This is a genomic window from Polaromonas sp. CG_9.7, from assembly GCF_015752205.1.
Classification (GTDB): domain Bacteria; phylum Pseudomonadota; class Gammaproteobacteria; order Burkholderiales; family Burkholderiaceae_C; genus Polaromonas.
Genome location: NZ_JADOVG010000006.1, coordinates 55,783 through 112,689 on the forward strand (window position 1 = coordinate 55,783; position 56,907 = coordinate 112,689).

General features: G+C 58.2%; 52 protein-coding genes and 2 pseudogenes (2 of these 54 cut by a window edge). 41 read left to right on the top strand and 13 right to left on the bottom strand.

Going from position 1 to position 56,907, the window contains the following annotated elements; translation table 11 throughout:
- Positions 1 to 1,107: the 3' portion of a glucose-6-phosphate isomerase gene (gene pgi / locus IWX87_RS07855; RefSeq protein WP_196862978.1), read on the top strand. It extends 468 nt beyond the left edge of the window; only the last 1,107 of its 1,575 coding nucleotides appear in the window; its start codon lies off the left edge, out of view; the stop codon is at positions 1,105 to 1,107.
- Between the two features lie 98 nt (positions 1,108 to 1,205).
- Entirely contained in the window at positions 1,206 to 1,535 is a 330-nt protein-coding gene (locus IWX87_RS07860; protein ID WP_196862979.1) for a DUF805 domain-containing protein, read from the top strand.
- Between the two features lie 323 nt (positions 1,536 to 1,858).
- On the opposite strand, the pseudogene IWX87_RS07865 reads toward IWX87_RS07860, so the two are convergent.
- The 4 genes and pseudogenes from IWX87_RS07865 to IWX87_RS07880 all read right to left on the bottom strand — a co-directional run.
- A pseudogene (locus IWX87_RS07865) lies at positions 1,859 to 3,166 on the bottom strand (cytochrome c biogenesis protein DipZ); the annotation flags it as partial.
- Between the two features lie 32 nt (positions 3,167 to 3,198).
- Positions 3,199 to 3,519, bottom strand: a complete 321-nt coding sequence (locus tag IWX87_RS07870; protein ID WP_196862981.1) for a pentapeptide MXKDX repeat protein — start codon at positions 3,517 to 3,519, stop codon at positions 3,199 to 3,201.
- A gap of 88 nt (positions 3,520 to 3,607) precedes the next feature.
- Positions 3,608 to 4,399 (bottom strand): molybdopterin-binding protein, encoded by a 792-nt coding sequence (locus IWX87_RS07875; protein ID WP_196862982.1) that lies wholly within the window; start codon positions 4,397 to 4,399, stop codon positions 3,608 to 3,610.
- Positions 4,396 to 5,025 carry a cytochrome b/b6 domain-containing protein gene (locus IWX87_RS07880; RefSeq protein WP_196862983.1) on the bottom strand — a complete coding sequence of 210 codons (630 nt, stop codon included), beginning with the start codon at positions 5,023 to 5,025 and terminating at the stop codon, positions 4,396 to 4,398. Before IWX87_RS07880 ends, IWX87_RS07875 begins: the two co-directional genes overlap by 4 nt.
- A gap of 98 nt (positions 5,026 to 5,123) precedes the next feature.
- On the opposite strand from IWX87_RS07880, the gene IWX87_RS07885 reads away from it, so the two are divergent.
- Positions 5,124 to 5,861, top strand: a complete 738-nt coding sequence (locus tag IWX87_RS07885; RefSeq protein ID WP_196862984.1) for a response regulator transcription factor — start codon at positions 5,124 to 5,126, stop codon at positions 5,859 to 5,861.
- Complete coding sequence (locus tag IWX87_RS07890; RefSeq protein ID WP_196862985.1) at positions 5,858 to 7,324, top strand: HAMP domain-containing sensor histidine kinase; 1,467 nt, start codon at positions 5,858 to 5,860, stop codon at positions 7,322 to 7,324. Before IWX87_RS07885 ends, IWX87_RS07890 begins: the two co-directional genes overlap by 4 nt.
- A 76-nt stretch (positions 7,325 to 7,400) precedes the next feature.
- Here IWX87_RS07890 and groL read toward each other — a convergent pair whose 3' ends face one another.
- The gene (gene groL / locus IWX87_RS07895) at positions 7,401 to 9,050 is read right to left on the bottom strand and encodes a chaperonin GroEL (protein WP_196862986.1); all 1,650 of its coding nucleotides are present in this window, start codon (positions 9,048 to 9,050) and stop codon (positions 7,401 to 7,403) included.
- A 103-nt stretch (positions 9,051 to 9,153) separates the two neighbouring features.
- On the bottom strand, positions 9,154 to 9,444 hold the full coding sequence (locus tag IWX87_RS07900) for a co-chaperone GroES (RefSeq protein WP_196862987.1): 291 nt from the start codon (positions 9,442 to 9,444) through the stop codon (positions 9,154 to 9,156).
- Between the two features lie 330 nt (positions 9,445 to 9,774).
- Here IWX87_RS07900 and IWX87_RS07905 point away from each other — a divergent pair, with 330 nt between their 5' ends.
- Together IWX87_RS07905 and IWX87_RS07910 are read left to right on the top strand one after the other, a co-directional pair.
- Positions 9,775 to 10,464 (top strand): hypothetical protein, encoded by a 690-nt coding sequence (locus IWX87_RS07905; protein WP_196862988.1) that lies wholly within the window; start codon positions 9,775 to 9,777, stop codon positions 10,462 to 10,464.
- A gap of 364 nt (positions 10,465 to 10,828) precedes the next feature.
- Entirely contained in the window at positions 10,829 to 11,047 is a 219-nt protein-coding gene (locus IWX87_RS07910) for a hypothetical protein (protein WP_196862989.1), read from the top strand.
- 171 nt (positions 11,048 to 11,218) lie between these two features.
- Here the strand turns inward: IWX87_RS07910 and metK are convergent, their stop codons facing one another.
- Positions 11,219 to 12,406 carry a methionine adenosyltransferase gene (gene metK / locus IWX87_RS07915; RefSeq protein ID WP_196862990.1) on the bottom strand — a complete coding sequence of 396 codons (1,188 nt, stop codon included), beginning with the start codon at positions 12,404 to 12,406 and terminating at the stop codon, positions 11,219 to 11,221.
- A gap of 169 nt (positions 12,407 to 12,575) precedes the next feature.
- Between metK and IWX87_RS07920 the strand changes: the two genes are divergently transcribed.
- Together IWX87_RS07920 and IWX87_RS07925 are read left to right on the top strand one after the other, a co-directional pair.
- Positions 12,576 to 13,433, top strand: a complete 858-nt coding sequence (locus tag IWX87_RS07920; RefSeq protein ID WP_196862991.1) for a lysophospholipid acyltransferase family protein — start codon at positions 12,576 to 12,578, stop codon at positions 13,431 to 13,433.
- Between the two features lie 29 nt (positions 13,434 to 13,462).
- Positions 13,463 to 14,326, top strand: a complete 864-nt coding sequence (locus IWX87_RS07925; protein ID WP_196863114.1) for a lipid A biosynthesis acyltransferase — start codon at positions 13,463 to 13,465, stop codon at positions 14,324 to 14,326.
- A gap of 111 nt (positions 14,327 to 14,437) precedes the next feature.
- Here IWX87_RS07925 and IWX87_RS07930 read toward each other — a convergent pair whose 3' ends face one another.
- Complete coding sequence (locus IWX87_RS07930; RefSeq protein WP_196862992.1) at positions 14,438 to 15,349, bottom strand: alpha/beta fold hydrolase; 912 nt, start codon at positions 15,347 to 15,349, stop codon at positions 14,438 to 14,440.
- Positions 15,350 to 15,459: 110 nt separating this feature from the next.
- Positions 15,460 to 16,221 (bottom strand): ribosome biogenesis GTP-binding protein YihA/YsxC, encoded by a 762-nt coding sequence (gene yihA / locus IWX87_RS07935; protein WP_196862993.1) that lies wholly within the window; start codon positions 16,219 to 16,221, stop codon positions 15,460 to 15,462.
- Between the two features lie 203 nt (positions 16,222 to 16,424).
- Here yihA and IWX87_RS07940 point away from each other — a divergent pair, with 203 nt between their 5' ends.
- The 5 genes from IWX87_RS07940 (at position 16,425) to IWX87_RS07960 (ending at position 22,647) form a co-directional block, all read left to right on the top strand.
- Positions 16,425 to 17,081: a cytochrome c gene (locus tag IWX87_RS07940; RefSeq protein ID WP_196862994.1), complete on the top strand. Its 657-nt coding sequence runs from the start codon at positions 16,425 to 16,427 to the stop codon at positions 17,079 to 17,081.
- A gap of 203 nt (positions 17,082 to 17,284) precedes the next feature.
- Complete coding sequence (locus tag IWX87_RS07945) at positions 17,285 to 19,519, top strand: cytochrome c biogenesis protein ResB (RefSeq protein WP_196862995.1); 2,235 nt, start codon at positions 17,285 to 17,287, stop codon at positions 19,517 to 19,519.
- A gap of 14 nt (positions 19,520 to 19,533) precedes the next feature.
- Positions 19,534 to 20,904: a c-type cytochrome biogenesis protein CcsB gene (ccsB, locus tag IWX87_RS07950; protein ID WP_370583814.1), complete on the top strand. Its 1,371-nt coding sequence runs from the start codon at positions 19,534 to 19,536 to the stop codon at positions 20,902 to 20,904.
- 85 nt (positions 20,905 to 20,989) lie between these two features.
- A complete protein-coding gene (gene msrP, locus IWX87_RS07955) occupies positions 20,990 to 21,988 on the top strand; it encodes a protein-methionine-sulfoxide reductase catalytic subunit MsrP (protein WP_196862997.1) in 999 nt (332 codons plus the stop codon).
- Positions 21,988 to 22,647 carry a sulfite oxidase heme-binding subunit YedZ gene (locus tag IWX87_RS07960; protein ID WP_196862998.1) on the top strand — a complete coding sequence of 220 codons (660 nt, stop codon included), beginning with the start codon at positions 21,988 to 21,990 and terminating at the stop codon, positions 22,645 to 22,647. Before msrP ends, IWX87_RS07960 begins: the two co-directional genes overlap by 1 nt.
- A 121-nt stretch (positions 22,648 to 22,768) precedes the next feature.
- Here IWX87_RS07960 and lysA read toward each other — a convergent pair whose 3' ends face one another.
- Both lysA and IWX87_RS07970 read right to left on the bottom strand, forming a co-directional pair.
- Positions 22,769 to 24,061, bottom strand: a complete 1,293-nt coding sequence (gene lysA / locus IWX87_RS07965; protein WP_196862999.1) for a diaminopimelate decarboxylase — start codon at positions 24,059 to 24,061, stop codon at positions 22,769 to 22,771.
- 137 nt (positions 24,062 to 24,198) lie between these two features.
- On the bottom strand, positions 24,199 to 24,414 hold the full coding sequence (locus IWX87_RS07970) for a lipoprotein (protein WP_196863000.1): 216 nt from the start codon (positions 24,412 to 24,414) through the stop codon (positions 24,199 to 24,201).
- Positions 24,415 to 24,426: 12 nt separating this feature from the next.
- On the opposite strand from IWX87_RS07970, the gene cyaY reads away from it, so the two are divergent.
- Positions 24,427 to 24,762: an iron donor protein CyaY gene (gene cyaY / locus IWX87_RS07975; protein ID WP_196863001.1), complete on the top strand. Its 336-nt coding sequence runs from the start codon at positions 24,427 to 24,429 to the stop codon at positions 24,760 to 24,762.
- Between the two features lie 62 nt (positions 24,763 to 24,824).
- On the opposite strand, the gene IWX87_RS07980 is transcribed toward cyaY, so the two are convergent.
- On the bottom strand, positions 24,825 to 27,242 hold the full coding sequence (locus IWX87_RS07980) for a penicillin-binding protein 1A (RefSeq protein WP_196863002.1): 2,418 nt from the start codon (positions 27,240 to 27,242) through the stop codon (positions 24,825 to 24,827).
- A gap of 261 nt (positions 27,243 to 27,503) precedes the next feature.
- Here IWX87_RS07980 and IWX87_RS07985 point away from each other — a divergent pair, with 261 nt between their 5' ends.
- The 10 genes and pseudogenes from IWX87_RS07985 to IWX87_RS08030 all read left to right on the top strand — a co-directional run.
- Positions 27,504 to 28,583 (top strand): pilus assembly protein PilM, encoded by a 1,080-nt coding sequence (locus tag IWX87_RS07985; RefSeq protein ID WP_196863003.1) that lies wholly within the window; start codon positions 27,504 to 27,506, stop codon positions 28,581 to 28,583.
- Positions 28,580 to 29,188, top strand: coding sequence for a PilN domain-containing protein (locus IWX87_RS07990; protein WP_196863004.1), 609 nt, complete (start codon positions 28,580 to 28,582; stop codon positions 29,186 to 29,188). Before IWX87_RS07985 ends, IWX87_RS07990 begins: the two co-directional genes overlap by 4 nt.
- Positions 29,189 to 29,209: 21 nt before the next feature.
- The gene (locus tag IWX87_RS07995) at positions 29,210 to 29,887 is read left to right on the top strand and encodes a type 4a pilus biogenesis protein PilO (RefSeq protein ID WP_196863005.1); all 678 of its coding nucleotides are present in this window, start codon (positions 29,210 to 29,212) and stop codon (positions 29,885 to 29,887) included.
- Positions 29,884 to 30,435 carry a pilus assembly protein PilP gene (locus IWX87_RS08000; RefSeq protein ID WP_196863006.1) on the top strand — a complete coding sequence of 184 codons (552 nt, stop codon included), beginning with the start codon at positions 29,884 to 29,886 and terminating at the stop codon, positions 30,433 to 30,435. Before IWX87_RS07995 ends, IWX87_RS08000 begins: the two co-directional genes overlap by 4 nt.
- A gap of 113 nt (positions 30,436 to 30,548) precedes the next feature.
- Positions 30,549 to 32,570 (top strand): type IV pilus secretin PilQ, encoded by a 2,022-nt coding sequence (pilQ, locus tag IWX87_RS08005; RefSeq protein WP_231374677.1) that lies wholly within the window; start codon positions 30,549 to 30,551, stop codon positions 32,568 to 32,570.
- Positions 32,571 to 32,750: 180 nt separating this feature from the next.
- On the top strand, positions 32,751 to 34,154 hold the full coding sequence (locus IWX87_RS08010) for a hypothetical protein (protein WP_196863008.1): 1,404 nt from the start codon (positions 32,751 to 32,753) through the stop codon (positions 34,152 to 34,154).
- Positions 34,155 to 34,171: 17 nt separating this feature from the next.
- Complete coding sequence (locus IWX87_RS08015) at positions 34,172 to 34,696, top strand: shikimate kinase (RefSeq protein ID WP_196863115.1); 525 nt, start codon at positions 34,172 to 34,174, stop codon at positions 34,694 to 34,696.
- 89 nt (positions 34,697 to 34,785) lie between these two features.
- Entirely contained in the window at positions 34,786 to 35,907 is a 1,122-nt protein-coding gene (aroB, locus tag IWX87_RS08020) for a 3-dehydroquinate synthase (RefSeq protein WP_196863009.1), read from the top strand.
- Positions 35,908 to 35,992: 85 nt separating this feature from the next.
- Complete coding sequence (locus IWX87_RS08025; RefSeq protein ID WP_196863010.1) at positions 35,993 to 37,201, top strand: deoxyguanosinetriphosphate triphosphohydrolase; 1,209 nt, start codon at positions 35,993 to 35,995, stop codon at positions 37,199 to 37,201.
- Between the two features lie 188 nt (positions 37,202 to 37,389).
- Positions 37,390 to 37,708, top strand: a pseudogene (locus IWX87_RS08030) (integrase core domain-containing protein); the annotation flags it as partial.
- Here the strand turns inward: IWX87_RS08030 and IWX87_RS08035 are convergent.
- Positions 37,702 to 38,130 carry a transposase gene (locus IWX87_RS08035; RefSeq protein WP_255532153.1) on the bottom strand — a complete coding sequence of 143 codons (429 nt, stop codon included), beginning with the start codon at positions 38,128 to 38,130 and terminating at the stop codon, positions 37,702 to 37,704. The pseudogene IWX87_RS08030 and the gene IWX87_RS08035 sit on opposite strands and share 7 nt — an antisense overlap.
- Before the next feature lie 247 nt (positions 38,131 to 38,377).
- On the opposite strand from IWX87_RS08035, the gene IWX87_RS08040 reads away from it, so the two are divergent.
- From IWX87_RS08040 to hisG, 17 genes are all read left to right on the top strand, one after another.
- A complete protein-coding gene (locus tag IWX87_RS08040) occupies positions 38,378 to 38,533 on the top strand; it encodes a hypothetical protein (RefSeq protein ID WP_196863012.1) in 156 nt (51 codons plus the stop codon).
- Between the two features lie 1,358 nt (positions 38,534 to 39,891).
- Positions 39,892 to 40,113, top strand: coding sequence for a hypothetical protein (locus IWX87_RS08045; RefSeq protein WP_196863013.1), 222 nt, complete (start codon positions 39,892 to 39,894; stop codon positions 40,111 to 40,113).
- 168 nt (positions 40,114 to 40,281) lie between these two features.
- Positions 40,282 to 41,433 carry an ABC transporter substrate-binding protein gene (locus IWX87_RS08050; RefSeq protein ID WP_196863014.1) on the top strand — a complete coding sequence of 384 codons (1,152 nt, stop codon included), beginning with the start codon at positions 40,282 to 40,284 and terminating at the stop codon, positions 41,431 to 41,433.
- Between the two features lie 144 nt (positions 41,434 to 41,577).
- A complete protein-coding gene (locus IWX87_RS08055) occupies positions 41,578 to 42,276 on the top strand; it encodes a transposase (protein ID WP_196863015.1) in 699 nt (232 codons plus the stop codon).
- Between the two features lie 232 nt (positions 42,277 to 42,508).
- A complete protein-coding gene (locus tag IWX87_RS08060; protein WP_196863016.1) occupies positions 42,509 to 47,251 on the top strand; it encodes a glutamate synthase-related protein in 4,743 nt (1,580 codons plus the stop codon).
- Positions 47,252 to 47,393: 142 nt separating this feature from the next.
- Positions 47,394 to 48,860, top strand: a complete 1,467-nt coding sequence (locus IWX87_RS08065) for a glutamate synthase subunit beta (RefSeq protein ID WP_196863017.1) — start codon at positions 47,394 to 47,396, stop codon at positions 48,858 to 48,860.
- A gap of 54 nt (positions 48,861 to 48,914) precedes the next feature.
- Positions 48,915 to 49,760 (top strand): ABC transporter ATP-binding protein, encoded by an 846-nt coding sequence (locus IWX87_RS08070; RefSeq protein WP_196863018.1) that lies wholly within the window; start codon positions 48,915 to 48,917, stop codon positions 49,758 to 49,760.
- Positions 49,757 to 50,539 (top strand): lipid asymmetry maintenance ABC transporter permease subunit MlaE, encoded by a 783-nt coding sequence (gene mlaE / locus IWX87_RS08075; RefSeq protein WP_196863019.1) that lies wholly within the window; start codon positions 49,757 to 49,759, stop codon positions 50,537 to 50,539. Before IWX87_RS08070 ends, mlaE begins: the two co-directional genes overlap by 4 nt.
- Before the next feature lie 85 nt (positions 50,540 to 50,624).
- A complete protein-coding gene (gene mlaD, locus IWX87_RS08080) occupies positions 50,625 to 51,134 on the top strand; it encodes an outer membrane lipid asymmetry maintenance protein MlaD (protein ID WP_196863020.1) in 510 nt (169 codons plus the stop codon).
- Positions 51,131 to 51,901, top strand: coding sequence for a VacJ family lipoprotein (locus tag IWX87_RS08085; RefSeq protein WP_196863021.1), 771 nt, complete (start codon positions 51,131 to 51,133; stop codon positions 51,899 to 51,901). The genes mlaD and IWX87_RS08085 overlap by 4 nt, the downstream gene beginning before the upstream one ends.
- A 177-nt stretch (positions 51,902 to 52,078) precedes the next feature.
- Entirely contained in the window at positions 52,079 to 52,714 is a 636-nt protein-coding gene (locus IWX87_RS08090; RefSeq protein WP_196863022.1) for a phospholipid-binding protein MlaC, read from the top strand.
- A 14-nt stretch (positions 52,715 to 52,728) separates the two neighbouring features.
- Positions 52,729 to 53,022, top strand: a complete 294-nt coding sequence (locus IWX87_RS08095; RefSeq protein ID WP_196863023.1) for a lipid asymmetry maintenance protein MlaB — start codon at positions 52,729 to 52,731, stop codon at positions 53,020 to 53,022.
- A gap of 89 nt (positions 53,023 to 53,111) precedes the next feature.
- Complete coding sequence (locus IWX87_RS08100) at positions 53,112 to 54,071, top strand: ABC transporter ATP-binding protein (RefSeq protein WP_196863024.1); 960 nt, start codon at positions 53,112 to 53,114, stop codon at positions 54,069 to 54,071.
- The gene (locus IWX87_RS08105; protein ID WP_196863025.1) at positions 54,068 to 54,823 is read left to right on the top strand and encodes an ABC transporter permease; all 756 of its coding nucleotides are present in this window, start codon (positions 54,068 to 54,070) and stop codon (positions 54,821 to 54,823) included. The genes IWX87_RS08100 and IWX87_RS08105 overlap by 4 nt, the downstream gene beginning before the upstream one ends.
- Before the next feature lie 215 nt (positions 54,824 to 55,038).
- A complete protein-coding gene (locus tag IWX87_RS08110; RefSeq protein ID WP_196863026.1) occupies positions 55,039 to 55,284 on the top strand; it encodes a BolA family protein in 246 nt (81 codons plus the stop codon).
- 4 nt (positions 55,285 to 55,288) lie between these two features.
- Positions 55,289 to 56,563: a UDP-N-acetylglucosamine 1-carboxyvinyltransferase gene (gene murA / locus IWX87_RS08115; protein ID WP_196863027.1), complete on the top strand. Its 1,275-nt coding sequence runs from the start codon at positions 55,289 to 55,291 to the stop codon at positions 56,561 to 56,563.
- A protein-coding gene (gene hisG, locus IWX87_RS08120) for an ATP phosphoribosyltransferase (protein WP_196863028.1) crosses the window boundary here: on the top strand, positions 56,560 to 56,907 show its 5' portion. Its footprint extends 291 nt past the window's final position; 348 of the gene's 639 nt are visible here — the first part of the coding sequence; its start codon is at positions 56,560 to 56,562; the stop codon falls past the right edge of the window. Before murA ends, hisG begins: the two co-directional genes overlap by 4 nt.

Sequence of the window (56,907 nt, forward strand, 5' to 3'; positions counted from 1 at the left end):
TCAGACCTGGGGCCGCAGATGGCGGTGCTGGCGCTGGGTGAATTCGCCACAGCCGGCAAGCGGATTCACTTTGTGTCGAACATTGACGGTGACGAGCTGGCTGCCGTACTTCGCCTTGTGAAGCCCGAGAACACGCTGTTCCTGGTGGCGTCCAAGACCTTCACCACCACTGAAACCATGACCAATGCGCATTCGGCGAAGGCCTGGTTCGAAGCGCAGGGCGGCCACGACATCGCCCGGCATTTCGCGGCGCTGACGACCAATGTGGCGGCGGCGAACGACTTCGGCATCACCACCACCTTCGGTTTCTGGGACTGGGTGGGCGGGCGCTATTCACTGTGGTCGGCAATTGGACTGCCCATTGCCATTGCGATTGGCGCGGCGGGCTTTCGTGACTTCTTGGCCGGCGCGCATGCAATGGACGAACACTTTCGCACGGCCGAACTGGCGCACAACCTGCCGGTGCGGCTGGGCCTGCTCGATGTCTGGTACCGCAACTTTCACGGCTTTTCCAGCCGCACTATCGCGCCCTACAGCAGCGCCTTGCGTCGCTGGCCAGCGTATTTGCAGCAACTGGAAATGGAAAGCAACGGCAAGCGCGTGGACCAGGATGGCCAGCCCTTGCCTTTTGACACCTCGCCGTTGCTGTGGGGCGAGCCTGGCACCAACGGGCAGCATGCCTACTTTCAAATGCTGCACCAGGGAACCTCGGTGGTTCCGGTCGAATTCGTGGCGATCAAACAAGCGGCGCATGCGCCGGATGACCTGCCCGGCCACCATGGCAAGCTGCTGGCCAACGTTCTGGCGCAGGCGCAGGCGCTGATGCAGGGCAAGGTGGACGCCGGCGGCCACCGCGATTTTCCCGGCAACCGGCCCAGCACCTTTTTGCTGCTGGAGCGGCTCACGCCCGCCAGCCTGGGCGCGCTGATTGCGCTGCAGGAGCACCGCGTGTTTGTTAGCGGCGCCATCTGGGGCATCAACAGCTTTGACCAGTGGGGCGTCGAACTGGGCAAGGTGCTGGCCAAAGACATTGAGCCACGCCTGCAAAGTGGCAATATTTCCGGGCTGGACGGCTCGACCGCCGGATTGCTGCAGCGCTTGCGTTGACAAGGGCGCTGTTTTGACAGGCTGGCTGTCAGCGCATCGGCTTATGATGAACCAAGGGTAATCTCTTGAGTTTTCTAATCAACCCGGGGAAGGAAATCATGAATTTTAGCCAAGCCATTTCCAGTTGCCTGCGCAACTATGCAACGTTTTCTGGGCGGGCATCGCGTTCGGAATTCTGGTGGTTTTTTCTGTTCCAGGTACTGGTTTCGGTGGCTGCCAACACCATCAGCGCGAAACTGGGCGGCCTGGTCAGCCTGGGCTTGCTGTTGCCGGCGCTGGCGGTGGGTGCGCGCCGGTTGCACGACATTGGCAAGAGCGGCTGGTGGCAGCTCCTGATGATCTCGGGAATCGGATTCCTGGTGCTGCTTTACTGGTGGGTCCAACCCACGGAAGATAACGTCAGCAGTTACGGCTCCAACCTGGCCTGACGTTTTCGGTTTTCGCCCATCCATCAAAAAAGGGCCACAACGCTTGCGCGCTGTGGCCCTTTTGGCTGGAGGCCAAAAATGCGGGGCCTGCCACCAGGCTTTTTAACAAAGCCCGGCCCATGTCGCCGGCAGGTGCGTCGTCATTGGCGGACTCGCAGACCATGGCTTTGGTTGTCAGTATCAGCGATGCGACGCAAGCCGCATTTGGCAATGCCATGCGGGTCACTTTCGCGGGGTCCACTTCAGGGCTGGATGCGTCAATCGCTGGTTTGTCAAAGCGCCTTCGCCGGCTGTACCTTGCGCTTTGTCAAAGGGCGCAGTCACACCGGTTTGGCCTGTTTTCGGGCTTCTTCCAGCAACTGCTGGATGACCTGTTCTGATTTTTCGTACTCGCCTTCGCCAAAGTGATGAAAGCGAATTCGGCCTTGGGCATCGACAAAATAATGTGCTGGCCAATACATGTTGTTGAACGCGCGCCAGATCGCAAAGTTGTTGTCAACCGCGACCGGAAACACAACTCCCAGATCACCGAGTGCACGCTTCACATTGCTGATATTTTTCTCGTAAGCGAACTCAGGTGAATGGACCCCGATCACGACCAACCCCTGGTCTTTGTACTTGCGGTGCCACTCCTTCACATAAGGCAGGGCGTTGCGGCAATTGATGCAGCCAAAAGTCCAGAAATCGACCAAAACCACTTTGCCGCGAAGTTCTTCAGCCGAGAGAGGTGGCGAATTGAGCCACTCGACGGCGCCGCTGATCGGGGGCATCTTGCCTTCCACCGGCAAGTTGAGCACCGGCGATGCCGGGCGTGCCTGCATCTTGATGAATCGGCCTGAATCTGCCGTACCAGCCAGTTTGTAGGCGCTTGTCGCCGCCATGGGCGCAGCACCACCTGGCTTGGGGGCCAGCCACTTGAACAGGCTTTTTTCTGCCGATGCGCTGCTTCCCGACGAAAACTGGGCCAGCAAGCCAGTGTCCAGTCCCAGCGCGACTGTCGTAACGCCGGCAATCACGGCCACACCCAGCCCCTTGCGAACCCACTCGCCCATGCCGAGGGATCGCTTGAGGGCGCTGAAGACGCGGTTGCCGGCAAGCAGCGCCAGCGCCAGTGAACTCACCGCGCCAGCCGCATAGGCCAGCAGCAACAGGGAAGTGCGCACGCTCGGGCCTTCGATGGCGGCTCCGGTCAGGATCAGGCCAAGGATGGGACCTGCACACGGCGCCCAGAGCAGGCCGGTGGCCATACCGGTGAAAAATGCCGGAAGAATGAAGTTTTCCGTATTGCCGCTGGCTTTCGACGTCGTGCTGGAAAAGCGGGAACCCAGTGCCACCACGGGCCGGCCCAATCGTTCCGCCCAGCGCGGCGCAATCAAGGCCAAGCCCATGAGCGCGAGCAGTGCCAACGCGGCCAGTCGGCCGTACTGGTTGGCCTGCATGGCCCAGTTGCCTGCAACCGCGGCCAATGTTCCCACCACCGCGAAAGTCAATGCCATTCCGCCTAGCAATGGCAAGCCGCTTTTCATGAAAGGCCGGTCAACCCGTGCAAAAACAAAGGGCAGTACCGGCAGGATGCAGGGCGCGAGAATGGTCAGCGCGCCGCCAAGATACGACAGGAGGTAAAAAATCATGAGGAACCTCAGGTCAGAGCGCTGTCAAAAAATCACTTTTTCATTTCATTTTTTGACATGGCGTCCTTGCCCATGGCATCTTTTTTCATCATGTCGTCTTTTGCCATGTGGTCCTTGCTCATGGAATCTTTTTTCATCATGCCGTCTTTGGCCATGTGGTCCTTGCCCATGGAATCTTTTTTCATCATGCCGTCTTTGGCCATGTGGTCCTTGCTCATGGAATCCTTGGTCATGGCGTCTTTGCCCATGGCATCTTTGCCCATGGCATCTTTTTTCATCTCGTCTGCGGCAAATGCCGAAACGGAGGCGATGGTCATGCAGGTGGCCAGGAGGGTTGCAGAGAGTTTGTTCATTTCAATTCCTTGAGAGTCGTTTTCAGATGGCCGCGTTCGGGATGAACGCGTGCCGCACGTATCAACAGTGTTGAGCACTTCAAAGTGCTCAACTTCCGCCGAACCAGTTGTAACCCTGATCTTCCCAATAGCCGCCAGGGTAGGTGTTGGTGACGAACATCGCCTTGATGTGTTTCGGATTCTTGTAGCCCAGCTTGGTCGGCATGCGCAGCTTCATCGGAAAGCCGTATTTGGGCGGCAGAGGTTGACCGTCATAGCTCAGCGTGAGCAGCGTCTGCGGATGCAAGGCTGTCGGCATGTCGATGCTGGTGAAGTAGTCGTCCGAGCATTTGAAGCCGACGTATTTCGCGCTGGTGTCGGCACCGATGCGCTTCAGGAAAGAAGCAAAGTGCACGCCTCCCCATTTGCCGATGGCGCTCCAGCCTTCGACACAAATATGCCGTGTGACCTGGTCTTGCTGGGGAAATGCACGAAGTTCAGCCAGTGTCCAGCTGCGCTTGTCGGTGACCAGACCGGTCACTTCGAGTTTGTAGCTGGCCTCGTCCACTTCACGGACCTGGTCTTCGCTGTAATAGGCATTGAAGGGGAAAGGCCGTGTGATCATCGATTCTGGATAGGTCGGCGCCAACTGCTTGGGGTCAAAAATCCAGCCTTGTGCTGTGTCATTGAAACGCGAAATTCGCGCCAGAGCTGCTTCGACGCTGTCGTTGTCGCTGATACTGCAGCCCGTCAGCAGTGACAGGCCGCCCAATGTCAGCGAACGCTGCAGGAACGCACGGCGCGCCGGCTGCTTGATACGCCTGCCGATCAGTTTGCGGGCTTCAGACAGTGCGGCATCGCTGTCAATGCCGGCCAGGGGTGGACGTTGAATGATTTTCATACTGTCTTTCGTGTGCGACCACTGCTTAGCATGGTGAGCAGCGTGCGGGGAACCAGTGCGACCATGACCAGGTGCACGGCGACAAAGGCAACCAGGGCCGCCATGGAAAAAAAGTGGATTCGCCGGGAAAACTCATAGCCGCCGAGCAGGTCGCGCAGGAATCCGAATTGAACGGACTTCCACAGCACCAGCCCTGACAGCACCAGCAGCACGATGTCGAGCATCACGAACAGGTAGGCAAAGCGCTGCACGTTGTTGTATCGGCGCGGGTCGGCGTGGGACAGTTGGCCGCGCAGTGCAGCGAGGGCGTCGCGCATGATGGCTGGCACTGACAATGGAAAAAACTTGCGGAACAGGCGGCCGCTTGCAATGTTCAGCATCAGGTAGACAAGGCCATTGGCGGCCAGCAGCCACATGGCCGCAAAATGCCATTGCAATGCACCGCCGAGCCAGCCGCCCAGCGTCAGCTCAGACGGAATACTGAAAGGAAAAAACGGCGACGCGTTGTAGATGCGCCAGCCGCTTGCCACCATCACCAGCACCGCGATGGCGTTGAGCCAATGGGTGATGCGCATCCACACCGGGTGGATGGGCGCCGTGTCTGCTGCATTGATATTGGGTTTCATGGGGTGGATTATTAGATTTGTCACATGGCAGATTTATCACCGAATCTTCAATTAATTGTGATAACTAAAAAACGCGGATGACGTGATAATTTCCAGCCATGGACCTTGCCAAACGCGTTTTGGTCGTCGAGGACGACCCCCACATCGCCGAACTCTTGCGAATGCACTTGTGCGACGAAGGTTTCACGGTGGTCCATGCCGCTGACGGGCATGCGGGCCTGCGTGAACTGGAGGGTGGTCGCTGGGATGCCATGGTGCTCGATGTCATGCTTCCAGGCGTCGATGGTCTCGAGATTTGCCGACGTGCCCGCGCGATGACGCGCTACACGCCCATCATCATCATCAGCGCCCGCTCCAGCGAAGTACACCGTATCCTGGGGCTGGAACTGGGTGCCGATGACTACCTTACCAAGCCTTTTTCCGTGCTGGAACTGGTGGCGCGTGTGCGTGCGCTGCTGCGGCGCACGGACGCCATGGCGCGCATTGCGCGTGCAGGTTCGGGCCGCATCGATTTTGGCAACCTTTGCATCGACCCGCTCGAACGTTCGGTACAGATGGACGGCAAGCCGATTGAGCTCACCCCCCGAGAGTTCGACCTGCTGTATTTTTTTGCACGCCATCCGGGGCAGGTTTTTTCGCGGCTCGACCTGCTCAACCAGGTCTGGGGCTATCAGCATGACGGCTATGAACACACGGTCAACACCCACATCAACCGCCTGCGTATCAAGGTGGAAGCCAATGTGGCGGAGCCCAGGCGCATCCTCACGGTATGGGGGCGCGGTTACAAGCTGGTAGCCGACACTTCATCCGTGATGTCCTCGGAAAAAATGCCATGAAGCTTCGTGGCCTTTCCCTTTCCCAGAATTTGTCAATTGTCTTTGCCGTATTGCTGCTGGCGTGCTGCGGCGCGTCGGTCTGGCTGCAGACGAGAGCCCACAGTCAGTATGAAGAAGAGTTGACCCAGCGCCTGTCCATCGGGCTGGCAGCGCATATTGCCGAAAACTCGACGTTAATGGCACAGGGTGGTGTGAACGAGGGCGCAGTGCATGACCTGTTTGACAAACTCATGGCGGTCAACCCCAGCGTTGAGGTCTATCTGCTGGCGCCTGACGGGCGTATTCAAGCGCAGGCCGCACCGCCGGGACATCTCAAGCGTGAGCGGGTTGATATGGCGCCAGTGCGGCGCCTGCTGGCCGGTGCGCCATTGCCGGTTTTTGGCGACGATCCGCGCAGCCCTGGTTCACGCAAAGTGTTCAGCGCCGCGCCGCTCAAGGTCGATGGACGTGATGCCGGCTATGTCTATGTCGTGTTGTTCGGTGAAGAGCGCGACACCCTGGCCGCCAGGCTTTCGGCCGACAGCCTGCTGCGTTCGACGCTCTGGTCCATGGGCCTGGTGACGCTGCTGGGTTTGCTGGCCGGGCTGGCGGCTTTTCACCTGATCACGCGTCCCTTGCGCCAGCTATCGGATGCTGTGGGCCACCTGCAAACCGATGGTCTGGCGGCGCTTGAAGGCGCTGCACCCGCGCTGGCGCAAGCATGCGAAGGCAGCGACGAAATTTCCACATTGGCCAAGTCTTTTGCAGTGATGACCCAGCGTATCGCCGAGCAGTGGCACGAACTGACGGCTCAGGAGCAGCAACGACGTGAACTGTTTGCCAACATATCGCATGATTTGCGCACACCGCTCACTTCCCTGCATGGCTATCTTGAAACCTTGCTGATCAAGGCCGATACGCTGGGGGATGCTGACCGCCGCCGCTATCTTGAGATTGCACTCGGTCAGAGCCGCAAGGTCGGGCGCCTGGCGCAAGAGCTGTTTGAACTGGCCCGGCTGGAGTACGGGGTGTTGCAGCCGGAGATGGAAAGTTTTGCACTGGCCGATCTGATTCAGGACGTCTTTCAGAAATTCGGGTTGGCTTCGGAGACTCGACATCAACGGCTGGTGGCTGATATCGCGCCGGGCTTGCCAGCAGTCACCGCTGATCTTGGCCTGATCGAGCGGGTGCTTACCAATCTGCTGGACAACGCCATACGCCATACGCCCGAGGGCGGTGAGATCGTGGTGCAGTTGCGTGCCGAAGGGACAGGTGTACGGGTTGAAGTCAGTGACACGGGGCCGGGCATTCCTGACGAGCTGCACAAGGGGCTTTTCATGCGGCCCATGTTTTCATCGGCGGGCGGGCTGGCCGGCGGACTCGGGCTGGTGATTGTCAAGCGTATCTTGCAACTCCATGGCAGCGATATCGCGCTGCTCAAGCGTGCAGAAAAAGGCGCCGTGTTTTCCTTCCGGCTGGCGTGAAAAAGCCCCGCAGCTTGACGCTGCGGGGCTTTTGGCTAACCGGGAGGCCAGGGTCAAACCCTGGCCAGGCGGGACATTACATGCCCATATCGCCCATGCCGCCCATTCCACCCATGCCGCCGCCCATGCCGCCTGCAGGTGCGTCGTCTTTGGCAGACTCGCAAATCATGGCTTCGGTGGTCAGCATCAGGGATGCGACCGACGCTGCATTTTGCAGGGCCGTACGGGTCACTTTCGTTGGGTCCAGAATGCCCATTTCGATCATGTCGCCGTAAGTGTCGTTGGCGGCGTTGAAGCCGTAGTTGCCGGTGCCGGCCAACACAGCGTTCACCACCACAGAGGCTTCGCCGCCTGCGTTGTAAACGATTTCGCGCAATGGGGCTTCGATGGCGCGCAGCACCAGCTTGATGCCGGCGTCCTGGTCAGCGTTGTCACCCTTGATGACGCCAGCGGTCTGCTTGGCGCGCAGCAAGGCCACGCCGCCACCAGCCACAATGCCTTCTTCGACAGCAGCGCGGGTAGCGTGCAGTGCGTCTTCAACGCGGGCTTTCTTTTCCTTCATCTCGACTTCGGTGGCTGCGCCGACCTTGATCACGGCAACACCGCCGGCCAGCTTGGCCACGCGCTCTTGCAGTTTTTCACGGTCGTAGTCGCTGGTCGCTTCTTCGATCTGGACACGAACCTGCTTGACGCGGGCTTCGATGTCGCCCGCTTCGCCGGCACCGTCGATGATGATGGTGTTTTCCTTGCCCACTTCGATGCGCTTGGCCTGGCCGAGGTCAGCCAGCGTCACTTTTTCGAGCGACATGCCGACTTCTTCAGCGATGACCTTGCCGCCGGTCAGTACAGCGATGTCTTCGAGCATGGCCTTGCGGCGGTCGCCGAAACCAGGGGCCTTGACAGCGACAACCTTCAGGATGCCGCGCAGGGTGTTCACGACCAGGGTTGCCAGGGCTTCGCCCTCGACTTCTTCGGCAATGATCAGCAGCGGACGGCCAGCCTTGGCGACTTGTTCCAGGGTAGGCAGCAGGTCACGGATGTTGCTGATCTTCTTGTCGTAGAGCAGGACAAACGGGTTGTCCAGCAGTGCGGACTGCTTTTCCGGGTTGTTGATGAAGTAAGGGGAGAGGTAGCCGCGGTCAAACTGCATGCCTTCAACGACGTCGAGTTCGGAGTCGAGTGACTTGCCGTCTTCAACGGTGATGACGCCTTCCTTGCCGACCTTGTCCATCGCGTCAGCGATGATCTTGCCGATGGTTTCGTCGGAGTTGGCAGAGATCGAACCGACCTGTGCGATTTCCTTGGACGTGGTAGTGGCCTTGGAAGCCTTCTTCAGCTCTTCGACCAGGGCCGCAACGGCCTTGTCGATGCCGCGCTTCAGGTCCATCGGGTTCATGCCCGCAGCCACGTACTTCATGCCTTCGTGAACGATGGCCTGTGCCAGCACGGTCGCTGTGGTGGTGCCGTCGCCAGCGATGTCAGACGTCTTGGAAGCGACTTCCTTGACCATCTGCGCGCCCATGTTCTGCAGCTTGTCCTTGAGTTCAATTTCCTTGGCGACGGACACACCGTCCTTGGTCACGGTCGGGGCGCCGAACGAGCGCTCAAGCACCACATTGCGGCCTTTGGGGCCCAGGGTCACCTTGACGGCATTGGCCAGGATGTTCACACCCTCGACCATGCGTGCGCGGGCTTCGCCGCCGAAAATTACGTCTTTTGCTGCCATGATTCGGATTCCTTAAGATTTATGAATGAAATAGGCTGCTTGCGCACGTCCTGCGTACATAAGCAGCTATTAAATAAGTAGCAATATCGAAGCGGGTAAAAGATTACTTCTCGACCACTGCAAACAGGTCTTCTTCTTTCATGACCAGCAACTCGTCGCCGTCAACCTTGACGGTCTGGCCACTGTATTTGCCGAACAGCACACGGTCGCCGACCTTGACGGCCATGGCGCCGATTTCGCCCTTGTCATTCTTCTTGCCTGGACCAACGGCCAGCACTTCGCCCTGATCTGGCTTTTCAGCAGCGCTGTCCGGAATCACGATGCCGGAAGCTGTTTTGGTTTCGTTTTCCACGCGTTTGACAATCACGCGGTCGTGCAAAGGACGAAGATTCATGAAAAGCTCCTTGTTTTTAACAATGGTTTTTGAAGTTGAAGCGCAACCGCTGAGAAGCGATTGCCTGTCGATTGGGCGGCGTGTAATGTTGTTAGCACTCCATACCATCGAGTGCTAATAATAGGGGCAATCATCCCTGTTTTCAAGGGCTGGCTGTTGAATTGGTTGATTTGCCTGCGATTGCACCGAAAATCAGACCGCCGGCCACTGCTATTATTTGGCCGGTAATGGCCGTGGCCGGGGGCGCTTTTGCTTGACGTTTTGCATCATGCATGGCCGCCCAGGCGAAACCCTGATCCAAGATTTATTAACACCATCTGCCTTTTCTTAATGTCCAGCGAAATTATCAATCTGAAAGAGCGTCTTGCCGAGGCGGCCCGCTATGCCCTCATGCGCCGGCTACTGCCGGCCATTCGCCACAACCTCGCCGGGACGCTTCAGCCTATCGGCATGATGTCAGCCATGCTGGAAAGGCGGGTCAAGGGCGCCGCACCCGACATGGACCAGCTGGCCAAGAACACCCAGGCCCTTGCCACCTTGTCGCGGGAAGCTGCCGCCACGTCGATGAACCTGATGACCTGGCTGGCGCCGAAGGACAACGAACTGGTTGCGGTAAACAGCGCGGTCGAGGAATCCCTGAGCCTGATGGCGACCGAACTTTCATTTCGCGGGTTTTCTTTAGACAACCAGGCTGCGCAATCCGTCGCCAGGCTGCCCAAGGGCATGCTTCGCAGCGTGTTCACTGCCAGTTTGATCGCGCTGACCGATGCGTTCGAGCCACCGGCTGTCGTGGTGGTGAGCGTGGAAACCGAGGCAGGCGACCACCGGCTGTGCATCACGACAGCACCTGCCGCGTCGAATGAGCTGCTCACCGGGGGCAACCAGATGCCGACCTACCGTGCGTTGCAATGGGCTGATGTGCAAGCCCTTGCCGATGCCGAAGGTGTGCATATTGACTATGCAGCGGGCTTTGTGAAGATGAAATACTCAGGTACCGGCACGTTACTTTTGCAACCCTGAACTTTCAGGTATCAGCGCGATTCTAGGAAGTAGATGAGCCTCACTTGCCTGGTGTCCTACAGTAATTTCCTCTAATTCCGATAGAGGACAGGAAAAGCCAGCTTTAAAGTAAATTCCTGTTGACTGTTGACTGTTGAGCAATAAATAATCATGCCAAAAGATAGTTCTTTCGCAAGTGGCTCCACACCGATTTCGGTTCAAAGTTTTTCCGTGCGCAACGAAAGGCCTGCCGTTGGCAGGTTGTGCAACGGATGGCCTTTTACCGTTGAAATTGACAACGCGCTGCTACAGCCGCCAGTGGGCGAGAGCCTGTTGCTGACGCACAAGGAAAACAGCCATTTCATCACCTGAGGGAGTGCCAGATATGGCCAAAACGCCTGATTCACCCGATTCACGCGATCCGAAAGGGACGCAAAATGCCAATCCTGCCCCTGACTCCGGCCCCAAGCGCCGAGGCAAGGATTTCGGGTTCGAGGGGACCAACAAGACAGTGCCTGTTCCTCAGCCTGACGCAGAACCCGCACCGGAACTTCAGGGAACCAAGAGCAAGTTCATTCCCGATTCGCCTTACACCCGGGGATAGCGCCAGCGTTCAAGTGATTTTTTTGCCCTGACCTTGACGGACTGCGCCCGTGGCTTTCAGAACAGGTGAAACAGAACGGTGTTTTTCTGATTTCTCACCGATTGTTGCAATCCATCAATTTCGTGTCTTTCTTTGGCCTGACCCGACAGGTCCCGGCCAAAGGAAATAGCACTACAAACCTGCGGCATTGCGCAAAATTGCGGCCTTGTCGGTGCGTTCCCAAGTAAATTCAGGTTCGTCGCGGCCAAAGTGGCCGTAGGCAGCGGTCTTTTCGTAGATAGGCCGCAACAGGTCCAGCATCTGGATGATCCCGTTCGGACGCAGGTCAAAGTGTGCGTTGATCAGCTCTGCAATCTGGCTGTCCGGGATGACGCCGGTGCCTTCGGTATACACCGTCACGTTCATGGGCTTGGCCACGCCAATCGCATACGCCACCTGAATCTGGCACTGACGGGCCAAACCTGCGGCCACGATGTTTTTGGCAACATAACGCGCGGCATAGGCGGCGGAGCGGTCCACCTTACTTGGGTCTTTTCCACTGAAGGCGCCGCCGCCGTGCGGGCAGGCGCCGCCGTAGGTGTCAACGATGATCTTGCGCCCGGTCAGGCCGCAATCGCCTTGTGGGCCACCAACGACAAAGCGGCCTGTCGGGTTGATCAGGTAGCGGGTGTTCTGCAACCACTCTTTTGGCAGCACCGGCTTGATGATTTCCTCTATCACGGCTTCGATGAACGAGGCCTTCATTTTGGTGGGCGTCTCGCTCTGGTCCGGGCTGTGCTGGGTGGACAGCACCACGGTGTCGATGCTGTGCGGCTTGCCATCGACATAGCGCATCGTCACCTGGCTCTTGGCGTCGGGCCGTAAAAACGGCAGCCGCCCGTCCTTGCGCAGCTGCGACTGGCGCTCGACCAGGCGGTGCGCATAGTAGATGGGCGCGGGCATGAGTTCGGGCGTTTCGTCGCAGGCATAACCGAACATCAGGCCCTGGTCGCCGGCGCCGGTGTTCAGGTGGTCGTCCGAGGCGTGGTCCACTCCCTGGGCAATGTCCTTGCTCTGCTTGTCATAGCAGACCATGACCGCGCAGCCCTTGTAATCGATGCCGTATTCGGTGTTGTCGTAACCAATGCGCTTGAGGGTGTCGCGCGCGACCTGGATGTAGTCGACATTGACGTCCTCACGTGCGGTGATCTCGCCGGCCAGCACGACCAGGCCGGTGTTGGTCAACGTTTCAGCGGCGACACGCGCATGCGGGTCCTGCTTGAAGACGGCGTCCAGGATGGCGTCTGAAATCTGGTCGGCCACCTTGTCGGGATGGCCTTCGGAGACGGATTCGGAAGTAAAGAGAAAATCGTTCGCCATTGCGTACACTCCATAAGTTTTGCTGGCGCGTTGCCAGCAGGAAGTGCTTTGGCGAACGCTTTAGCAGTTTGGTTTAATGTCGCCCTGCAAGTTGTTCAATAACTCGGCGACAGGCGCGATTATAAGACGCTCCCTTTTTTGTCTTCATTGGTCCTTCAGCACCCTTTTCATGCTCTGGTTATTCCGTTTCTTTTCCCGCTGGCCGCTGCCGGTGCTGCACGCGCTCGGCGCCGGACTGGGCTGGCTGGTCTGGTGGCTGAGTGCCCGCTATCGCGCCCAGTTCCGGGCCAACGTGGCGCAGGCCGGTCTGCCGTTTGAAGCGGCCCGTCCAGCGATTGCCGAGGCCGGGCGCTTTGTCGGCGAATTGCCCAGGCTCTGGATGCGGCCGCGTTCGCAGTCGTGCCTGGGCAATGTCCGGCTCGAAGGCCAGGCGCATGCCGAACAGGCGTATGCGCAGGGCAAGGGCGTGATATTTTTCGGACCGCATTGCGGCAGTTTCGAGTTGGGGCCGCAGGCGCTGGCCGAGCTTTACGGGCCAATCACCGCCATTTACCGGCCCGCCCGCAAGGCCTGGCTGGCCCGACTTGAAAGCCTGGCACGCGACCGCCTGAACCTGACCGTCGTGCCGGCCAGCCTGAGCGGCATCCGGCTGATGCACAAGACCCTAAAGGCCAACCAGGCCGTTGCCATGCTGACCGACCAGGTGCCGCCCGAAGGCTGGGGCGTCTGGGCGCCATTTTTTGGCCGTCCGGCGTACACCATGACGCTGGCAGCCCGGCTGGCCCTGCAAACCGGCGCGGTCCTGCTGCCAGTCAGTTGCGAGCGTCTGCCCCGGGGCCGGGGCTATTTCCTGAAGATCTGGCCGGCCGTGTCCGGGGTTGACGCGGCTGAAAAAGGTGAAAAGCCCGACATGCTGCAGGCGGTCACACGCATCAACCAGGCGATCGAGGCCATTGTGCGCAGTCAGCCCGGCCAATACCTTTGGGGCTATGCGCGTTACAAGACACCCCGCAAGGACGCGGTTTGAGTAATTTCCGTCCCTCGATCGGACATGCCATGACGCGGGTTGGCATTGGCTTCATGAAAGCGCTGGCCTGGCTGCCGCTGCCGGCCGTGCGCGCCTTTGGAGCGGTGCTGGGCTGGGTGCTGTATGGCCTGATCGGCGCGCGCCGGCGCGTTGTGCATGCAAACTTCGCGGTGTGCTTTCCGGCGCTTTCCGAGGTGGAGCGGCGCAAGCTGGCAATTCAGACCTTTGTCTGTTTTTCGCAAGCCTGGCTGGACCGCGCCTGGCTGTGGCATGCGTCTGAACAATGCGTGCGGCAGCGTGTCCGGCTGACCGGTGCCATCCACGAACTGGCGGGCACCGACCCGACGGTGATTTTCCTGCCGCATTTCATTGGCCTGGATGCAGCCTGGGCAGCCACCGCGCTGGCCATGCCCCGGCCATCAACCACGATCTACACCGACCAGTCGAACAAGCTCGTGGACCAGTGGATCTTGCAGGGCCGCCAGCGCTTTGGCCATTTGCGCCTGTTCGGCCGCATCGAGGGCGTCAAGCCAATCGTCGCGGCGCTGCGCGAAGGGCAGCCGCTGTACTTGCTGCCCGACATGGATTTTGGACCGGACGAGTCGGTGTTCGTGCCGTTTTACGGCGTTGCGACCGCGACCGTGCCGTCGCTGTCGCGCTTTGCGCGCCTGGGCCGGGCCAAGGTCGTGCCGCTGCTGCCGCGCCTCACGCCCGGCGGTTATGAGGTCCAGGTGATGCCGGCCTGGACCGATTTTCCCAGTGGCGACCCGGTGGCCGACACCGCGCTGATGAACGCGCGGCTGCAGGATTACATCGACACCATGCCGGCGCAGTACTACTGGGTGCACAAACGCTTCAAGACACGGCCTGAAGGCGAGCCTTCGCTGTACTGAGCAAAAGTTCGGATGTGGCGGTTCGGATTTAAAGTCTCTTAGTGGATTAGCGCTTTACAGGCATGCATAAGTAGCTATTTTTTTAATAGCATGGCGCACACAATTCATGGTTTAGCGAAGAAAATCCTGCAGGAAGTTGATGACCCGTTGAGGCTGCTCATGCACGATCCAGTGCGTCGCGCCCTCGACACGGTGCAACTGCATTTGCGGCACGAAATCTTCAAGACCGTCGAGCAAGGCCGGGGGCAGGGCGGTGTCGTCCATGGCCCAGATAACCAGCGTCGGCACATGCACTTCCAGCTTGTCACGCGGAATCACCACGGCGGCGGCGGCCGGGTCGTGGTGCGGCGGGCCCTGGCGGGGCGGTCGCAGCGGCGAGGCGCGGTAGTAATTGAGCGCCCCGGTCAGTCCGGCGCGCCAGATGTCGCGGTATTGCGCCTTGACGGCGTCAGTCAGCCAGGCGTGCGGTCCGTCAGCTGCGCCCATGGCGGTAAAAAAAGCCCACAACCGGCGAAAGTCGTCCTCGGCCAGCAGCGTTTCGGCATCTGGACGGATCAAAAAATTCATGTAGGCGCTGGCGGCCTGCTGCGCTGGCGAATGCTGCAACTCGCGCAAAAAAGTGCCGGGGTGCGGCGAATTGATGATGGCGAGCTTTTCCATGCAGCCCGGCGCGCTGGCCGCCAGGTTCCAGGCGACGGCGCCGCCCCAGTCGTGTGCGACGAGGCAGGCCAATGGGCCGCCTTCGTGCTCGATCAGCGCGGCAATGTCCTGCACCAGGTGCCGGGGCCGGTAGTCGGCCACATCGGCCGGTGCGCTGGACGGCCCGTAGCCGCGCAGGTTGGGGGCGATGCAACGAAAGCCGCCATGCTCGGGCCGCGCGAAATGTTCCAGCAGGCCATCCCAGACAAAAGCGGCTTCCGGAAACCCGTGCAGAAACATCAGCACCGGCCGGCCCTGGGTGCCTGTGCAGCGACAGGAGAGGGTGATGCCGTGGGCTAACAGGTAGTCGTTGGTTTCAATCATGATGCTACTTTATTAATAGCTGCTTGCGCTTGCAGGGCGTGCGCTACAGCCGTTATTTGCTTGAAACTTCGCTTCTCGGGCCTGTTGGACGGGCATGGTCCTGTCAGGCATCAGGCCGGATCAGCCGCCGGCGGTATTGGTTCTTCAGCGCTTGACTCCGGTTCGCCTTGCGACTCCGGCGCGGGTTTGGGCGCCTTGACCGGCTTTTCCTTGGGGTGCGCCCAGTCCCACAAATGCTGGGCGACTTCTTCGACGCCTTGGCGCTTCAGCGACGAGAACAGCTTCACGTCGCCGCCGCCCGCCTGCAACTTGACGATCTGCAGCGCCTTGGCGGCATCGGTCTTGTTGAGCTTGTCGGACTTGGTCAGCAGCACCAGGAATTTCAGACCGTCCTCGACACGCGGCCGGATCACGTCGAGCAGCACTTCGTCGAGTTCCGTCAGGCCCAGGCGCGGGTCGCACAGCAGCACGATGGCCTGGAGGTTGTCGCGCGTCTGCAGGTAATTGCCCATCACCTGTTGCCAGCGGTACTTGGCTTCTTTGGGAACAGCGGCATAGCCGTAGCCCGGCAGGTCGGCCAGCACCGCATCGGTTACGCCCTGCTTGCCCAGCGAAAACAGGTTGATGCTTTGCGTGCGCCCCGGCGTTTTCGAAGCAAACGCCAGCCGGTGCTGCTGTGTCAGGGTGTTGATGCAGGTCGATTTCCCGGCGTTGGAGCGGCCGACAAAGGCGATCTCGGGAACTTCGATGCGCGGCAGGTGCTTGAGTTCGGGCGCGGTGGTGAGGAATTTGGCGGTGTGCAGCCAGCCCATGGCGATCTTGGGATTGGGCTTGGCGTCGGCTGCAAGAGGCAAGGAAGCGGAAGAAGTCATGATGGGGCGATCCCTGGAAGTCGGTGGCTGCGCTGCCATTGCAAGGCAGGCCGGAAAAAATAAAAGTGCGCAACGGCAGGCGCTCGCCCACAAGGCAGGCGAATAGCCGTTTGCCAAATCCCGATAATAGGGCTTGGCGTCCAAGCCATTGTAAAATCCGGCCTTACCCAAGTTCTGTGCGCCAACCAATTAAAAGTCCCGATATGAAGCTGTTCGCTACTTCCCTACTGGCCGCCCTGCTGGCCTTGCCCGCCATGTCTTCATTTGCAGCAGGCGAAGCCGCACCGGTAGCCGCTGCAGCGGCGCCAGTCATGGCCGCCAAGCCTGACCTGGTCAAGGGGGAAGCCACTTTCACCGCCGTTTGCGCTGCCTGCCATGGTGCCGACGGCAATTCCGGAACGCCGGGGTACCCCAAGCTCGCGCAGCAGCATCCCGAATACCTGGTCAAGCAGTTGCAGGAATACAAGTCAGGCAAACGTAAAAATGCCATCATGCAGGGTTTTGCCGCCACCTTGTCGGACGCCGACATGAAGAACGTTGCTTACTGGGCCACCAGCAAAAAAGCCAAGCCCGGTTTTGCCAAGGAAAAAGAACTGGTCACCATGGGTGAGCGTATCTACCGCGGCGGCATTGCCGATCGTCAGGTTCCCGCTTGCGCTGGATGCCACAGCCCGACGGGCGCCGGCATTCCTGCACAATATCCGCGCCTGAGCGGCCAGCATTCCGAGTACACCGCCGCGCAGCTGACCTATTTCCGTGACGGTGTTCGCACCAACAGCCTGCAGATGACCCAGGTGGCGGCCAAGCTCAATGACAAGGAAATCCGGGCAGTTTCCGACTACATCGCCGGCTTGCGCTGAGTCCTGAAACTGCGGCTTTGCCGTGGTCCGGGGCCCGTTTTTGTTTTTGCCGGTTTCCTCCAGAAATCCTTGACTGGCATTGAACCGAAGCCGCATTTGTCAGTCATATCAAGGCGGGTCTTTCTGAGGAAAGTCCGCCTTTTTGTTTTTTTACAGTTCATTTCCACGCCACACACCAAGCCTTTGAGCTTTCAATTTCACGTATGACAGTTTCCACCGAAGGCATGAAGGTCAACTGGGGCTCGCGCACCCTGCGCGCGGCGGTGGAGCTGCTGTCGTCGATGCGCTTCTCGATTTCGCTGCTGACCGTGATCTGCATTGCCTCGGTGATCGGAACGGTGCTCAAGCAGCAAGAGCCGCTTGGCAACTATGTCAACCAGTTCGGTCCGTTCTGGGCGCAAGTGTTCAGCCTGGCGAGCCTGAACACGGTCTACAGCGCCTGGTGGTTCCTGCTGATCCTGGCTTTTTTGGTGGTGTCCACGTCTTTGTGCATCGCGCGCAACACGCCCAAGATTTTGAGCGACTTCAACCAGCTCAAGGAAGACGTGCGGGAGCAAAGCCTCAAGGCCTTTGGCCACCGCGCGCATGCGGGCCTGGCCGAGTCGCCCGAAGTCGCTGCGCGGCGCATCGGCCAGACCCTCGTTGAAAGCGGCTGGAAGGTCAAGCTCCAGCAGCGAAGCGCGGGCTGGATGGTTGCCGCCAAAAAGGGCTCGGTCAACAAGCTGGGCTACATCGCCGCACACAGCGCCATCGTGTTGATCTGCATTGGCGGCCTGCTTGACGGCGACATGATCGTGCGGGCGCAAATGCTGCTCAACGGCAAGACCACCTTTACCGGCGGCGGGCTGATTGCCGATGTGCCGGCCGAGCACCGGCTGAGCGAGCGCAACCCGACCTTTCGCGCCAACCTGCTGGTGGCCGAGGGCACGCAGTCGAGCACCGCGATTCTGAACCAGCCAGGCGGCATCCTGCTGCAGGAATTGCCTTTTGCCATAGAACTGAAGAAATTCAGTGTTGAGTATTACTCCACCGGCATGCCCAAGTTGTTTGCCAGCGACATCGTCATCCACGACAAGGCGACAGGCGAGAAGATTCCGCAGCGGGTCGAGGTCAACCACCCGGCCAATTACAAAGGCGTGGAGATTTACCAGTCCAGCTTCGACGACGGCGGCTCCAGTGTCACGCTGAGCGCGATTCCGATGTCCGCCGCCACCCGGCCTTTTGAAATCCAGGGAACCATCGGCGGCAGCAGCGCGCTGACCAACGGCCAAGGCGCTGGCGCCGAGCAGCTCACGCTGGAATACACCGCGCTGCGCGTCATCAATGTCGAGAATTTCGCTGGTGTTTCGGGCAGCGCGGCAAGCCCGGGCGCCGACGTGCGCAAGGTGGACCTGCACAAGGCGATTGAAACGCGGCTCGGTGCGGCCAACAAGACCGTCACGCAAAAGCAATTGCGCAATGTTGGCCCCAGTGTGAGTTACAAGTTGCGCGATGCCGCTGGTCAGGCGCGTGAGTTCCAGAACTACATGCTGCCGGTCAAGATGGACGACAACCCCGACACCCCGCCCATGTTCCTGATGGGCGTTCGTGAAAACACGATGGACGCCTTCCAGTACCTGCGCATCCCGGCCGATCCAGAAAGCAGCACGGCAACTTTTGTGCGACTGCGTGACGCACTGGCCGATCCTGCGCAGCGCGACCTGGCAGTCAGGCGCTATACCCGTCTGGCCGTCGGCACGGACCGGCCAGAACTTGCGCAGCAACTGAACGAGTCGGCGTCGCGTGCGCTGGCGCTGTTTGCCGGTGCGAAGGCCGCTGCGGTGGCGCCTGCAAGCACGCCTGCGGGCAGGGCTGTTCCGGTTGCCGGACTGCAGGCAATTTCCGATTTCATGGAGGCCAATGTGCCGCAGGCAGAGCGCGAGCGTGCCGGCGAAGTGCTGGTCCGCATCCTCAATGGCGTGCTGTTCGAGCTGACCTCGATGACACGCGAGCAGGCCAGCCTCAAGCCCTTGCCACAGGACGAGAAAACGCAGGCTTTCATGTCGCAGATGGTGCTGAGCCTGTCAGACGCGCCGCATTACCCGGCGCCGATGGCGTTTCAGTTAAAGGACTTCAAGCAGGTCCAGGCCAGCGTTTTTCAGGTGGCGCGGGCGCCAGGCAAGACCATTGTCTACTTGGGCTGCGCCTTTTTGATCCTGGGTATCTTTGCCATGCTGTACATCCGCGAGCGCCGGATATGGGTCTGGCTGGCACCAATTGCGTCTGTCCATGCACCCGGCAATGCCGATTCCGCAGGCGGTACCCAGGCCGGGCATTCGGTGTCAGAATCTGCCCAAAGCAGCCAGGCCACCATGGCTTTGTCTACCAACCGTAAAACCATGGATGGCGACAAGGAATTCGAGATGTTGAAAACGAAACTGTTGCAGGCACCCCAATGAACACCACGACGCGCATCAACACCACGACCACCCTTTCGGCTGGCGGCGACAGCACGCTAAGCCTGAACGAAGGCTATTTCGCCAAGCGCAATGCGCTGGACTGGGTGTTTGCCGTGCTGGTGGCGGGCGGCTTCCTGTATGCCTTTGCCCGCTACAGCGCCTACATGGATATTTATGAGAAAGGTATCTTGTTCGGTGCCATTCCCGCCACCATTGCGATGGGCTGGTTCTGGCGACCGCTGCGCGTACTGATGATGGTTGTCGCCGGTTTTGCGCTGCTGGGCATCACGTCCTACCAGGGCGATCTGGCGCAGGCCGAACAGGTGTTCTGGCTCAAGTATTTCCTGTCCAGTCAGTCGGCCATCCTGTGGATGAGTGTGCTGTTCTTCATGAGCACGATTTTTTACTGGATTGGCATGTTTGCCAGCAATACGCCGAACAGCGTTGGCTCAAGCAACAGTGCCACGCTGGAGTCGCTGGGTTCGAAAATCGCCTGGGTGGGCGTGGGCATGGCGCTGATCGGCACACTGGTCCGCTGGTATGAAAGCTATCTGATTGGCGCTGACATCGGCCATATTCCGGTCAGCAACCTGTATGAAGTATTCGTGCTGTTCTGCTGGATGACCGCCGCCTTTTACCTGTACTTTGAAGCCGAGTACAAGACCCGCGCATTGGGGGCCTTTGTCATGCTGGTGGTCAGCGCCGCCGTCGGCTTTTTGCTCTGGTACACCGTGGTTCGTGAGGCGCACGAAATCCAGCCGCTGGTGCCGGCGCTGAAAAGCTGGTGGATGAAACTGCACGTGCCCGCCAACTTTATCGGCTACGGCATGTTTGCGCTGGCGGCCATGGTGGCGCTGTCCTACCACGTCAAGCAACAGGCGCAGGAAACCCGCTGGTACAAGCTGACCCCTTTGTGGATGCTGGGCGTGGTGCTGTGCTTTGTGCCCATCGTGTTTCGCAAGTCGCCGCTCGAAGCCGGCGGCAGCAACTATTGGGTTGTCTACCTGCTGGTGGCCGGTTTGATCACGGGTGGCATCCTGCTGAGCCGCAAGCATATCGCCGCCCGCCTGCCGAGCCTGGAAGTGCTGGACGACGTGATGTACAAGGCGATTGCCGTCGGTTTTGCATTTTTCACCATTGCCACGGTGTTGGGCGCCCTGTGGGCGGCTGAAGCCTGGGGCGGCTACTGGAGCTGGGACCCGAAGGAAACCTGGGCATTGATTGTCTGGCTCAACTACGCAGCCTGGCTGCACATGCGGCTCATGAAGGGCCTGCGTGGCACGGTGGCCGCCTGGTGGGCGCTCGGCGGCCTGGCCATCACCACTTTTGCCTTCCTGGGTGTGAACATGTTCCTGTCAGGCTTGCACAGTTACGGAACCTTGTAGTCTCAAGGTGAGTCTTTGGTATTGAATCCTTTGCGGGATTTGCTGCGTACTACAGGCAACCATTGCAGGATCGAAAGGAACTCTCATGCTTATCAAGACAAATTCAAGCGGACACAACCATCCGGTGACCAGTGAAATCACACCGCAAGGCATCTACCAGGGCCGGCGCGACCTGATCAAGCTTATGGCCAGCGGAACGGCAGGCGCTGCGCTGGCTGGCTGGGCCGGGCGCGATGCGCTGGCTCAGGGCTTCCCCAAGCCGGACAAGCTGGCGGCGCTGGTCGGCGCAAAGTCTTCAGTTGCCGGTGCCGTGACGATGGAAAAAGTCACGGAGTACAAGGACGTGACAACCTACAACAACTTCTACGAGTTCGGCACTGACAAGGCTGATCCGGCAAGAAACGCCGGAACCTTGCCAGTGAAACCCTGGTCAGTGGCAGTCGAAGGCCTGGTCAAGAATCCGAAAAGTTTCACGCTTGAAGAGTTGCTCAAGCTCAGCCCGCAGGAAGAGCGGATTTACCGCCTGCGCTGTGTCGAGGGCTGGTCGATGGTCATTCCGTGGGTGGGCTATTCACTGTCCGAGTTGATCAAAAAGGTCGAGCCTCTGGGCAGCGCCAAGTATGTTGAATTCATCACGCTGGCCGACCCCAAGACCATGCCATTTGTCGGCTCGCGCGTGCTTGAATGGCCTTACGTCGAAGCCTTGCGCATGGACGAGGCAATGAATCCGCTGGCGCTTCTCACCTTTGGCATGTACGGCGAGGTGCTTCCCAACCAGAATGGCGCACCCGTGCGCATGGTCGTGCCCTGGAAATACGGTTTCAAGAGCGGCAAGAGCATTGTCAAAATCCGCTTCACCGACAAGGAGCCGCGCACTGCCTGGAACAAGGCGGCGGCACAGGAATACGGCTTTTACTCGAACGTCAATCCACTCGTTGACCACCCGCGCTGGAGCCAATCCACCGAGCGGCGCATTGGCGAGGACGGGTTGTTCGCCCGCAAGCGCAAGACGCTGATGTTTAACGGCTATGAAGCGCAAGTCGGACAGCTTTACGCCGGCATGGACCTCAAGAAGTACTTCTGATGGCTGCCGTGATGGCGCAGCGGCAAAAATGGTTGCTGCACCCCGCGGCCAAGCCGCTGGTCTTCATGCTGTGCCTGCTGCCGTTTGCATGGCTTTTCTACCAGGCCTTTGCTGACCAGCTGGGGGCGAATCCGGCGGAAGCGCTGATCCGTGCCACGGGCGACTGGACCTTGCGGTTTGTCTGCATCGTGCTGACGGTCACCCCTTTGCGGGTCATCAGCAAAACGCCGGCGCTGGCGCGGTTTCGGCGCATGCTGGGGCTTTTTTGCTATTTTTATGTCGTGATTCACTTGCTCAGCTATAGCTGGTTTGACAAAGGGTTCGATGTAGGCGAAATTGTTAAAGACATCATCCAGCGACCGTTCATTCTGGTGGGTTTTTCGGCTTTTGTGCTTCTTACCCCGCTGGCAGCCACTTCTTTCAATGCCGCCATCAAGGCGATGGGTGCGAAGCGCTGGCAGATGCTGCACAAGTTGGTGTACCTGATTGCCGGCTTGGGTATCCTGCATTTTTTCTGGATGCGCGCCGGAAAAAATAACTTCAATGAAGTCTTTGTCTATGCTGCCATTGTTGCCACACTATTGGGCTGGCGCGTGTGGCACCACTGGTCCAAGAAACGGGCGCAGGTTTCAAGTCAGCCAGTCGTGGCTACTCGCTGACTTTTATGCTATCAAATAAGTAGCTGTATGCGCATATGGGATAGGCGCCAGGGGCATTTTTTGCCTAAAATTCAGCTTGCGACAGCGCTGTGATTCCAGGCAAGACACTTTGGCGCTCTACTCAGGGCAGCAGCAGTTCACCGCGAAAGGTGTCGGCCGCCGATTCGCGCGCACGAATCAGCCGGGCCACATCGCCATCCACCAGCAGTTCTGCCGCGCGGCCCCGGGTGTTGTAGTTGCTGGACATGCTCATGCAGTAGGCCCCGGCCGACATGACGGCCAACTGGTCGCCGGCCACCACGTTCAGCACGCGGTCGCGTCCAATCCAGTCGCCGCTTTCGCAGACTGGCCCCACCACGTCATAAACAGTCCCCTCCACCTCCGGGATGACCGGCTCGACAGGCACGATGGCGTGGAAAGCCTGGTACATGGCCGGGCGCGGCAGGTCGTTCATGGCCGCGTCGATGATGCAGAAATTCTTCTGTTCGCCTGGCTTGAGGTAAAGCACTTCGGTAATGCAGATGCCCGCATTGCCAACCAGCGAACGGCCAGGTTCGATCATCAGTTTCCTTCCCCCATAACCACGCGCGTCGAGCTTGGCCAGCAGTTGCCGCCAGAGCGCATCGGCTTCGGGCGGCGTGTCGTGGTTGTAGTCGATGCCCAGTCCGCCGCCAAAGTCGATATGCGTCAGCGCAATGCCTGCGTCCTCAATCGCCGCCACCAGATCCAGAACGCGGTCCATGGCGTCAAGGTAGGGCGTCACCTCGGTGATCTGCGAGCCGATGTGGCAGTCAATACCGACGACTTTCAGTCCGCCGAGCGAAGCGGCATGACGGTAGATGCGCACGGCGTCTTCATGGGCCACGCCGAACTTGTTGCCCTTCAAGCCGGTGGAAATATACGGATGCGTCTTCGGATCGACATTCGGATTGACACGGATGCTGACGGGCGCGCGCAGTCCCATGGCCAATGCCACGTCCGACAGCACGTCGAGTTCGGCTTCGCTTTCGACATTGAAGCAGCCAATGCCTGCGCCAAGTGCCTGGCGCATCTCGGCGCGCGTCTTGCCAACACCTGAAAAAATGATTTTCCCCTCGTCGCCGCCTGCTGCCTGAACTCGCTCCAGTTCGCCGCCTGAGACAATGTCGAAGCCGCAACCTGCCCGGGCAAACACCTGCAGCACGGCAAGCGAGGAATTGGCCTTCATCGCGTAGCAGATCTGTGCATCCCGGCCTTCAAAGCCGCGCTGGTAGGCCGCCAGCGCCGACAGCATGGCGGCTTTTGAATAGATGAACAGAGGCGTTCCGTACGTGGCTGCCAACTCACTGACGCGCAAAGCTTCGGCAAACAGCGCGTTGTCCTGGTAGGCAAAATGGGGGTGACCGGGAAGGGCGGGAGAAACGGGAAGTGGCATGGGGTGGGTTCTGTTGAAGCAAAGGGCAAAAATGGGATCAATGACACGCTGGCGGATGGCGCTGCAGTAAGGCGGCGTGACCCGCTGCCATGCCAATCAGCGCATGAAAAAATAAATCACCGCCACGCTCGCAATGCCTATCGTGCTGCTGATGCCGGAGCTGTTGCTGGCGCGGCAAGTGATGAAAGGCTGGGCGACATCGCCAGTGGAGGTGCCTGTGGGGGAACCGGCAAAAACAGGGGGCCTTTCTGCCCGCAGCCGGACAGGGTTGCGGCGACCGCCACGATGCCAACAAAACCATGCCTGGCAACGACATGGGCAAGGCGGCCTAGAATTCGATATGAAAAAACCATGACAGGATTGTAATGACGGACCTTGAATACCAGAACCAGGCGGAGCGCGTGCTCAAGGCGGTCGAGCAGACTTGCGACCGCTTGAATGACGAGAGCGATGTGGACATCGACAACCAGCGCACAGGTGGAATGATCACGCTGATTTTTTCCAATCAGAGCCAGATCATCATCAACCTCCAAAAACCGCTGCAGGAAGTCTGGATGGCGGCCAGGGCCGGCGGATTTCACTATAAATGCACCAATGGGCAATGGCTCGATACCAAGGACGGACGGGAGTTTTTCGCCAATCTGTCGCGTTACGCCAGCGAACAGACTGGCCAGACACTGGTATTTTCCGCTGCTGATTGACCATTCTTCAGCTCAAAAAAACGGACCTGAGGTCCGTTTTTTCTTAAAAGCACACGAAAATCTCAGTTCTTGAAAAGGTCCAGAATTCGTTTTTTCTCTTCGGACGGGGGCAGTACCTGAATGCCGCCGGCTGGCGCAGACCCTGTTTCTTCGCTGGAAGCACCGGATTCTGGCTGCATGCCCACGCTGCTGATGCCCGCGCCCTTTGCATATTCTTCGTAATACCACTCGCCATTTAGGTTGACCACGCCTGCAGGCGCCTGGTATTCGGTGACCGGCACGCCCTTGAGGGCATATTCCATGAAGTTGATCCAAATGGGCAAGCTCAGGCCACCGCCTGTTTCACGGTCTCCGAGCTTTTTGGGCGTGTCGTAACCCATCCAGACTGCAGCAGCCAGCGTCGGTTGAAAACCGACAAACCAGGTGTCGATCGAGTCGTTGGTGGTGCCGGTCTTGCCGAAAATATCCGGACGCTTGAGCATCGCCTGGGCCTTGGCTGCAGTGCCTGAACGCGCCACTTCCTGCAGCAGGCTGTCCATGATGAACGCGTTCCTGGCATCAATGCCGCGCATTGACTCGTTGAGCGCTGGCGGCGTGACTTCAAGCAGGACCTTGCCCCGCTGGTCGACGATTTTGGTGATCAGGTAAGGATTGACGCGGTAACCGCCGTTGGCAAAAACCGAGTAACCCGTTGCCATCTGCATCGGTGTGACCGAGCCGGCACCCAGCGCCATCGTCAGATAAGCCGGGTGTTTTTCTGCGTCGAAACCAAAGTGCGTCACCCATTCCTGTCCATACTTCGCACCGATCGATTGCAGGATGCGGATCGACACCAGGTTTTTTGATTTTTTAAGGGCTGTGCGCATGCTCATCGGGCCTTCAAAACCGCCGTCGTAGTTTTTCGGCTCCCATGGCTGTCCACCGGTCACGCCAGCATCGAAAAACAGGGGTGCGTCGTTCACGACGGTGGCAGGGGTAAAACCTTTTTCCAGTGCTGCCGAATAAATAAAAGGCTTGAAGCTCGAACCGGGCTGACGCCAGGCCTGGGTCACGTGGTTGAACTTGTTTTTCTGGAAATCAAAGCCCCCAACCAGTGCACGAACCGCACCATCGCGTGGGTCCATGGCCACGAAGGCACCTTCGACTTCGGGCAATTGTGTGATTTCCCACGCATCCTTAGATGTCTTGACCACCCGGATCAGCGCGCCAGGGCGAATCTTGATGTTCGGACCGGCCTTGTCCGTCAGGCCTGATTGTGCAGGTCGAAGGCCTTCTCCGGTAATGGTCACTTTTTCACTGTTCTGGCGCATCGCAATGATTCGCTTGGGACCGGCTTCCAGCACGATAGCCGACATGATGTCTCCGTTATCGGGATTCTCGGCCAGGGCTTCGTCAATGGCATCCTCAACTTCCGGCGGGTTGGATGGCAGGTCGATGAATTTTTCGGGACCCCGGTAGATTTGCCGGCGTTCATAGTCCATGATGCCCTTGCGCAAGGCCTTGTAGGCGACCGTCTGGTCGGCTGCCTTGAGCGTGGTGTAGACATTCAGACCGCGCGTATAGGTTTCTTCTCCATACTGGTTGAACACGAGTTGGCGAACGGTCTCGGCCACATATTCCGCATGCACACGTCCCTCGTCGCGTCCGGTCTTGATGTGAAGTGCTTCTTCCCTGGCTGTTTTCGCCTGTTGGGGATTGATGAACCCGTTTTGCTCCATACGCTCAATGACGTAAAGCTGACGCGTCCGGGCCCGGCTGAAGTTGGCAATCGGGTTGTAGGTTGATGGCGCTTTGGGCAGTCCAGCCAGCATGGCGGCTTCGGCAATGCTGACGTCCTTAAGTGATTTGCCAAAATAAGTTTCAGCCGCAGCGGCAAAGCCGTAAGAGCGGTTTCCCAGAAAAATCTGGTTCATGTAGATCTCGAGGATCTGGTTTTTCGACAGTGAATGCTCCAGCTTGAAGGTCAGCAGGATTTCATAAATCTTGCGCGTGTAGCTTTTCTCGGCGGTAAGGTAAACATTGCGGGCAACCTGCATCGTGATGGTTGAGGCGCCCTGGCTTTTGGCCCGGCCCAGATTGGCCAAAGCCGCACGTACCACGCCCAGATAATCCACTCCACCATGCGAGAAAAATCGTGCATCCTCGATGGCGAGGACCGCATCCTTCATGCTCTGCGGTATTTCTTCAATAGGCGTAAGCCTTCGTCGCTCTTCGCCAAACTCCCCGATGATGACGCCGTCAGCCGTGTACACCCGCAGTGGTTGCTTGGGGCGATAGTCAGACAAGGCGGAAATATCCGGCAAGTTGGGATAGGCGACTGCCAGCGCTACCGCCAGAAAAATTGCCAAGCCGGCAAGACTGGCCAGTACCAAACCAATTCCGCCGAAAAAGAACTTCGTAAAAGAGCGCAGCCAGGAAGTCGGCTGCTTTTCTGTGCTGGATGTTGTTCGGGAAGCAGGAGTTCGGGAGGATAGGGGCATCAAGGTCAATCTTAGAGTCGCATTCGCATTATAAAAATATCTGGATGTCCAAGTGTTTCGGGCAAGTATTTTTGAATGGTGGTGTTACAGTTTGTAGTAACTTCTTACATCTGCAAAATCGCTGAAATTTGTCTTAATTTGACAACGAGTTCCTGATTTTGATTCGTAAAAATGGTTACTTCTTTGTGAGCTAAATGCTAACATTCGACTGAATTTTTAACAAAGGTTACATAGTAAGTAGCCATTCATCCGGGGGCGCCCTTGATCTCACTGGGATCCTTATTTAACCGTCAACAACCCCCTTTACTGGGTGTAGACATCAGCTCGTCCAGTGTCACGCTGGTCGAGGTGGGTCGCGACAAGGCTGGCCGCCTGGTGCTTGAGCGCTGTGCTATCGAACCTCTGGATGCCGGATGGGTTACCGATGGCAACATCGAGAAATTCGATGAAGTGGCGGACGTGCTTCGCCGTGTTGTGAAAAAAAGCGGCACGCGCACACGCAACGTAGCCATGGCGCTGCCACCTTCGGCGGTAATCAGTAAAAAAATTATTCTGCCTGGAGGGCTGAGCGATGTAGAGCTCGAGATTCAGGTTGAATCCGAAGCCAACAAATACATTCCCTTTTCGCTGGATGATGTCAGTCTTGATTTTTGTGTCTTGGGGCCAAGCGCAACCTCCAGTGGCGATGTCGAGGTGCTGATTGCTGCTTCTCGCAAGGAAAAAGTCCAGGACCGACAAGGTTTGGCGGAAGCTGCCGGACTCAAACCTATTGTGGTTGATGTGGAATCCTATGCGTCCCGGCTTGCAACGGCGCGGTTGATAGAGAACATGCCAAACAGGGGCGTGGACACGATGGTAGCGCTGTTTGAAATTGGTTCGGTAACCACCAGCCTGCAGGTCATCAGAAATGATGAAGTCTTGTATGAACGTGACCAGGCGTTTGGCGGCGCACAACTGACCCAGCTGATAGTCAGGCAATATGGTTTCTCACTTGAAGAAGCAGAAACCAAAAAACGTAATGGAGAACTGCCCGAAGACTATGCCCTGGGTGTACTGAAGCCGTTTGTTGAAAGCATGACCCAGGAAATCACCCGCGCGCTCCAATTTTTCTTTGCCAGCACGCCCTACAACCGGGTTGATTATGTGATGCTGGCTGGTGGATCATCTTCATTGGGCGGGCTGACGGAATCGGTGACAAAGCAGACGGCTTTTGCATGTCAATTGGTGAATCCTTTTGATGGAATGGAAATCGGCAAAGGCGTGATGGAAAACAAAATGCGGCGCGAAGCCTCGTCCTACCTGACTGCCTGCGGTTTGGCTTTGCGAAGGTTTGCACAGTGATTCTGATCAACCTGTTGCCTCACCGGGAAGCTGCACGAAAACGCCGACGTGAAGTATTTTTTATAACTCTTGGCTTGGCTGCGCTGGCTGGGGTGTTGATCTGCAGCATCACGTATTCCTGGTACTTGACGCAAATCGAAAGCCAGCGTGCAAGAAATACTTTTTTGCAAACTGAAATCACACGTCTGGACGAGCAGATCAAGGATATTGCAACTTTGCAGGCAGAAATCAACTCGCTCAAGGCGCGTCAAAAAGCAGTTGAGGATTTGCAGGAAAACCGCAACTTACCGGTATATTTACTGAGCGAACTGGTACGGCAGCTGCCAGATGGCGTTTATGTAAACAGCCTCAAGCAAGAAAACCAGACGGTCTTGCTAACAGGTATTGCCCAATCAAACGAGCGAGTTTCAGAGCTATTGCGTAATGTTTCCAACAACAGCGCATGGTTGTCCAAGCCTGAACTGGTAGAAATTACTGCGGGAATGGTTTCGCTGAGCCCTCGTGATCAACGCCGGGTCTCAAATTTTTCGATGCGCATGGAAATCAAGCGGACCAGTGATCAAAAAAATGCCGCTTCGTCTTCACCTGCCGCCACCAAGCCTTGATGCGGGACGAATGAATTGATCATGGTAAAAAAAACGTCCACTCCTGTCTTTGATTTTTCGGCTTTCCAAAGTCGCATCCAGAACCAGTTTACCGGACTGGACCCAAACGATCCATCGTCCTGGCCCGTTTTACCGCGCTATCTTCTGTGTGTTGCCCTTACGGCCGCGATGGTGGTCGCGCTATGGTTTGTATGGCTTAGTGCAGTGAATGAAGAACTGACTGCGGAAAAGACCAAGGAAGTTCAGCTTCGTCAGGACTACACCGGCAAGCTTACACAAGCTATCAATCTGGATGCGCTGAAAAGACAGCGCGAACAGGTTCAACAGTATGTAACGCAGCTTGAAAAGCAGTTGCCCAGCAAGGCTGAAATGGACGCCTTGCTGTCGGACATTAATCAGGCCGGACTGGGTCGTAGCCTTCAGTTTGAACTGTTCCGCCCGGGGCAGGTGGTTATCAAGGACTACTACGCTGAGTTGCCAATTGCGGTCAGGGTCACGGGCCAGTACCACGACATGGGTGAATTTGCAGCCGATATTGCCAACCTCTCGCGCATTGTGACGCTGAACAATATGGCCATTACACCGGCAAAAGACGGGAACCTGGTCATGGACGCGACGGCAAAAACCTTCCGCTATCTCGACAGTGAAGAAATTGCGCAGCAGCGCAAGAATGCTCTGGCCAATGGAGCCAAGCAATGAGTGCGATACGGCAATCTCTTGCCTTGACCATGGCGTGCAGCCTGCTTTTGCTGGCAGCATGTGGTTCATCGGATCATGAAGAACTGCAGCAATGGATGAGCGCTCAACGCGACATCACCCGATCCAAGGTCTCCCCTTTGCAGCCACCGACCAAATTCACGCCGCAAACCTATGACCAGGAAGGATCGATAGAGCCTTTCAGCAACCAGAAACTGGTGCTGGCACTCAAACGCGATTCCAGCCAGGCAACATTCAATGCAGCGCTGATCACACCGGAACTGAGTCGCCGCAAGGAGCCGCTGGAGGCAACGCCTCTGGACAGCGTGGTCATGGTCGGCAGTTTGACAAAAGCCGGGCAGCCCGTGGCACTGCTACGCGTTGACAACCTGATTTATCAGGTCCGCGTCGGCAATTATCTAGGCCAAAACTATGGCCGCATTACTTCCGTGACCGAGGCCAGTGTGGTGCTGCGTGAAATCGTGCAGGACGCAGCAGGCGAATGGACAGAGCGCCCCGCGACTTTACAGCTTCTAGAGGAAAAGAAATGAACAAACAGGCAGCGGAATTGGCAGTGAGGGCGAGGGCGCAAGAGAGTCTGCCGCGTTTGTTTAGACACGGCATGCGTTGTGCATTGCTAAGTGTGATGGTAGCGGCCAGCAGCATGCCCCTTCTGGCAAAAGCAGAAAACTCTATCCAGGCGGTTTCGGGGTCGGTGCAGGGTGGCTCGGAAGTGATCCGGATCGAACTGACTGAACCACTAACCAGCGTACCCACGGGTTTCAGCATTCAGGCACCTGCCCGCATCGCCCTTGACTTTCAAGGGGTCAGCAATTCCCTGGGCCGCTCGGCGATTGAAATCAACTTGGGCAACATGCGCTCAGCCAACGTAATCCAGGCCGGCGAGCGTACCCGCGTCGTGCTTAACTTGAAAACTCCCACCGCTTACAAGGCCGAACTGCAAGGCAAGTCGTTGCTCATCATTCTGGATTCTCAAGCCATTGCTGCGCCTTCGATGGCTGCAGCACCGGTGTTTGCAGAAAGCCGTAACCGCGATACGCTGCCGCTCAAAGATATCGATTTCCGGCGCGGTCCCGATAACTCTGGCCGCATCGTGGTTGCTCTTCCGAACAACGAGGTTGGTGTTGATATTCGCCAGCAGGGCAAGACTGTCGTGGTGGAGTTCCTGAAAACTGCCTTGCCCGAAGGGCTGCGTCGCCGACTCGACGTCACAGATTTTGGAACACCAGTGCAAACCGTGACCACCTCGCAGGTGGGCGACAAGGTTCGCATGGTGGTGGAACCCACTGGCCAATGGGAGCAAAGCGCCTACCAGAGTGACAACCAGTTTGTGCTGGAAGTGCGTCCGCAAAAAATAGATCCCGACAAGCTCACGCAGGGCACGGGCTTCAATGGTGAAAAGTTATCGCTTAACTTTCAGAACATCGAAATTCGTTCTCTGCTGCAAGTGATTGCCGACTTCACTAATTTCAATGTGGTCACCTCGGACACAGTCACCGGTTCGGTCACCTTGCGTTTGAAAGACGTGCCTTGGGACCAGGCGCTGGACATCATTCTGCAGGCCAAGGGCTTGGGAATGCGCAAGACCGGCAATGTTCTGCTGATTGCCCCCAAAGATGAACTCGCTGCCAAAGACAAGCAGGAACTGGAATCTCGCGTTGCAATCCAGAGCCTGGAAGCGGTTCGCACCCAGTCTTTCCAGATCAACTATGCCAAGGCCAGTGAAATTGCCGTGCAGATTTCCGCTGGCGGCGTGGGTGCAGGCACTGCACGCATACTGTCCAGCCGGGGCAGCGTGATCGCCGAGCCAAGAACCAACCAGTTGTTCGTCACCGACATTCCTTCCAGGCTGGAGCAGGTGCAAAGCCTTATTGGCAAACTGGACATTGCCGTTCGGCAAGTACTGATCGAGGCACGAATTGTCGAGGCGTCTGACACGTTTGGGCGGTCCTTGGGTGTAAGGCTTGGCGGCGGCATGATCGGCGCAGCCGGTGCCTTGTCCAATGGCAATACCAATGTCACGCTGGGCACTAATTACAACGCGACGGCTGCCGATACCAGCGGGAATTTCGTCAGCTTTCCCGCCTCAACGCTGGGCGTTGCCAACAATGCAGCTTCGTTTGCGGTGTCGATCTTCAACGCAGCAGCCAATCGCTTCCTGAATCTGGAACTGTCAGCGCTTGAAGCCGATGGCAAGGGAAAAATCGTTTCCAGCCCCCGCGTCGTCACAGCGGATCAGGTCAAGGCGCTGATCGAGCAGGGAACCGAGTTTCCGTACCAGACTGCCACTTCCAGCGGCGCCACGTCGCTGGCATTCCGTAAAGCCAACCTGAAACTCGAAGTCACGCCGCAGATCACGCCCGAAGGCAACATCATCCTGGATCTGGACGTGAACAAGGACAGCCGCGGCGAAACCACGGCCGCCGGCATTGCCATCGATACCAAGCACATCAAGACGCAGGTGCTGGTTGAGAACGGCGGCACGGTGGTGATTGGCGGCATCTTCACGCTCGAAGAAACAAACAATGAAACCAAGGTTCCGCTGCTGGGCGATGTGCCTTACCTCGGCAACCTGTTCAAAAGCCGCGAACGCACTTCCCGAAAACAGGAAATGCTGGTGTTCATCACGCCCAAGATGATTACGGACCGCGCTGCTGCGCGATAACAAGAATTTATTTCTGAAGTAGGGAAGAGTGAAATGAAGTTTTTAAAATGCTTATCGGTCACGGCGATAGTGATAGCTTTGGCGGCTTGTGGCGGTGGGGGCGGAAGTGCGGGTACTACTGCTTCAGGTGGGACCTCTGCAACTGGCGATACACAAACAGCAGCGACTGCATCTATGAGCATGGATGTAATTAGCGGCGCTGGCGCCTCAACAAACTCTATTTCGGCAATTGAGATTTCCAAAGTGTCGATTACTTTAAAAGATGCTGCAGGTAAAGCTGTCCCTGGGGCGGTGGTCACCTTTGCCGAAACTGGTTCTGGTTTGCTTTCTTTCGCGCCAGCCTCCAAGACGGCTTTGACTGACGCAAGCGGAGTTGCTAGCGTTGAGATTCGTGCGGCTTCCTCGTCTTCAGTCGGCGCAACGACTGTTAGTGCTTCCGCTACGGTTTCTGGAGGTGCAATTGCTGCGCAAAAATCAATTGCAGTGACCAGTGCGCCTACGGGAGGAGTTACAGCGCCAGATCCTCAAGCATTGGCTAATGCATTGAATTTTTTAGATGTAAATCCTGCTGACAAATCTATCGTTCTGGCCGGTGCAGGTGGCAATGGGCGATCGGAGTCGGCAACCTTGCGGTTTCGTGTGGTTGACAAAAACAATACTCCAGTGAAAGGCGCTACTGTCACCTTCGCGGTAGTGCCAGCAAATGACGTGACATTGAATATCCCCGGTTCAACCAGTGATGCTGATGGCGTTGTAGTCACAACGGTGTCATCTAAGAGCGTGGCGACGGCCGTAGTGATCAAGGCTACGGTTACTCGATCAGACACCTCGTCTATTACTTCCCAGTCGGATCAACTTTTGGTGACAACGGGTGTCGTAACTCAAGCAGGGTTCGATTTGTCCGCCACTAAATACAACTTGAATTTCGGAATCACTGGCGATAGTTCTGAGATCACTGTGGCTATTGTTGATACCAACGGAAACCCCGTTGCCGATGGCGTGCCCGTCGTGTTTACAGCAAATTTTGGTGCTGTAGGCACTTCCTCCCGAGGCGGTTGCACAACTCTTAATGGTAGTTGTAATGTTATGTATACCGTTCAAGACCCCCGTCCCGCTGACGGTGAACGTGCACGCGTGGTAGCTTCCACACAGATAGGTAATGGAGTTGCCGTTAGCGGTTTTCTCGACTTTACAGTTTCCAATCTCGATTTAGTCAATCTCTATTCTGCGGCATCGGGAGGTTCGATCATCAATATATTTAGCGCACCTGGAAATGTATGCAAATTTACGGTGTCAGCGTTTGTTGGTACTCCAACTGGTTTTCCTGCGCCTTCGGGGACAATAATCGAGATCAAGGGTATGACCACTGACTTTACCGGTTCTGTGAAAACAGGTTCACCAGTTTTGGATTTGGTAACTCAAAGAACCCCTGTATCTTTAGAATTCGACGCATCGAATACCACGTTGAGCCCGGCATGTAATCCAACTGGATCTGGGACTGCAACGGCTCAAGTCGAAGTTAAGTTTAGGGCTGGATCGCGCGTGACAACCTTGCCACTGATCAACGTTACGTACCCGAAGTAATAAATCTGAAGCCTTTTATATTGATTGCACTAGTAGGCCTCCCCGGCTCCGGTAAATCCACCGTCGGGCGACAACTCGCCCGGCGGTTGAAGCTCCCTTTTCTCGACTCCGACCACGTTATCGAGGAGCGGCTCGGCTGCTCCATACGGGACTATTTCGAGCGGGAAGGGGAAGTCAGCTTTCGCGATGTAGAGGAATCGGTTATTAACGAACTGACGGAGCAGACAAGCGGGGTGCTTTCGACCGGCGGCGGTTCGGTGCTGCGCCCGGCCAACTGCCAGCGACTGCATGACCGGGGCCATGTGGTGTACCTGCGGTCTTCACCCGAAGAACTGTTTCGCCGCCTCCGCCATGATGTCAGCCGTCCCTTGCTGCAGGTCGCCGACCCCCTGGGCCGCCTGCGCGACCTGTTTGCCCAGCGCGATCCGCTGTACCGCGAAACCGCGCATTTCGTCATCGAGACCGGCCGCCCTTCGGTGTCCACGCTGGTCAACATGATCGCCATGCAACTCGAACTGGCGGGCATTGTTCCGGGGCCATGAAGCCGCGCCATTCAGCAGTGTTGACCCTTAACACCGCGTAATACAGCAGCTCGTCAATCCCTGCCGAAAAGTGCCTCTACACTTCGGTGATGCACGCAAATCCTTCTTTCTCTCCCGCAACGGCGCAGGTCAACATCAACCTGGCCGAGCGCAGCTACCCCATTGTGATCGGCACCAGTTTGCTGGGTCAGGCGTCTACGTACCAGCACCTTCCCAAAGCCGCAACCGCACTGGTGGTGTCCAACACGACCGTGGCGCCTTTGTACGCGGCGCAACTGACCGAAGCCCTGCGCGCGCACTATGCCCGGGTGTTGCTGGTCACGCTGCCCGATGGCGAAGCGCACAAGGACTGGCCGACGCTGCAACTGATTTTTGATGCGCTGCTTGAAAACGGCTGCGACCGCAAGACCGTGCTGTTTGCGCTGGGTGGCGGCGTGGTCGGCGACATGACCGGCTTTGCCGCCGCCAGCTACATGCGCGGCGTGCCGTTTGTGCAGGTTCCGACGACGCTGCTGGCGCAGGTGGATTCGTCGGTCGGCGGCAAGACCGCCATCAACCACCCGCTGGGCAAAAACATGGTGGGCGCGTTCTACCAGCCGCAACTGGTGGTCTGCGATCTGGACGCGCTGAAGACATTGCCCGACCTCGAACTGAGCGCCGGCCTGGCCGAGGTGATCAAGTATGGGCCGATTGCCGACATGGAATTCATGGGCTGGCTGGAAGTGAACCTCGATGCGCTTCTGGCAAAGAAGCCCGCCGCGCTGGCGCACGCGGTCCGGCGCAGCTGCGAGATCAAGGCCTGGGTCGTCGGCCAGGATGAGCGCGAGTCGGGCCTGCGGGCGATTTTGAATTTCGGCCACACCTTTGGCCATGCGATCGAATCCGGGCTGGGTTACGGCAAATGGCTGCATGGCGAAGGCGTTGGTTGCGGCATGGTGATGGCGGCGCATCTGTCGCAGCGGCTGGGCAAGGTAGATGCGGCTTTTGTCAGTCGCTTGCGCACGCTGATCGAGCGCGCCGGGCTGCCGGTCAAGGGCCCGGTGCTTTCCAGCGCCGACAACGCCGGGCGCTACCTCGAATTGATGCGCGTGGACAAGAAGTCCGAAGCCGGCGAGATTCGCTTCGTGGTAATCGACGGCCCCGGCAAGGCCGCCGTATGCGCTGCGCCCGATGCGCTGGTGCGCGAAGTCATCGACCTGTGCTGTGCCTGATCAACGGGTAATGCACCTTACTATGAAATTTATAGCTGCTTGTGCTTGTCCATATTGCGCTAACAGCCTTTTTTACGCATAAACCATGAATCTGGCTGTCTACGCCTGTGATCCGGCCCAATCGCGTGGCCGCCGCATTCCTGAACCGGTCGCGCCGACGCGCTCTGACTTCCAGCGCGACCGCGACCGGATCGTGCATTCGACCGCGTTCCGCAGACTGGTTTACAAAACCCAGGTTTTTTTGAACCATGAAGGCGATTTGTTTCGCACCCGGCTGACGCATTCGCTGGAAGTTGCGCAGCTCGGCCGCTCCATGGCCCGCACCCTGCAGCTTAATGAAGACTTGGTCGAGGCGATTGCCCTGGCGCACGACCTGGGCCACACGCCGTTTGGCCATGCCGGTCAGGATGCGCTGAACGCCTGCCTGAAGAAAGCCAACCCGGACAGCGCTGGCTTCGAGCACAACCTGCAAAGCCTGCGCGTCGTCGATGCGCTGGAAGAGCGTTACCCGGACTACGATGGCCTGAACCTGACCTTCGAGACGCGCGAAGGCATTTTGAAGCACTGCTCCAAACGCAATGCCCGGCATATCGAGGCCAGAGAGCCGGGTGGCGTGGCGCGCCGGTTTGTCGATCAGCCCGGTGCCGAACCAGCTTGGCGACAACCCGGCCTGGAAGCGCAACTGGCCAACCTGGCCGATGAAATCGCCTACAACGCCCATGACATGGACGACGGCGTTCGCTCTGGCCTGTTGAGCCTGGAGCAACTGGAAGACGTGCCGCTGTTCAGCCGCTACCGGCGAGAAACCCTGGCCGTCTACCCCCGGCTGCAGGGCCGGCGACTGCTGTTTGAAACCATACGGCGCATGCTCAGCGCCCAGGTTTACGACGTCATCGATGCAAGCGGGCGGGCGCTGGCGCAGGCCGCGCCGATCAATGTTTTGGCGGTTCGCCAGCACGCGGGTCTGGTCTGCTTTTCAGATGAAATGGCCTTGCAGTCCACGTCTCTCAAGCGTTTTCTGCTACAAAATCTATACCGCCACCCGCAGGTTGTGCAGACCACGCAGGCGGCTCAGCAGGTGGTGCGCGATTTGTTCGACGCCTACATGACCGACCCGGCGCAGATGCCGCAGGCGCATATCGACCGCTTTGATCGCTTTGACAATCGCGACGGTCGGCAGGCAGCCGGTGCAATCCCCGAACGCGTCGTGGCCGACTACATCGCCGGCATGACCGACCGCTTTGCCGGCAAAGAACATGAGCGGCTCATGGGCCATGCGGTTTTCCCCGCCTGACCGGTCATCCTGGCGGTGATCGCCCTGGCCCTTGACACCGCTCACGAGTTGCGCGTTGCCCGTTATTTGATTGCGACGGCGCTCCAGGTGACCGCATCGCATCCCGTCCCGTCAATTTCTGCATCCAACTTGCAGGTCGGCCCATAAACATCTCCTTGAGTAAGGTGTTGCGACGACCGATTGAATCCACCCAGTACACGAGCATTGCCTTTGGCAATCGCTGCAAGGAAATGGGTGGGCGTCCTTCCATGGGAACTGTTGGGGACGCCTATGACAACGCATGGCCGAGAGCTTTTTGCTACTTTGGAGTGTGAGCTCATTGCCCAGCGCAGCTGGAAAACCAAAACCGAGGCACGCCTGGCCGTATTCAGCTGGATCGAGAGCTGGTACAACCCGCACCGGCGCCACTCGGCCTTGAACTACCTCTCGCCCAATAACTTTGAAAAGAAACATCACGACGACAACACCGTCAACACCGAAACCCAGATAATCCCTGAGTTTCAATGAGCAAGCTCGCAGTGTCCGTGGAAACGGGTCAACTCCACATTGACTGTGGCGAGCATCTGCTCTGCCAGTTTGTATCTCTCCAGTCGATGGCGGAACCTCAGGATGGTGCTCTCATCGGGCAGGCGTCCATGGGCATTGAGCTGGGCAAACTCCCGGTAGAGCGGGGTGTCAAAGAAGGCTTCTTCCATGCCCAGGTCCGACAGGCGAAACCATTGGCTGCATGCAGTGGATGCGCAGCATGGTCTGAAGGGCAAAGGGTGGGCGGCCGTTCTTGCGTTAGGGTAATACGGCGCAATGAACTCGACCAAGGCAGCCCAGGGAGCCACGAGCTCCATCTGGGCGAGCAGCTCTTGCTTGCGGGTTCGTTTGACGCCAAAGTTCAGATCAAGGTGGCTTTGCTTCATGGGCTGCGCGGATGCCATGCCTCGTCCGTGCCTGTCAGACTGACCCGGAGGTTTTGCAGGATGTCCCCAGGATCACACTTGTCGTGGTGAAAAACCGACCAACGAGTTCCTTTTGCTCAGATAGTTCGTTTAAAAAATGTAAGTAAATGTTGACTTAAAGTAAGCAGAAATCTTAAAATAAAATTGCAATTATTCTTAGCGAGTGAGTGCTTGCTAATTTATATTGCAAAGTGAAAATAATTAACAAATTAACTAATTGAATTTCATGCTGAAAATATTATCTAAAATGAAAATTTCGAGTGTTTTACTGGCGATTTCCGCAATTGTTCCTGCGCTTTATTCCGCGCCTGCTGCAGCAGAGGCAGGCAGTCGAGTTTGCGGGGTTGAAAATATTACTGATGGTTTATTTATACTAACTTAGGTTAATAAAGGTGACACGTCAACTTGTCTTCAGGCAATTACACAACTAGGTAAACTCATACCGAGTTACTATTTAAGTCGGGTCATATACATGCAAACTTGCGAGTATCCGTCCTACCGTTTTGGTGCCGGCAATGTTGATCGTGTTTGCGGCGGTAAATACCGTTGGACACGCGACAAAATTGATGGAAATCCATATTTCTTATTTGCAAAGCAACGTCAAATTAGTTTTTCTGATGGCAACCGACAAAAAAATAGAATTGTGAGTACTAGTATTGTTCAATACACTAAATTATTTCCAGAGAAGCCAATTTATTCATTTATAAATTGCTTTGGATATAATGAACACGAAAAATGGCCTATGAGCTGTTTTTAACTCAAAAAATTATTTTCTAATCGGCCCAGTTTGCTGGGCCTTTTTAATTAAAAAATTAACACGCTTTAACAGGCAATTGCATATTAATTTCCGCAATTATAAGCCGAATGATCGATATATTAAAGTTAATCAGTTCAGTAAACCTGCGCATTTGCCAGCGGTCGACCACCTTGTTTATTTCTGGCTAACGCGTTAGTTTTCAACACGATCGGCAAGCGTCTTTGACATTAGCCCGTCTTCATCGACTGCAAAAGCCGTTTTTGCAGCGACTTGGATGCCGTTTTCTCCTTTAGGTGATGCCCATCGTCTGGGCAATATACCCTTTGCGTGGCAGTGTCTAAATAATGGGCAGCTACGCTGTGCAATGGGCACGCATGCAACACGTTGGCCCTATCCACTGAGCGATTTCAACAACATGGTTACTGGCGCTGGCACCAACATCGGTGTATCGGGGTGTCTGCCTCTTCTTTGAAATTGGTGCACCGGAGAAAATTGATTTACTGTGTCCCCATGGGTGTTCTAAACAACCCAGTGGCAACCTTGTTGTCTGGGCTCTGCGGTGTGCAGCACAACGCCACGCTCGTGCCAGCGAGTCAAACTTGGACTTTTCTGGGGCACTTATTTCTCCACCGCGTTTATGCGCGTCAGTCGGCTTACCCGTGCGCACTCTGCGCAGCCACCCTTGAGTGACTGGAACCGTAAATTCGCGGTGCAACGGCATATCAAAGATGGCTTCTTTTATGGCATGGACTGATAGGCCGCACCACTGCTGCACGACTCACACGCACGCACGCACGGCAATGCCCACAACTTATCGGAAGGTCCGCTGCGTTGCTTTTTTGTTGATAGCGCAGCTATTGGCAAGAAAAGACGCCTTGCGGCCCATTCCGATCCGCACCATCACATCCTCGCGAGTGTTATGCAGTACATCCCTAAGTATTTCGCTGTTGGCAGCGCGCGCTGGAAGGTTAGGGAGTTTTTCGGTGCTGCTGCACGCGTCCGGACTGGTGCGCTGGCTGGTTCGGCCCGAACGCCTCAAACGCATGCTCGGCGCCCGGGTGCGGCAGTTGCCGGCTTTGGGCCAGTTTGCGGGTCCGCCTTTGGTGGCATGGATGGTGGCGCAGGTAGGAGGCTGGAAATCGACCGGTTGGGTCACCTCGGTTTGCTGTGCTATCGGGCTGTCACTGGAACGGCAACTTGAGTAGTTTGCAGCAAAGTTCTCAGGTGTACGCGGATAGACACGATTTTGGGGAATCAACAACGCCCAACACAAAATTCCTGAATGGACTAAAACACAAATTAATACTTCTATGACTATTTGAAATACCATGTATCAAAAGTCTGTTGGTCAACCTTATCTCAAAGGCCATGTCATGAAGTTCAATCGTCGCCAGATCATGCTGAGTAGTGTTGCCGCCACGGCGGTCATTGCCAGCCCCGCGTTGCGTGCACAAACCGGAAAAAACACCCTGAAACTGACAGTGGGGCAGTCTGTACCACTGACAGGCATGGCAGACCAGATTGGCCTGGCTTACCTCAATGGCGCGAAGCTCTGCTTTGATGCCCTCAATGCCGCAGGCGGTGCGGGTGGCTACCGGATCGATGTCAAGGCACTTGACGACGGTTACGACCCCGTCAGGGCCGCTGCCAATGCTCAAAATTTCATCAAGAACGGGGTCGATGCGCTGTTTGGCTTTACCGGTACAGCGAGTTGCGACGCGGCCTATGCCGTGGCAAAACCTTCCGGCGCCTTGTTTTTTGCACCCTTCGCGGCTTCGGACGCATTGCACGACCCTTCTCTGAGCAACGTGTTTCATGTGCGCCCGGCGCTGGCCGACGAGGCTTATAAAGTCGCGCGCCATTGCGCAACCCTCAATCAGGAACGAATCGCCGTGTTCGCTGAAGACGATGCCATGGGGCGTGCCGGCCTGGCAGCCGTCAACCAGGCGCTGGTTGACCTGAAACGTCCGCCACTCGTGGCCAGTGCCTTGTCGCCGGTCAACAGTGACAAGGTCGATGCAGCTGTTGCACAGCTGGCAAAGGCCAAGCCCCAGGCGATCATTCTGGTGAGCTTGTTCAACACGTCAGCAGCCTTTATCCGAAAAATGCGGCTCAGCGGCTATGGTGGTCAGTTCCTGACCTTTTCGGTGGTCGGCATTGATCCCTTGTTTAGTGCGCTGGGCAAGGAAATTGGCGGTATTGTTATTTCTCAGGTCGTTCCTTCTCCGCGCAGTACCGCCATGCCGCTGATCAAGGAATACCTGAAGGTGCTGAACCAGACCGATCAGGCGCCTAGCTACGAAAGTGTTGAAGGTTATATCGCCGCCAGTTGCTTTGCCGAAGGTGTGCGACGAAGCAGTGCAGGCACCGGCAAGCCGGACCGGGCTGGATTGCGCAAAGCATTTTCTTCCATGAGCGACTACGACCTGGGTGGTTTCCGGGTCAATTTGCGACCCAAAAAATACGAATCGGTACGCGCCATTGACCTGGTAAGCATCACACCTGACGGAAAGATCATCAGGTAATTCCCATCCGCTTAAAACCCGTCGCTGCGTTGCTTCGCTTTCTGGCCACCACCAGCGCGAAAGCAAACAAGCAAGCAGGCATCAGGTTATCTGGGAGTTGGCCAGATCAACTTATCATGGCGCGAACTTCTGGTGATGCAATTCATGGCCCGCCTTCCCCGTCTTACCGTTCCCGGTTACCCCCACCACATCATCCAGCGCGGCAATAACCGGCAGGCGATATTTTCAGCGGCCGCCGACTTCCAGATGCTGCTTTCGCTGCTGCAAGAAAACGCCCAGAAATTTGCTGTTGCGGTGCATGCCTATGTGCTGATGGACAACCATTTCCACCTGCTTGCCACACCGACCACGGCCGATGGCCTGCCGCTGATGATGCAGGCGGTTGGACGGCGTTATGTGCGGTATTTCAACGACCGCCAAGGGCGCACAGGCACGCTGTGGGAAGGGCGTTACCGCTCAACCGTTATCGACACTGACCGCTATTTGCTGGCGTGCATGGCCTACATCGACCTCAATCCGGTGCGCGCCGGACTCGTCAAGGAAGCGGGTGCCTACCCGTGGTCCAGCCATGCGCACTATGTTGGCCAGCGGGCAGACCGGCTGGTCACGCCGCATGCTCTATTCTGGACGCTGGGCAACACCCCGTTTTCGCGCGAAGCGGCGTATGCGGCGCTCGTTTCTCAGGGGATTGCGCTGGAACAGCAGCAGGAAATGACCCGTGCTGCGCTGGGTGGCTGGGCCATGGGCGATGAACGTTTTGTGGAAAAGCTGAAAAAGCAGACAAGCCGCCGTGTCGTGCAAGCTAAAGCCGGACGACCTGTATTGGTTCATAAAATTGGCTAAAACCATCAATTTTGCTTACAAACAATGCATAGTTTGCTATATATTTTGATATGTCCCTATATACCAAGATTTATAAAATAATCGTATTTAATAGGAATCTGACCCTGATTAAAAAATTTGATGTGAAAGCTGGCATGCGCTATGCTCATCTTTTGAAATTTGAAACACCCAGGCAAGCAGGACTGACGATCTTGATCGATGCTTACTGCTTACCCACTGACAAGGAATTGCCATGACCACGGCTGCTGAAATCAAGCACTTTGAACAACACGGTTTGTACGCGGGCGCCAACGAGCATGATGCCTGCGGTGTTGGCTTTGTGGCGCATATCAAGGGCCACAAGAGCCATGCGATCGTCGAGCAGGCCCTCAAGATCCTTGAAAACCTTGACCACCGGGGCGCCGTGGGTGCCGACAAGCTGATGGGCGACGGCGCTGGCATCCTGATCCAGCTGCCTGATGCGTTGTACCGCGAAGAAATGGCCGTCCAAGGCATTGCCTTGCCGCCACCGGGCGAATACGGCGTGGGCATGGTGTTTTTGCCCAAGGAACATGCGTCGCGCATGGCCTGCGAACAGGCGCTGGAGCGCGCTGTCCATGCCGAAGGCCAGGTGTTGCTCGGCTGGCGCGACGTGCCGGTGAACAAGGACATGCCCATGTCGCCGACCGTGCGCGCCAAGGAACCCATCCTGCGCCAGATCTTCATCGGCCGGGGCAACGACGTGATCGTCCAGGACGCGCTGGAGCGCAAGCTGTACGTGATCCGCAAGACCGCCAGCGCCGCCATCCAGCGCCTGCACCTGACGCACAGCAAGGAATACTACGTTCCCAGCATGTCCAGCCGCACCGTGGTCTACAAAGGCCTGCTGCTGGCCGACCAGGTGGGCATTTACTTCATGGACCTGTCTGATGCGCGCTGTGTGTCTGCACTCGGCCTGGTGCACCAGCGTTTTTCGACCAACACCTTTCCCGAGTGGCCGCTGGCCCACCCCTACCGCTACGTGGCCCACAACGGCGAGATCAACACTGTCAAGGGCAACTACAACTGGATGAAAGCGCGCGAAGGGGTGATGTCGTCGCCGGTGCTCGGCGCCGACCTGCAAAAGCTCTACCCGATCAGCTTTGCCGGCCAGTCCGACACCGCCACCTTCGACAACTGCCTGGAGTTGCTGACCATGGCCGGCTACCCGATCAGCCAGGCCGTGATGATGATGATTCCCGAGCCGTGGGAGCAGCACACCACCATGGACGAGCGGCGCAAGGCTTTCTATGAATACCACGCCGCCATGCTGGAGCCGTGGGACGGCCCGGCGTCCATCGTTTTCACCGACGGCCGTCAGATTGGCGCCACGCTCGACCGCAACGGCCTGCGCCCCTCGCGTTACTGCGTCACCGACGACGATCTCGTCATCATGGCGTCCGAGTCCGGCGTGCTGCCGATTCCCGAGCACAAGATCGTCCGCAAGTGGCGCCTGCAGCCCGGCAAGATGTTCCTGATCGACCTCGAACAGGGCCGCATGGTCGATGACGAGGAAATCAAGGCCACGCTGTCTCACAGCAAGCCCTACAAGCAGTGGATCGAGAACCTGCGCATCCGGCTCGACGACGTGGCTGGCAAGACCAAGGAAAGCGATGCAGCCGCGCCTGCACTGAACGAATTGTCATTGCTGGACCGCCAGCAGGCCTTCGGCTACACCCAGGAAGACATCAAGTTCCTGCTTTCGCCAATGGCCTCCAATGGCGAGGAAGCCACCGGTTCAATGGGTAACGACAGCCCCCTGGCCGTGCTGTCGAACAAGAACAAGTCGCTGTACAACTACTTCAAGCAGTTGTTTGCGCAGGTGACGAATCCGCCCATCGACCCGATCCGCGAAGCCATCGTGATGTCGCTGGTGTCCTTCATTGGCCCCAAGCCGAACCTGCTGGACATCAACCAGGTCAACCCGCCGATGCGGCTCGAAGTCAGCCAGCCCGTGCTGGGCAATGCCGACATGCAAAAGCTGCGCGACATCGAGTCGCACACCCAGGGCAAGTTCAAGAGCTATACCCTGGACATCACCTATCCGCTGGCCTGGGGCAGCGAAGGCGTCGAGGCCAAGCTGGCGTCGCTGTGCGCCGAAGCGGTCGATGCGATCACGACCGGCAAGAACATCCTGATCGTCAGCGACCGCGCCCTGAGCGCCACACAGGTTGCGATTCCGGCGCTGCTGGCGTTGTCGGCGATTCACCAGCACCTGGTCACGCAGGGCCTGCGCACCACTGCCGGGCTGGTGGTCGAGACCGGTTCGGCCAAGGAAGTGCACCACTTCGCCGTGCTGGCAGGTTACGGCGCCGAGGCGGTTCATCCCTATTTAGCACTGGAAACCCTGGCCGAGCTGTCGAAAGGCCTGCCGGGCGACCTGAGCACTGAAAAAGCGGTCTACAACTACACCAAGGCCATCGGCAAGGGCCTGTCCAAGATCATGTCCAAGATGGGCGTGTCTACCTACATGAGCTACTGCGGCTCGCAGCTGTTCGAGGCCATCGGCCTGAACCGCCAGACGGTTGACAAGTTCTTCACCGGAACGTCCAGCCAGGTCGAGGGCATGGGCGTGTTCGGCATTGCCGAAGAAGCGCTGCGCATGCACAAGGCCGCTTTCAGCGACGACCCGGTGCTGGCCAACATGCTGGACGCCGGCGGCGAGTACGCCTGGCGCGTGCGCGGCGAAGACCACATGTGGACGCCCGACACGATTGCCAAGTTGCAGCATTCGACGCGCGCCAACAACTGGAACACGTACAAGGAATTCGCCCAGCTTGTGAACGACCAGAACCGCCGTCACATGACGCTGCGTGGCCTGTTCGAGTTCAGGATTGACCCGAGCAAGGCCATCCCGATCGACGAGGTCGAGCCGGCCAAGGAAATCGTCAAGCGCTTTGTCACCGGCGCCATGTCGCTGGGCTCGATCAGCACCGAAGCCCACGCGACGCTGGCCGTGGCCATGAACCGCATCGGTGGCAAGAGCAACACCGGCGAAGGCGGCGAAGACCCCAACCGCTATCGCCAGGAACTCAAGGGCATCCCGATCAAACGCGGCGACACGCTGAAAAGCGTGATTGGCGAAAAAGTCGTGGAAGTCGATCTGCCGCTGCAGGACGGCGATTCGCTGCGTTCACGCATCAAGCAGGTGGCGTCAGGCCGTTTTGGCGTCACCGCTGAATACCTGGTGTCGGCCGACCAGATCCAGATCAAGATGGCGCAGGGCGCCAAGCCGGGCGAGGGCGGCCAGCTGCCCGGCGGCAAGGTCAGCGAGTACATCGGCCAGCTGCGTTTTTCCGTGCCCGGCGTCGGTTTGATCTCGCCGCCACCGCACCATGACATCTATTCGATTGAAGATTTGGCGCAGCTGATCCACGACCTGAAAAACGTCAACCCGCGCGCCAGCATCAGCGTCAAGCTGGTCAGCGAGACCGGCATCGGCACGGTGGCTGCCGGCGTGGCCAAGGCCAAGGCCGACCATGTGGTGATTGCCGGCCATGACGGCGGCACGGGCGCTTCGCCCTGGTCATCGATCAAGCATGCCGGCTCGCCCTGGGAAATCGGCCTGGCCGAAACCCAGCAGACACTGGTGCTCAACCGCCTGCGCGGCCGCATTCGCGTGCAGGCCGATGGCCAGATGAAAACCGGCCGCGACGTGGTCATTGGCGCATTGCTGGGCGCCGACGAGTTCGGCTTTGCCACCGCGCCGCTGGTCGTCGAGGGCTGCATCATGATGCGCAAATGCCACCTCAACACCTGCCCGGTCGGCGTCGCCACGCAAGACCCGGTGCTGCGCCAGAAGTTCAGCGGCAAGCCCGAGCATGTCGTCAACTACTTCTTCTTTGTCGCCGAGGAAGCCCGCCAGTTGATGGCGCAACTTGGCATCGCCAAATTCGACGACCTGATCGGTCGGCCTGATTTGCTGGACATGCAAAAAGGCATCGAACACTGGAAGGCCAGCGGCCTGGACTTCAGCCGCCTGTTCTACCAGCCGCAGGTGCCCGCCGATGTGCCGCGCCTGCATGTGATGAACCAGGACCATGGCCTTGAAAATGCGCTGGATGTGCGCCTGATCGAGAAATCGAAGGCCGCGCTGGAAAAGGGCGAAAAAGTCCAGTTCATCGAGGTGACGCGCAACGTCAACCGCACCGTGGGCGCCATGCTGTCGGGCGAACTGACCCGCTTGCGCCCGGAAGGCCTGCCGGATGACACGCTGCGCATTCAGCTTGAAGGCACTGGCGGCCAGTCCTTCGGCGCTTTCCTGGCCAAGGGCATCACCATGTACCTGATTGGCGATGCCAACGACTACACCGGCAAGGGTCTCTCAGGCGGTCGCATTGTGGTGCGCCCGAGCATCGACTTCCGGGGCGACGCGGTGAAGAACACCATCGTCGGCAACACCGTGCTCTACGGTGCCACCACCGGCGAGGCTTTCTTCAGCGGCGTGGCCGGCGAACGTTTCGCGGTGCGTTTGTCGGGCGCGACGGCGGTTGTTGAAGGCACGGGCGACCACGGCTGCGAATACATGACCGGCGGCACGGTCGCGGTGCTGGGCAAGACCGGCCGTAACTTTGCGGCCGGCATGAGCGGCGGCGTGGCCTATGTGTACGACGAGGACGGCCTGTTTGCGACACGCTGCAACACCTCTATGGTGTCAATGGACCGCGTGGTCACCACCGCCGAGCAGCACACCCATGACCCCTCCGACTGGCATGCCGGCCAAAGCGACGAAGAGCAGCTCAAGCGCCTGCTGCAGGACCACAACCGCTGGACCGGCAGCAAGCGCGCCAGGGAACTGCTGGACACCTGGAGCGTGTCGCGCCTGAAGTTCGTGAAGGTTTTCCCGAACGAGTACAAGCGCGCCCTGATCGAGCGCAAGGAGCGCCGGCTTGAAGCGGCCACTGAAACCACCCGAGCGCAGGTGGCGACCAACCGGGAATCGGTGCTGGCCAAATAAAGCGGACCGGGCCGGCGCGGTGCCGCAAGGCACTGGCCGCTCTGGCCTGTTTATTGTTTTGCTATCGTATTAATAGCTGCTTATACCCGCTGGATATGCGCAAACGGCATTAAAAGCTTAAAAAATTGCACAGGAATTGATCATGGGAAAAATCACCGGCTTCATGGAATATGAGCGCATTGAGGAAGGCTACAAGCCCGTTCCCGAGCGCCTGAAGAACTACAAGGAATTCGTCATCGGCCTGGACGACCAGCAGGCCAATGTGCAGGCGGCACGCTGCATGGACTGCGGCACGCCGTTTTGCAACAGCGGCTGCCCGGTCAACAACATCATTCCCGACTTCAACGACATGGTGTTTCGCGACGACTGGAAAAATGCGATTGACACCCTGCACAGCACCAACAATTTCCCCGAGTTCACCGGCCGCATCTGCCCCGCGCCGTGCGAGGCGGCCTGCACGCTGAACGTGAACGACGACGCGGTCGGCATCAAGTCCATCGAGCATGCGATCATCGACCGCGCCTGGTCCGAGGGCTGGGTCAAGCCCCGGCCGGCCAAGCACAAGACCGGCAAGAAAGTCGCCGTCGTCGGCTCCGGCCCGGCCGGCATGGCCGCTGCACAGCAGCTCGCCCGCGTCGGCCATGACGTGACATTGTTCGAGAAGAACGACCGCGTCGGTGGCCTGCTGCGCTACGGCATTCCCGACTTCAAGATGGAGAAAATCCACATCGACCGCCGCGTCGAGCAGATGCAGGCCGAGGGCGTGACCTTTCGCACCGGCGTCATGGTCGGCAGCCTGCCCAAGGGTTCCAAGGTCACCAACTGGGCCAAGGAAACCATCACGCCCGAACAACTGCAAAAAGACTTCGATGCCGTGGTGCTGACCGGCGGTGCCGAGCAGTCGCGCGACCTGCCGGTGCCCGGCCGCGACCTGGACGGCGTGTACTTCGCGATGGAATTCTTGCCGCTGCAAAACAAGGTCAACGCCGGCGACAAGGTCAAGGGCCAGCTGCGCGCTGACGGCAAGCACGTCATCGTGATTGGCGGCGGCGACACTGGCTCGGACTGCGTCGGCACCAGCAACCGCCACGGCGCGGCCAGTGTCACCCAGTTCGAACTGATGTCCGAGCCGCCGATTGAGGAAAACCGCCCCATGACCTGGCCTTACTGGCCGATCAAGCTGCGCACCAGTTCCAGCCACGAAGAGGGCTGCGAGCGCGAGTTCGCCATCTCGACCAAGGAGTTGATCGGTGAAAAAGGCAAGGTCACCGGCCTGAAGACCGTTCGCGTCGAATGGAAAGACGGCAAGATGGTCGAGGTTCCCGGCTCCGAGCAGATTCTGAAAGCCGACCTGGTGCTGCTCGCCATGGGCTTCGTCTCGCCGGTGGCGTCGGTGCTGGACGTCTTCGGCATTGAAAAAGACAGTCGTGGCAATGCCAAGGCTGGAACGGACTTTATCGGCGGCTATGCGACCAACGTGCCCAAGGTGTTTGCAGCGGGCGATATCCGGCGCGGCCAGAGCCTGGTGGTGTGGGCAATTCGCGAAGGCCGCCAGGCCGCGAGGTCGGTTGACGAGTTCCTGATGGGCTATAGCGACCTGCCACGCTGATTGGCGTAATCCCTTATGATCCAGAAGCCGGAATCCCCGGCTTTTGTCTTTTGTATGCCCCCATCTTCCAACGCTTCCCTTGTCGAACTGCGCCACCTGACTTTTGGGTATGGCGAACGCGTCATCCTGGATGACATTTCGCTGTCGGTTCCCCGTGGCAAGGTCACCGCGCTGCTGGGGGCATCGGGCGGCGGCAAGACGACCATCCTGCGCCTGATCGGTGGACAGAATCGGGCGCAATCGGGCCAGTTGCTGTTCGACGGCCAGGACGTCACGCCGATGAACCAGGCGCAAATCTACGCGGCACGTCGCCGTATGGGCATGTTGTTCCAGTTCGGCGCGCTATTTGCCGATTTGAGCGTGTTCGAAAACGTCGCCTTTCCGCTGCGCGAACACACCGACCTGCCCGAAGCGCTGATTCGGGACATCGTGCTGATGAAGCTCAATGCGGTCGGCCTGCGCGGCGCGCGTGACCTGATGCCCAGCGAGGTCTCGGGCGGGATGGCGCGGCGCATCGCACTGGCGCGGGCCATCGCCCTGGACCCTGAACTGGTGATGTATGACGAGCCTTTTTCCGGGCTGGACCCCATTTCGTTGGGAACGTCTGCACGGCTGATTCGCCATCTGAATGACAGCTTGGGGTTGACCAGCCTGTTTATCTCGCATGAACTGGAACAGACGTTTGCGATTGCCGACCATGTGATCATCCTGGCCAACGGCAAGGTTGCCGCTGAGGGAACACCCGATGCGGTGCGCCAGAGTACCGATCCCCTGGTGTACCAGTATGTGCATGCGCTGCCAGACGGCCCGGTGAATTTTGACTATCCCGGCGTCAGCGTCGAGCAGGACTTCGGTCCCGGCGCGACGCCTGCCTCGCTGAAATCCGGAGTCGCCTCATGAGCTGGTACAAACCTGCTGACGTTGGATTCGCCACCCGCAGCTGGCTCGCCAACCTGGGCCATGGCACCCGGCTGTTCCTGCGGCTGCTGGCGACCTTCGGGTCAAGCTTCAAACGCTTTGGCCTGGTGCGTGACCAGATCCATTTTCTGGGCAATTATTCGCTTGTCATCATTGCCATTTCGGGGTTGTTCGTCGGTTTTGTGTTCGCTTTGCAGGGCTACTACACGCTGCTTCGTTTTGGTTCAACCGAAGCCCTGGGCCAGCTGGTCACGTTCACGCTGGTGCGCGAACTTGGACCGGTGGTGACGGCGCTGCTGTTTGCCGGCCGGGCCGGCACTTCGCTGACTGCCGAGATTGGCCTGATGAAGGCCGGCGAGCAGATCAGTGTGATGGAAATGATGGCGGTCGATCCGATCCAGCGCATCCTGGCGCCGCGTTTCTGGGGGGGCGTGATTGCCATGCCGCTGCTGGCCGCCGTGTTCAGCGCCATGGGCGTGATTGGCGGCTGGGTGGTTGGCGTGTTGATGCTCGGTATCGATGCCGGTTCTTTCTGGAGCCAGATCCAGGGCAGCGTCGATGTCTGGCGCGACGTGGGCAACGGCATCGTCAAGAGCATCGTATTTGGCTTTACCGTGACGTTCGTGGCGCTGCTTCAGGGCTACAACTCGCAACCGACGCCAGAAGGCGTGGCCAGTGCGACGACGCGAACGGTGGTGGTCGCCTCGCTGGCAGTGCTGGGCCTGGATTTCATCCTGACCGCGATGATGTTCACGAAGTGATGACTTTAAAAAAATTCGTGGGACAGGCCTTTTCCGTGCGATTGCCGGGCGGGCATTGTCCTCAACCGTTTGGAAGGAAGTTTTGATGCAACGCTCGAAAATTGATGTGTGGGTCGGCCTGTTTGTGATGGTGGGCGCTGCGGCCATTTTGTTTCTGGCATTGCAGGCGGCCAATTTGCTGAACCTGAACTTTCAGCCCACCTACCGGATCATGGCTGAATTCGACAATGTGGGCGGGCTCAAGCCCAAGGCGTCGGTGCGCAGCGGCGGCGTGGTGGTGGGCCGCATTGAGGACATCAGCTTCAATGACCAGACATTCCAGGCGCGGGTCACGATCGACATGCAAAGCCGTTATGTTTTTCCCAAGGACAGCTCGCTGAAAATCCTTACGAGCGGCCTGCTCGGGGAACAGTACATTGGCATACAGGCGGGCGGCAATGAAGAAAACCTCGCCGCGGGCGATATCATCCGGCAAACACAGTCGGCCGTGGTGCTTGAGAACCTCATCGGGCAGTTCCTGTTCAGCAAGACGGCTGACGAAAGCTCAACATCGGCGCCTTCCCTGCCAGCAACTGCAACGACGGACAAAAAATGAAGCAATCCATCCCTCTGAAAAAAATCTCCGGCTGGGCCGCTGCAACGCTGGCAATCGTGCTGCTGCAGGGATGCGCCACCGGTCCCCAGGCGAATCCTGCCGATCCACTCGAGCCTTTCAACCGTGGCGTCTACAGCTTTAACGAGGGGTTGGACCGTGCCGTGCTCAAGCCCGTCGCCACCGCCTACCAGAACATTACGCCATCGCCGGTACGCACCGGCGTCACGAATTTCTTTGAAAACATCTCGGATGTCTGGTCCATGGTGAACAATGCGCTGCAGGCCAAGCCAGCCGAAGCGGTCGATTCGTTTTTTCGCGTCACGACCAACACGTTCTGGGGCGTGGGCGGCATCTTTGATGTCGCCACCGAACTGAAAATCCCCAAGCACAAGGAAGATTTCGGCCAGACTCTTGGAACCTGGGGACTGTCGTCCGGCCCTTATGTCGTGCTGCCACTGTTTGGCCCCTCCAGCGTGCGCGATACAGCGGGCCGGTTGGTGGACATGCAGGGTGACCTGGTATCGCAGTCAGGCAATGTCCCGGCGCGCAATTCCCTGAAGACCCTGGACCTTGTCGACACGCGGGCCAGCCTGCTTCGTGCCGGCGAACTGCTTGACCAGGCCGCACTCGACAAATACGCCTTTACCCGCGATGTGTATTTGCAGCGCCGTGAGAGCCTGATTAACGGCAACCAGCGTACTGAACCCGAAGAGCGCTTCGACCTGCCCGCAGGTGCGTCTGCGTCGCCTGCGCCTAACCCACAGTAACGCAATAATTTGGTCAAGCTTTGGTAACAAGCTTTACCAGAGCGTTTTAAAACTTTATCGGCTGATGCCGAACCAAACTGCAAAATAGTTCATCACATCTGGCTTGTTGCCAAAGCGTATATGAAATTGTGAATAACGCTGCCGGCAGCCATTTGTTTAGACTTTGAAAGAAAAACCATGAACCGTAGAACTCTCGGACGTTTGTTCACTGCCACGCTCAGCCTGGCCCTGCTGGCGTCGGCTCCTCTGGTTCGCGCTGCCGAAGAAGCCCCGGATGCGCTGATCAAGCGCGTTTCCAGCGAGGTGCTGGACGCGATCAAGGCGGATAAAGCCATTCAGGCCGGTGAAATGAACCGCGTCATGGCGCTGGTGGACACCAAGGTCATGCCCAACGTCAATTTCACCCGCATGACGGCTTCTGCGGTTGGCCGTAACTGGCGACAGGCCACACCAGAGCAAAAAGCCCGGTTGCAGCAAGAGTTCAAAACCCTTTTGATCCGCACCTATTCAGGCGCGCTGTCGCAGGTCAACGACCAACAGCTCAACGTCAAGCCCTTGCGCGCGGCCGCTGGCGACAACGAGGTAACTGTCCGCACCGAGGTGTTGGGCCGCGGCCAGCCGGTCCAGCTGGACTACCGCATGGAAAAAACACCCAGCGGCTGGAAAATCTATGACCTCAACGTACTGGGCATCTGGCTGGTGGGAACTTACCGCACCCAATTTGCCCAGGAAGTCAGCGCCAAGGGTCTCGACGGACTGATTGAGTCGATGGCGCAGCGCAACCAGACCAACGCCGGCAGCGGCAAGTCCTGAACACGTCGATTGACATGCTGAAACTTCCTGCTGTACTGACCCATGCCGCAGCATGCGGCTTTTTTGACACCGTGGCAAAGGAAGTGCCTTCGATGCCCGGCGAAGTGGTCGTAGATGCCAGCGCGTTGAGCCAGTTCGACTCGTCGGCGCTGGCCATCCTGCTGGAATGCCGCCGGCTGGCTTTGGCGGCGGGCAAAGTTTTTTCGGTGCAGGGCGCGTCCGGTCAACTGATGCAATTGGCCGACGTCTATGGCGTTGCCACGCTGGTTCCCGCTGCGCCGTCATCACCTTCAGTCGCTGCCGCCTGAGCACCTGATTCGTGTGCAGGCAAGGGCTGGAAAGGCCTTGGCTGCCTGCTTGGGATAAGAAAGCCATCAGCCCCTAAAATAGCGGGCTCATGCCAGCCATCTCATTCCAGTCCGTCTGCAAAACCTATCCTCTCGCGCGAAACCAGTCTGGCACCGTTCTCAAGGCCCTGGACCATGTGAGCTTTGACATCCAGCAGGGCGAATTCTTCGGCTTGCTGGGACCCAACGGCGCCGGCAAAACCACCCTTATCAGCATTTTGGCAGGACTGTCGCATGCCAGCAGTGGCCATGTCCTGGTGCATGGCAGCGACGTGCTGCTCGACTATGCCAATGCCCGTCGCAAACTGGGCGTGGTGCCGCAAGAACTGGTGTTTGACCCTTTTTTTACCGTGCGCGAAGCGTTGCGCATCCAGTCGGGCTATTTCGGTATCAAGCGCAACGACGACTGGATTGACGAATTGCTGGAAAACCTGGGCTTGGCCGACAAGGGAAACGCCAACATGCGCCAGCTTTCAGGGGGCATGAAGCGCCGGGTGCTGGTGGCACAAGCGCTGGTACACAAGCCGCAGGTCATCGTGCTTGACGAACCAACGGCGGGTGTCGACGTGGAACTGCGCCAAAACCTGTGGCAGTTCATTGCCAAGCTCAACAAGCAGGGCAGCACGGTGCTGCTGACCACCCACTACCTTGAAGAAGCCGAGGCCTTGTGCAGCCGCATCGCCATGCTCAAGCAGGGCAGGGTGGTCGCGCTGGCACAAACGTCAGACCTGCTCAGCGCAGCTTCCAGCAATATCTTGCGCTTCAAAATTGACGGTGAACTGCCCTTGCATCTTGCGAGCCAAGCGCGTATTACTGGCCGAATCGTACAGTTTCCGGCGAACAATGCGCGCGAAATCGAGCAGTATCTGGCCGCCGTCCGCGAGTCCGGACTGGTGGCCGAAGATGTGGAAATCCGCAAGGCCGATCTGGAAGACGTGTTTCTTGAAGTGATGAATGAAAAAGAGGTGAGGGAACCCAGGGCGATGGACCTTGCTGGAGCCATGAAATGACCGGCTGGCAAACGCTCTTTTATAAAGAAATCCTGCGTTTCTGTAAAGTCGGATTCCAGACCGTCGGCGCTCCGGTGCTGACGGCGGTGCTCTACATGCTGATCTTCGGCCATGTGCTGCAGGGTCAGGCGCTGGTCTATGGCAAGGTGAGCTATACCGCCTTTCTGGTGCCTGGCCTGGTGATGATGAGCGTGCTGCAAAACTCTTTTGCCAACAGCTCTTCGTCGCTGGTGCAGAGCAAGATCATGGGCAGCCTGGTGTTCGTGTTGCTCACGCCGCTGTCGCACTGGCACTGGTTTTGGGCCTATGTCGGTTCGTCAGTGGTGCGGGGTTTGATGGTCGGCACGGGCGTGTTCGTCGTCACGGCGTTTTTCGACCCGCCTGGCTTCGTGGCGCCGCTGTGGATCGTGGTGTTTGCTGTCCTCGGGTCGGCCATGCTGGGCGCGCTGGGCGTGATTGCCGGCCTGTGGGCCGAGAAATTCGATCAGATGGCAACTTTCCAGAACTTCATCATCATGCCGATGACCTTTCTGAGCGGCGTGTTCTATTCCATCCATTCGCTGCCGCCGTTCTGGCAGAAGCTCAGCCACCTGAACCCGTTTTTTTACATGATTGACGGTTTTCGCTATGGTTTTTTCGGCGTCAGCGATGTATCGCCGTGGCTCAGCCTGGTTTTGGTGCTGACCGCGTTTCTGGTTATCAGCGCCATCGCGGTCAACATGCTGCGCACCGGCTATAAGATCAGACACTAATGACCCCACGCTTGTCGCTTGGCAGCAATGTTGGCCCCCGCGGTCGCCCACTGCGTGTGGCTTCCTGCCCCCCAAGGGGACCGCTGCGCCTGCGGTCTGGCGAATCCAGTCCCGCGGCCCCTGCTGGGTTGGAGCCGCCACGCTTGCTATGTACTGCATTGCACCCATTTTTTTTACGCCCTCCAAGGCACTGAGAATTTTTTTAGAAATCCTGTATGACCAGCGAAGAACTCCAAGCCATCATTGCCGCCGGTCTGCCGTGCGAGCACCTCGAAGTGTCCGGCGACGGCAGCCATTGGTACGCCACCATGGTGTCCAGCGCTTTTCAAGGCCTGTCGCGGATTGCGCGCCATCACCGGGCTTATGCAACGGTGGGCAACCGGATTCAGACGGGTGAGGTGCATGCCCTGTCGATGAAGACCTACACGCCTGACGAATGGGCTTCCTTGAAGGCGAAATAAACAGATGGACAAACTACGCATCAAGGGCGGCAAGTCACTGGCCGGATCGGTTGACATTTCTGGCGCCAAAAACGCGGCATTGCCTGAACTTTGCGCGGCGCTACTGACCGCTGACACGGTCACGCTGCAAAACGTTCCGGGTTTGCAGGACGTGACCACCATGCTCAAGCTGATCCGAAACATGGGCGTCGAGGCAGAGCGCAGCACCACTGTTGCGGGCACCGTCACGCTCAATGCCGGCCCGCTGAGTTCGCCCGAAGCGCCGTACGAGCTGGTCAAGACCATGCGCGCTTCGGTGCTGGCGCTGGGGCCGTTGCTGGCGCGCTTTGGCGAGGCCACGGTGTCGCTGCCGGGCGGCTGCGCCATCGGCTCGCGGCCAGTGGACCAGCACATCAAGGGTCTGCAGTCCATGGGCGCCGAGATCACCGTTGAGCACGGCTACATGCTGGCCAAATTGCCCAAAGGTCAGACGCGCCTGAAGGGCGCCAGCCTAACGACCGACATGGTCACCGTCACCGGAACCGAGAATTTCCTGATGGCTGCGACGCTGGCAGAGGGTGAAACCATTCTTGAAAACGCCGCGCAGGAGCCGGAGATCGGCGACCTGGCCGAGATGCTGATCAAGATGGGCGCCAACATTGAAGGCCATGGCACGCGCCGCATCCGCATCCAGGGCGTCGAGCGCCTGCACGGCTGCACGCACCAGGTGGTGGCCGACCGCATCGAGACCGGCACCTTTTTATGCGCCGTGGCGGCGGCGGGTGGCGATGTCGTCTTGAGGCATGGCCGCGCCGACCACCTCGAAGCGGTGATTGAAAAACTGCGCGAAGCCGGCGCGACCATCACGGCAGGCGACGGTTTCATCCGTATCCAGGCCAGCGGCCGCATGAAGGCGCAGTCGTTTCGCACCACCGAATACCCGGGTTTCCCGACCGACATGCAGGCGCAGTTCATGGCGCTCAACGCCATCGCGCAGGGCACCAGCACGGTGACCGAGACGATTTTTGAGAACCGTTTCATGCACGTCAATGAAATGGTGCGTCTGGGCGCGAAGATCCAGATCGAAGGCAAGGTCTGCGTCGTTGAAGGCGTTGAAAAATTTTCGGGCGCCACGGTCATGGCCACCGACCTGCGCGCCTCGGCCAGTCTGGTGATTGCCGGTCTGGTCGCCAGCGGTGAGACCGTTGTCGAACGCATCTACCACCTCGACCGGGGCTATGACCAGATGGAAGCCAAACTGCGCGGCATTGGCGCCGACATTGAACGGATGAAAGCATGATCACGCTCGCCCTCTCCAAAGGCCGCATTTTTGACGACATCCTGCCGCTTCTCAAGACCGCCGGCATCGCGGTGCTCGACGACCCGGAAAAGTCCCGCAAGCTGATTTTGGACACCAACCAGCCAGACCTGCGGGTGGTGCTGGTACGCGCCACGGACGTGCCGACCTATGTGCAGTACGGCGGTGCCGATATCGGCGTCGTTGGCAAGGACACGCTGCTCGAATCGGGCAGCCAGGGCCTGTACCAGCCGCTGGACCTGCAGATTGCCAAATGCCGCATCAGCGTGGCAGTGCGCGACGGCTTTGACTACGCTGCTGCTGTCAAGCAGGGCTCGCGGCTGAAA

Bases quoted from the DNA above. Each gene is read 5' to 3' on its own strand.
- IWX87_RS07860 (WP_196862979.1), top strand. From the start codon at position 1,206: ATGAATTTTAGCCAAGCCATTTCCAGTTGCCTGCGCAACTATGCAACG.
- IWX87_RS07870 (WP_196862981.1), bottom strand. From the start codon at position 3,519: ATGAACAAACTCTCTGCAACCCTCCTGGCCACCTGCATGACCATCGCC.
- IWX87_RS07875 (WP_196862982.1), bottom strand. From the start codon at position 4,399: ATGAAAATCATTCAACGTCCACCCCTGGCCGGCATTGACAGCGATGCC.
- IWX87_RS07880 (WP_196862983.1), bottom strand. From the start codon at position 5,025: ATGAAACCCAATATCAATGCAGCAGACACGGCGCCCATCCACCCGGTG.
- IWX87_RS07885 (WP_196862984.1), top strand. From the start codon at position 5,124: ATGGACCTTGCCAAACGCGTTTTGGTCGTCGAGGACGACCCCCACATC.
- IWX87_RS07890 (WP_196862985.1), top strand. From the start codon at position 5,858: ATGAAGCTTCGTGGCCTTTCCCTTTCCCAGAATTTGTCAATTGTCTTT.
- groL (WP_196862986.1), bottom strand. From the start codon at position 9,050: ATGGCAGCAAAAGACGTAATTTTCGGCGGCGAAGCCCGCGCACGCATG.
- IWX87_RS07900 (WP_196862987.1), bottom strand. From the start codon at position 9,444: ATGAATCTTCGTCCTTTGCACGACCGCGTGATTGTCAAACGCGTGGAA.
- IWX87_RS07905 (WP_196862988.1), top strand. From the start codon at position 9,775: ATGTCCAGCGAAATTATCAATCTGAAAGAGCGTCTTGCCGAGGCGGCC.
- IWX87_RS07910 (WP_196862989.1), top strand. From the start codon at position 10,829: ATGGCCAAAACGCCTGATTCACCCGATTCACGCGATCCGAAAGGGACG.
- metK (WP_196862990.1), bottom strand. From the start codon at position 12,406: ATGGCGAACGATTTTCTCTTTACTTCCGAATCCGTCTCCGAAGGCCAT.
- IWX87_RS07920 (WP_196862991.1), top strand. From the start codon at position 12,576: ATGCTCTGGTTATTCCGTTTCTTTTCCCGCTGGCCGCTGCCGGTGCTG.
- IWX87_RS07925 (WP_196863114.1), top strand. From the start codon at position 13,463: ATGACGCGGGTTGGCATTGGCTTCATGAAAGCGCTGGCCTGGCTGCCG.
- IWX87_RS07930 (WP_196862992.1), bottom strand. From the start codon at position 15,349: ATGATTGAAACCAACGACTACCTGTTAGCCCACGGCATCACCCTCTCC.
- yihA (WP_196862993.1), bottom strand. From the start codon at position 16,221: ATGACTTCTTCCGCTTCCTTGCCTCTTGCAGCCGACGCCAAGCCCAAT.
- IWX87_RS07940 (WP_196862994.1), top strand. From the start codon at position 16,425: ATGAAGCTGTTCGCTACTTCCCTACTGGCCGCCCTGCTGGCCTTGCCC.
- IWX87_RS07945 (WP_196862995.1), top strand. From the start codon at position 17,285: ATGACAGTTTCCACCGAAGGCATGAAGGTCAACTGGGGCTCGCGCACC.
- msrP (WP_196862997.1), top strand. From the start codon at position 20,990: ATGCTTATCAAGACAAATTCAAGCGGACACAACCATCCGGTGACCAGT.
- IWX87_RS07960 (WP_196862998.1), top strand. From the start codon at position 21,988: ATGGCTGCCGTGATGGCGCAGCGGCAAAAATGGTTGCTGCACCCCGCG.
- lysA (WP_196862999.1), bottom strand. From the start codon at position 24,061: ATGCCACTTCCCGTTTCTCCCGCCCTTCCCGGTCACCCCCATTTTGCC.
- IWX87_RS07970 (WP_196863000.1), bottom strand. From the start codon at position 24,414: ATGGTTTTTTCATATCGAATTCTAGGCCGCCTTGCCCATGTCGTTGCC.
- cyaY (WP_196863001.1), top strand. From the start codon at position 24,427: ATGACGGACCTTGAATACCAGAACCAGGCGGAGCGCGTGCTCAAGGCG.
- IWX87_RS07980 (WP_196863002.1), bottom strand. From the start codon at position 27,242: ATGCCCCTATCCTCCCGAACTCCTGCTTCCCGAACAACATCCAGCACA.
- IWX87_RS07995 (WP_196863005.1), top strand. From the start codon at position 29,210: ATGGTAAAAAAAACGTCCACTCCTGTCTTTGATTTTTCGGCTTTCCAA.
- IWX87_RS08000 (WP_196863006.1), top strand. From the start codon at position 29,884: ATGAGTGCGATACGGCAATCTCTTGCCTTGACCATGGCGTGCAGCCTG.
- pilQ (WP_231374677.1), top strand. From the start codon at position 30,549: ATGCCCCTTCTGGCAAAAGCAGAAAACTCTATCCAGGCGGTTTCGGGG.
- IWX87_RS08010 (WP_196863008.1), top strand. From the start codon at position 32,751: ATGGATGTAATTAGCGGCGCTGGCGCCTCAACAAACTCTATTTCGGCA.
- aroB (WP_196863009.1), top strand. From the start codon at position 34,786: ATGCACGCAAATCCTTCTTTCTCTCCCGCAACGGCGCAGGTCAACATC.
- IWX87_RS08025 (WP_196863010.1), top strand. From the start codon at position 35,993: ATGAATCTGGCTGTCTACGCCTGTGATCCGGCCCAATCGCGTGGCCGC.
- IWX87_RS08035 (WP_255532153.1), bottom strand. From the start codon at position 38,130: ATGGCATCCGCGCAGCCCATGAAGCAAAGCCACCTTGATCTGAACTTT.
- IWX87_RS08040 (WP_196863012.1), top strand. From the start codon at position 38,378: ATGCTGAAAATATTATCTAAAATGAAAATTTCGAGTGTTTTACTGGCG.
- IWX87_RS08050 (WP_196863014.1), top strand. From the start codon at position 40,282: ATGAAGTTCAATCGTCGCCAGATCATGCTGAGTAGTGTTGCCGCCACG.
- IWX87_RS08055 (WP_196863015.1), top strand. From the start codon at position 41,578: ATGGCCCGCCTTCCCCGTCTTACCGTTCCCGGTTACCCCCACCACATC.
- IWX87_RS08060 (WP_196863016.1), top strand. From the start codon at position 42,509: ATGACCACGGCTGCTGAAATCAAGCACTTTGAACAACACGGTTTGTAC.
- IWX87_RS08065 (WP_196863017.1), top strand. From the start codon at position 47,394: ATGGGAAAAATCACCGGCTTCATGGAATATGAGCGCATTGAGGAAGGC.
- IWX87_RS08070 (WP_196863018.1), top strand. From the start codon at position 48,915: ATGCCCCCATCTTCCAACGCTTCCCTTGTCGAACTGCGCCACCTGACT.
- mlaE (WP_196863019.1), top strand. From the start codon at position 49,757: ATGAGCTGGTACAAACCTGCTGACGTTGGATTCGCCACCCGCAGCTGG.
- mlaD (WP_196863020.1), top strand. From the start codon at position 50,625: ATGCAACGCTCGAAAATTGATGTGTGGGTCGGCCTGTTTGTGATGGTG.
- IWX87_RS08085 (WP_196863021.1), top strand. From the start codon at position 51,131: ATGAAGCAATCCATCCCTCTGAAAAAAATCTCCGGCTGGGCCGCTGCA.
- IWX87_RS08090 (WP_196863022.1), top strand. From the start codon at position 52,079: ATGAACCGTAGAACTCTCGGACGTTTGTTCACTGCCACGCTCAGCCTG.
- IWX87_RS08095 (WP_196863023.1), top strand. From the start codon at position 52,729: ATGCTGAAACTTCCTGCTGTACTGACCCATGCCGCAGCATGCGGCTTT.
- IWX87_RS08100 (WP_196863024.1), top strand. From the start codon at position 53,112: ATGCCAGCCATCTCATTCCAGTCCGTCTGCAAAACCTATCCTCTCGCG.
- IWX87_RS08105 (WP_196863025.1), top strand. From the start codon at position 54,068: ATGACCGGCTGGCAAACGCTCTTTTATAAAGAAATCCTGCGTTTCTGT.
- IWX87_RS08110 (WP_196863026.1), top strand. From the start codon at position 55,039: ATGACCAGCGAAGAACTCCAAGCCATCATTGCCGCCGGTCTGCCGTGC.
- murA (WP_196863027.1), top strand. From the start codon at position 55,289: ATGGACAAACTACGCATCAAGGGCGGCAAGTCACTGGCCGGATCGGTT.